Below are 56,941 nucleotides of genomic sequence, written 5' to 3' on the forward strand. Positions count from 1 at the left end.
CGGATCGATTCACCCCGGTGGTGCTGGTGGGTCCCCGGCTCCGGGTGCCTGAGGGCAGGGCCGGACTCGGCGTCGGCGGCCCGTGCGAACCTGTCGTCCGCGGGGAGGCGGGCTGCCTGAGCGAGGACGTTAGCCAACTCGTGTGGCTCCTGTGAAGGCTGATGTTCGATATGCCCGAAACCTTTTCGTGACCTGAACGCGATGCGGGGGTTGTTGTGGCAGATGTCGGGTTCGGGTAGACGAAGCGCCCCCCAGCCGACGCCTGGCCGCCGGCCGCCTGACCTGGCACTGCGCGCGGGACCGCCCGGAGACGGCCCGCAATCCGCCACTCCGCGGCGGACTGTCAGTGCGGCGGCCTAGACTCGGTGGGCGATGAGCAGCCTCTTTGACGACAGCTTCCTGGCGGACCTCGGCCCCAAGGGCGAGGAGGAGCACCCCCCGCCCCCCGAGGACGAGCACGGCCCGGCCCCGGAGGAGATCCCCGCCGACCTCTTCGGCGGGAGGTTCGACGCGCCCGTGCCCAGGGAGTCGTATTACCGCGACGGCGCCGCCCGCCCCGTCATCGACCCGGCGACGCTGCTGGAGGGGCTCAACGACGAGCAGAAGGCCGCCGTGGTGCACACCGGCGGCCCGCTGCTGATCGTCGCCGGCGCCGGCTCCGGCAAGACCCGGGTGCTCACCCACCGCATCGCGCATCTGCTCGCCGAGCGGCATGTTCACCCGGGCCAGATCCTCGCGATCACGTTCACCAACAAGGCCGCCGGTGAGATGAAGGAGCGCGTCGAGGAACTGGTCGGCCCGCGCGCGAACGCCATGTGGGTCTCCACCTTCCACAGCGCCTGCGTCCGCATCCTGCGCCGCGAGTCCAAGAAGCTGGGCTTCACCTCGTCCTTCTCGATCTACGACGCCGCCGATTCCAAGCGCCTGATGGCCCTGGTCTGCCGCGATCTGGATCTGGACCCCAAGCGCTACCCGCCCAAGTCCTTCAGCGCGAAGATCTCCAACCTCAAGAACGAGCTCATCGACGAGGAGACCTTCGCCGGGACGGCCGCCGACGGCTTCGAGAAGACGCTGGCCGAGGCGTATGCGATGTACCAGGCACGGCTGCGCGAGGCCAACGCCCTGGACTTCGACGACATCATCATGACGACGGTCAATCTGCTCCAGGCCTTCCCGGACGTCGCCGAGCACTACCGCCGCCGCTTCCGTCATGTCCTCGTCGACGAGTACCAGGACACCAACCACGCCCAGTACACCCTCGTACGCGAACTGGTCGGCCCCGCCGAGACCGCCGCCGAGCTCTGCGTCGTCGGTGACGCCGACCAGTCGATCTACGCCTTCCGCGGCGCCACGATCCGCAACATCCTCCAGTTCGAGGAGGACTACCCGGACGCGACCACGATCCTGCTGGAGCAGAACTACCGCTCGTCGCAGACGATCCTGTCCGCCGCCAACGCCGTCATCGAGCGCAACGAGAACCGCCGCCCCAAGAACCTCTGGACGGACGCCGGCGCCGGGCCCAAGATCACCGGCTATGTCGCCGACACCGAGCACGACGAGGCCCAGTTCGTCGCCGACGAGATCGACCGGCTGACGGACGCCAAGGACGCCAGGGCCGGCGATGTCGCCGTCTTCTACCGCACCAACGCCCAGTCCCGTGTCTTCGAAGAGATCTTCATCCGGGTCGGGCTGCCCTACAAGGTCGTCGGCGGTGTGCGCTTCTACGAGCGCAAGGAGGTCCGCGATGTGCTCGCCTATCTGCGGGTGCTCGCCAACCCCGAGGACACCGTCCCGCTGCGCCGCATCCTCAACGTTCCCAAGCGCGGCATCGGCGACCGCGCCGAGGCGATGATCGACGCCCTGTCCCTCCGCGAGAAGATCACCTTCCCGCAGGCGCTGCGCCGGGTCGACGAGGCCTACGGCATGGCGGCCCGCTCCGCCAACGCCGTCAAGCGCTTCAACGTCCTCATGGAGGAGCTACGGACCATCGTCGAGTCCGGCGCCGGCCCCGCCACCATCCTGGAAGCGGTCCTGGAGCGTACGGGCTACCTCGCCGAGCTCCAGGCCTCCACCGACCCGCAGGACGAGACCCGGATCGAGAACCTCCAGGAACTCGCCGCCGTCGCCCTGGAATTCGAGCAGGACCGCGGGGAAGCTGCGACATCAGGGGCTGCCGCCCCGGGGCCCGGCACCCTCTCCGACTTCCTGGAGCAGGTCGCCCTGGTCGCCGACTCCGACCAGATCCCGGACGAGGACGAGGAAGGCAGCGGCGTCATCACCCTCATGACGCTGCACACCGCCAAGGGCCTGGAATTCCCGGTGGTCTTCCTGACCGGCATGGAGGACGGCGTCTTCCCGCACATGCGCTCGCTGGGCCAGACCAAGGAGCTGGAGGAGGAGCGCCGGCTGGCCTATGTCGGCATCACCCGCGCCCGCGAGCGGCTCTATGTCACCCGCTCGACGATGCGCAGCGCCTGGGGCCAGCCCTCGTACAACCCGCCCTCCCGGTTCCTGGAGGAGATCCCGGACGACTACGTGGAGTGGAAGCGGACGGGCCCGGCGACGCCGTCCGCCTCCATGGGCGGACTGTCGGCGGGCGGCGGAGGCGGCTTCGGCTCCTCGCTGTCGTCGTCGCGCGCCAAGGGTCCCAGTGGCTTTGCGACCCGCCGCACCTCGGACCGCCCGGTGGTCTCACTGGCCATCGGCGACCGCGTCACCCACGACAGCTTCGGCCTCGGCACGGTCGTCGGCGTCAAGGGCAGCGGTGACAACGCCGAGGCGACGATCGACTTCGGCGGCGAGAAGCCCAAGCGGCTGCTGCTGCGGTACGCGCCGGTGGAGAAGCTGTAGCGGAAGCGGGAAGCGGGAAGCGGGAAGCCGGAAGCCCCCGGGCACATGCCTCGGGGGCTTCGACGGAGTCGTCGGCGGTCAGTTCGGGTCGAGGCCGTGGTCGCGCAGCCACGGCAGCGGGTCGACCGCCGCGCCGCCGCCGGGACGCACCTCGAAGTGCAGATGCGGTCCGGTGGAATTGCCGGAGTTGCCCGAATAGGCAATCTGGTCACCGGCCTTGACCGAACCGGAGCGGATCTTGGTGCTGCTGAGATGGCAGTACCACGTCTCGGTGCCGTCGGGCGCCGTCACGATCGCCATGTTGCCGTAGGCGGAGTTCCACTGGGTGCGTACGGTGCCGTCGGTGGCGGACATGACCGGGGTGCCGTAGCTGACCGGGAAGTCGATACCGGTGTGCAGCGACATCCAGTTCACCCCGGCCTGGCCGAACTGGGCGCTCAGCCCGTGCTGCTTGACCGGCAGCAGGAACTTGGGCCGCATCGCCTCCTTGCGGGCCGCCTCCTCCGCCTTGCGCTTGCGCTCCTGCGCCTGGCGCTCCTTGAGGTCGATCCGCTCCTGGGTACGGCTGGCCCGGTCGCGGAAGTCGTCGGCGCTGGCGCTGAGTCCGGCGAGCTGGGTGTCGAGCTTGTTGTTGGCCGCGGCCGGCTTGACGGCCCCGGCGTCGGGCGCGGCCTGGGCGGTCGCTTCGCTCTGGTCGTCCCCGCCGAAGCCGGTGACGGACGCGGCGGCCACCGCGCACACGCCCATGGCGGCGACCGACGGCACCGCGACGGTCAGCAGTGCCGACCGCTTCGCCGTACGCCGCCGGCCCCGGCCGCGGACGGCCTTCCCGGTGTCCGGCCCGGCGACCCGCCGGCCAACGGGGGCGGGGGCGGCGGGGGTGATCGGCATGGCCTGCGTCATGGCGTCCGCCACGGCCGCGGCCTCGCTGTAGTCCTCGGCGTCGCCGGGGGAGTGCTCGTCCGCCTCGGCCCGGCCGGTGTCGTACGGGTCGTCCGCGGGCCGGTCGCCGTCGGGGCCGTCGTTGCTGAAGTGTCCGGCCTCGTCCCAAGTGGCGCTGTCCCACTGGAGGGTGTCGGTCGGGGGCGGCCCGGCCTGCGCCGGGATGTTGGCGAGCAGGTCCTGGTCCGTGGTCGACCAGATCGCGGTGGCTTCGTAGCTCGCGGTCTCCTGGAGCGCGGTGGCCTGCCGGTCGAAGGCGTCGAAGGTGTCGGCGGCCTCGTACGCGCCGGTGGCGTAACTGCCGGTGTCATACGCGCCGGTGGGATAGCTCCCGGTGTCGTAGCCGCCGTGACCGTACGCGGTGGCGTCGTAACCGGCCGTCTCGAACCCGGACGAGGCGTAGGCGCTCGCGTCCTGCGCCGGGGCGTCGTAGGTGGTGTGCGCGTACGGGTCGTAGCCCGCCTCGGACGTGTGCGGGTCGGCGGCGGCATAGGCGCCGGTGTCCCATCCGCCGGTCTCCCACGCGCCGGTGTCCCATTGGGGTGAGGCGTAGCTGCCGGTGTCGTACGCGCCGGTGGCATAGCCGTCGCCCGCCGGGTATGTCCCCGTGTCATAGGTATCGGTGCCGTATGTGCCGGTGCCGTAGACGCTCATGCCGTAGGCGCCCGTCGCGCTGTGTGTACCGGTGTCGTACATCCCGGTGTCATAGGTGCCGGTGTCGTACATACCGGTCTCGTACGAGCCGGGGAGCGAGCCGAAGAGGGGGTCGCCGTCGCCGTATTCGGCAACGCCGGCCGGGGCCTGCGGTGCATAGGAGTCGTAGGCCGGGTAATGCGCATACGAGGCGTCGGCTGGAGAGCCGGTCGGAGGCTGGGCCCCCGAGGGGTGACGGTCGTTCACCAACTTCTCTTTCGCCTCGGCAGCAGGAGAATTAGCGGCGACTGTACCCGGCGGTACGCGACGGCGACAATCTTCAACTGGTTTTGGGCTAGGCCAGATCGGGCATTTGGCCGCCTTTCGGCAGTCCCCATGCGAGCTCTTGGCGCCTCGTTCGAAGTTTGTTCGACTTCTCGTCAAGATCATGTCGTGGATGCGGCGGCGATACGGCGTCGTGACGGCCTCCCGTGGACGCCTGGCTGGTCGTCGCGGTCGGCCGGTCAGGCCACCGAAATGGTCTCCGCGGCTCCTTCCGCGGTTTCCGCCGCTGCCAGCGCTTCCCGTATTCCGGCGGCGACGGTGCCATTGACCGGCAGGGCGAGATGTCCGACACCGGCGACATGCACGTTGTACGCGAGCAAATCAGGGTGACTGATTCTCGCTGTCGTGGCCGGAACCATCACCTGGTCCTCGGCACTCCAGAAAGCCACGAATTGCGTGCGGCAATTCGGCGCGGGCCGCGCCAACTCCGCTATCACCTCGGAATCGGGGCGCATCTGGCGGACGAGGGGGTGCGCCGACAGCAGGGGCGCGATACGGGTGCCGGAGTGCGGGGTGCCGAGCGTGATCACCGTACGGACGCGGGTGTCGCCGCCCAGCCGCTGTACGTAATAGCGGGCGATGAGCCCGCCGAGGCTGTGGCCCACGAGGTCCACCCGGCGATGGCCGGTCCGGGCGCAGACCTCCTCCACATGGCGGCTGAGCAGCTCGGCGGCCTTACGGAGATCGCAGGTTAGCGGGGAGTAGTTGAGCGCCTCGACATGGCGCCAGCCGTGCCGGTGCAGTGAGCGGCGCAGCAGCAGGAACACGGAGCGGTTGTCGATGAAGCCGTGGAGCAGGAGGACCGGCGGATGGGCCCGGCCCTCGGTCGGCAGCATCGTGGGCGCGCCGGGGGCGGGCTGCGGGGCCGCCGGCTCCAGGAACCCCTCCGGGGGCTCGGCTGCGGGAGGGGGTGCGGGTCGTGGCATGGGGCGTTCCTGGGAGATGCCGGTCGGATAGAGGACGAGATGGCCGGCGAGGATCGCCAGGTCCACGACCGTGCTGCGCAGGAGAAGGGAAGAGGCGCGGGTGGGCAGCAGGCGCGCGCACCGGAGCGGTGTGGAAACCAGGCGCGCGATCAGAAGGGGTGCGGAGAGAAAGGGCAGGGCCTGCATGGCCGACCTCCCGAACGGCACGCGGAAGGCGGCGTCGAGCCCCGTATGCCCTCGTGGGAAGCCCTGGGCGGCGATGACGGGCAGGCGACTGATCGCGCTGACGCTTACCCGGCGGCTCGGTGGCCCGGCTGCTCCCCGTGCGCCCGGCCCGCGCCCTGCGCCGCCCGGCTCCGGCGGCACGACACGCGGGACGCGGCGCGTAGCGAACGTGTCCCGTGTGTGATTTCCCCCTCCCCGGATGTCACGAAACGGCTGGGTACGGGATGCTGGCGATAACGTTCGTTCACGCTCGTGGCCGCCGGATCGCGGTCGCGCGATCGATTGTCGGCTCGGCGGCACCACAGTGCCGTGCATGGCTTGGAGGCAGTGATGAGTGTGGCTCGGCATGACGGAGCGCAAGCGGGGAGCCAGGGCGCGGCGGGCAGGTCGGGGCCGATCCGTGTGGTGGTGGCCAAGCCGGGCCTGGACGGGCACGACCGGGGCGCCAAGGTCATCGCGCGGGCGCTGCGCGACGCCGGTATGGAGGTGATCTACACCGGGCTGCACCAGACCCCCGAGCAGATCGTCGACACCGCGATCCAGGAGGACGCCGACGCGATCGGGCTGTCCATCCTCTCCGGGGCGCACAACACCCTCTTCGCGAAGGTCATCGCCCTCCTGGAGGAGCGGGACGCGGCGGATATCAAGGTCTTCGGCGGCGGCATCATCCCCGAGGCGGACATCGCCCCGCTCAAGGCCCAGGGCGTCGCGGAGATCTTCACGCCGGGCGCCACGACCGCCTCGATCGTGGAGTGGGTCCACGCGAACGTCCGCTCGCTGGCGGTCTGAGACACCGCGGAGCCGGTGCGGCGGCCCGGCCCGGCCGCCGGGCCGCGGTGGGGGACCGGGGCTGCGGGCCCTGGTACGCGCGGCCACGGTGGGGCGGGCCTGGTAACCGTGACCTTGATGTCCGCCGTCTTGGTGTCCGCGGTCTTGCTGTGGGCGGTCTTGCTGTGCGTGGTCATGGCACGCGGGGGCCCGGCGCGGCCCCGTGGGGGGTGGTGGGTGCGGCTTCGGTTTTGCGGTCCGGGGCGGGGCCGGTGTCGTCGCCGGTGGGTGGCGGGGTGAGTTCCGTACGCATCGTGGCGCGCAGGCGGAGGGTGCCGACCAGGCGCTGGAAGGCCTCGGACCAGTAGCCGCCGGAGCCGGGCGAGGCGCCCTCCGGCTCGTCCGTGACGGCCGTGAGCATGTCGAGACGGTCCGCGGCGGCCGGGTCCAGACAGCGCTCGGCCAGGCCCATCACCCCGCTGAAGCTCCAGGGATAGCTGCCCGCGTCCCGGGCGATGTCCAGGGCGTCGACCACCGCTCCGCCGAGCGGCTCGGCCCACGGGACCGCACACACCCCGAGCATCCGGAAGGCCTCCGACAGGCCGTGCGCCGCGATGAACTCCGCCACCCACCGGGCCCGTTCGTCCTCGGGAAGCACGGTCAGCAGCTTCGTCAGGTCCCGTGAGGAGCCGGCCGGGGCGACCTCGGCGGCCTGGGACGGTGCGGCCGGCGCCCCCAGCAGCGCCCGCGCCCAGTCGGCGTTCCGCTGGCGCACGGCGGCGCGGCACCAGGCATCGTGCAGCTCCGTCCGCCAGTCGTCGCCCACCGGCAGCGCGATGATCGCCGCCGCGTCCCGGCCCGCGAAGCGTGCGTGCCAGCCGTCCAGGGGTGTCGCCTCCACCAACTGGCTCAGCCACCAGGACCGTTCGCCCCGTCCGGAGGGGGGCTTGGGGGCCACGCCGTCCCGCTGCATCCCCGGATCGCACTCATGGGGTGCCTCCACCGCGATCACCGGTGCGCCGGCCGTGCGGTCCAGGCCGATGCAGGTGTGCGCCCGCTGCGCCATACGGGCCGCGAGGGCGGAGCCGGGCAGCGTGGAGAGCAGTTCGGCGGCCGTGGCGCGGACATTGCGGCTGCGGTCGGAGAGGGCCTGTTCGAGGAAGGGCTCATCGGCCGCCGAGAGGTCCGCGCGCAGTGAGTCGAGGAACATCAGGCGGTCCTCCGCCCGTTCCGTGGACCAGGTCGTGGTCAGCAGCGCCAGGCCCGCGGACGGGTCGTGGCGGCGCAGGGCGGTCAGCAGGGCGACCCGCTCCGCGAACAGGCCCTCCTCCCAGGTGCGCCGTACGGCCACGGGGTCGCCGTCGCCCGGGAGCCCGGCCCGGCTGCCGGTCCCCCGGAGCGCGAACTTCCATTCGTCGTTGAGCCGGGCCAGCCACAGGGCCCGCGGCCCCGCCAGGGCGAGCGCGGCGGGCCGCAGGTCCGTACGGGCCCGGGCGGCGTCGAGCAGCGCGGGCAGCAAGACCTCCGGGGCGCGGTAGCCGTGGTCGACGGCGGCGGTCAGCCACTGGGGCAGCAGCTCGGTGAGGTCGGGGGCCGTGCCACGGCGGCTGCCGCCTCCGCCGGCGCCGCGGTCGGCGAGCAGCAGGGACAGCCGGCGGCGGGCCGCGGACGGCAGCGGGGGCCGTGGGTCGGCCGGGGCCGGGGCGGGCCGCTCACCGGCCGGGGCAGGGCGCAGGGCGGCGCGCCGGCGCACCGTGCTCACCGCGGCCGCGTCCAGCAGCGCGGCCCCGGGGCCCTGCCCCGGCCGCGCCGCCACCGGCGGTGTCCGCCGCCCGGTCCCCAGCAGCGCGGCGCTCACGAGATCGGACCAGGGAGCGGGGGCGGCCGGGGTGGCCGCGGCGGCGGGGGCGGGTGAAGTGGTGGGGGTGGGTGAAGTCTTGGGGGTGGTGCGCGTCATGCCCTTCCTCCAGGCATCGGTGGTGGACGGCGTTCGGGCGGGCCGGGGTGTCGTGGCCCTGAGGCGGGTCACAGGGGCACCGGGGTGGGGTCCCAGGCGGTCAGCGGCAGAAAGCCGCGATGGCCGCATTCGCCGAAGACCGTGATCGGGGCCCCGCCCGACAGGGCGACCAGCTGCCACAGGCTCGTCCGGCCGACGCAGCGCGGGTCGAGCGGGAGTGCCGACTCGCCGTCCGCGTCGGCCAGTTGCCAGCCCGTCCCGTCGCGGCTCGGTATCGGGGTGACCTCGCTGAGCACCACCGGCCAGGAATCCAGCCACGGGTCGTCGCGCAGCGCATCGCCGTAGGCGGCCAGGGCGGCGTCGATGCCACCGCCGGGGGGTACCGGCCCGTGGGTCACCGGGGCGTGCCGCTCACCGAAGACGGCACGCAGCGGGCGGGCACCCGGGTAGTAGGCGAGGTCCGCGTCGAGCACCAGGCCGGGCGGCAGCGCCAGGTCCAGGGGGCGGCCGGTGGAGCCGCCGAAGGAGAGATGCAGCGCCATCCGGCCGGTCCGCTCGCCCCGCAGAAAGATTCTGCGGGTGAGCAACTTGCCGTCATCGCTGTCCTGTTGGGCGAGCACCAGCCAGCGGTCCCGGACGGTCGCCGTATCGGAGCCGGTCAGCAGGTCCGCCGCTTCCGTGGTCAGCCCGACGCGCGCGCGGACCGTCGCCGCGAGCGGGCCCGGCAGCCGCTCGATGCCGAGGAACCCCTGGTCGAGGAGGTGCAGCAGGGCACACTCCTCCAGCATCCGGGCCGGCCAGTCCGGCCCGGACGCCACTACTGACGACAACTCCCTTACCCGCGCGGCGAGTCCGGGGGCCTGGGCGTCGACCATGCGGGCCGCCGTCTCGTCCCAGGAGCCGCCCCCGCTCCCGTCCGACGCCAGTCCGGACCGGAGCAGATCCTCCAGCCGCTGTTCCAGCTCCGTGGCGCCGGCGCCGATCCGCTGCATCCGGCGCTCCGCCCGCCGCCGGGCGGCCTCCGGGTCCGCGGGTGCACGCGACGGGGCGCCCGCGCCCGAGGGCGCGCCCGCGGCCCGCCCGGCCCGCTCCCGCCGTCCGGCCAGCCACTCGCCCGCCCAGGGGGACGGCTCCCCGGCCGGCACCTCTCCGCCGTCGCCCGCCCAGAGCAGCAGCAGCCCCAGGGCGTGCTTGCAGGGAAACTTACGACTGGGGCAACTGCACGTGAAGGCGGGCCCGTTGAGGTCCACGACCGTTTGATACGGCTTCTTGCCGCTGCCCTTGCACCGCCCCCACACCGCGCCCCCGTCCGCGCCCGTTTCCGACCACGGTCCGGGCGCCGCGAGCTTGCCGCCCGCTCTGTGTGATGCCTCGTCAGGTGCCAGTGCGAGCACCTGATCCGTCGTCCAGCGTTCCCCCTGCGGATTCATGTCTCCGACGCTACGGCGCCCCACTGACAATCGCCGTGGGCCGCGAGGAACTCGCAGGCCAGAGCCGCTTTTCGGGTGATTGTCAGTGGCGTGGTGCAGGGTGGATTCCGCAAGCGGCCGCCGCGATTGCGAGGTGCCGGCCGCACACCGTGCGACGAGGGGGAGCCATGTCCGCGAACAGCTTCGGGACGACCGACGACAAGAGCCGGCAGACCGCGGGGGCGGCGCCAAAAGCCGCGGGCGGCGAGGCGCTGCGGCCGCATGCCGAGGACAGTTTCGCGGGCGAGCTGCGGGCCCTCGCGGCGGCCGACGACCGGCCGCGGCCGGAGCGCTGGCGGCTCTCGCCGTGGGCGGTCGCGACCTATCTCCTCGGCGGCGCCCTCCCCGACGGCACGGTCATCACCCCCAAGTACGTCGGCCCGCGCCGGATCGTCGAGGTCGCCGTGACCACCCTCGCAACGGACCGCGCACTGCTCCTGCTGGGCGTGCCCGGTACCGCCAAGACCTGGGTGTCCGAGCATCTGGCGGCCGCCGTCAGCGGTGATTCCACCCTCCTGGTGCAGGGCACCGCCGGCACCCCTGAAGAGGCGATCCGCTACGGCTGGAACTACGCCCAGCTGCTCGCGCAGGGCCCCAGCCGCGAGGCGCTGGTGCCCAGCCCGGTGATGCGCGCGATGGCGCAGGGCATGACCGCGCGGGTCGAGGAGCTGACTCGTATCCCCGCCGACGTACAGGACACGCTCATCACCGTCCTGTCGGAAAAGACCCTGCCCATCCCGGAGTTGGGGCAGGAGGTGCAGGCGGTCCGCGGCTTCAATCTGATCGCCACCGCCAACGACCGCGACCGGGGGGTCAACGAACTCTCCAGCGCGCTGCGCCGCCGCTTCAACACCGTCGTACTGCCGCTGCCCGCCACCCCGGACGAGGAGGTGGACATCGTCTCCCGCCGGGTCGAGCAGCTCGGGCGCTCGCTGGACCTCCCGGCCGGACCGGAGGGCCTGGACGAGATCCGCCGGGTCGTCACGGTCTTCCGCGAACTGCGGTCCGGCCTCACCACCGACGGCCGGACCAAGCTCAAGTCGCCGTCCGGCACCCTCTCCACGGCCGAGGCCATCTCGGTGGTGACGAACGGGCTGGCGCTGGCCACCCACTTCGGTGACGGTGTGCTGCGCTCCGGCGACGTGGCCGCGGGGATCCTCGGCGCCGTGGTCCGCGACCCCGCGGCCGACCGGGTCGTATGGCAGGAGTATCTGGAGACCGTGGTGCGCGAGCGCGACGGCTGGAAGGACTTCTACCGCGCCTGCCGCGAGGTGAGCGCATGAGCGAGCGCAGCGGGCGAACGACCCACAGGGGCGGGCCGGTGCTGCTCGGGGTGCGCCATCACGGCCCCGGATCGGCACGGGCGGTGCGGGCCGCCCTGGAGCAGTGCAGGCCGGCCGCTGTCCTGATCGAGGGGCCGCCGGAGGCGGACGAACTGGTGCCGCTGGCCGCACAGGAGGGGATGCGGCCGCCCGTCGCGCTGCTCGCCCATGTGCAGGACGACCCCGGCCGCGCCGCGTTCTGGCCGCTGGCCGAGTTCTCCCCGGAGTGGGTGGCGATGCGCTGGGCGCTGGCGCACGGCGTCCCCGTCCGTTTCATCGATCTGCCCGCGGCGCACTCCCTGGCGCAGAGGGACGACGAGGGGACGGCGGACGATCAGGAGGCGGCGGACGAGGTGACCGGCGGGCAGGAGGCCCGCTCCGGTGCCGAGGCGCGGATCGATCCGATCGGGGTGCTGGCCGAGGCGGCCGGGTACGACGACCCCGAGCGCTGGTGGGAGGACGTGATCGAGCACCGCGGGAGCGGGGGAGCCGGCGCGGACGCGCTGGCGCCGTTCGCCGCGCTGGCCGAGGCGATGGGCGCGCTGCGGGAGACCTACGGCGACGGGGGCCATGACCGCGACCCGGCGCGGGAGGCCCATATGCGGCTCCGGCTGAGGGCCGCGCGACGGGAGTTCGGGGACGACCTCGCCGTGGTGTGCGGCGCCTGGCACGTCCCCGCCCTGGCGCGGCGCACCACGCTGACCGCCGACCGGCAGCTGCTCAAGGGCCTGCCGAAGGTGAAGACGGCGGTGACCTGGGTGCCCTGGACACACCGCCGGCTCTCCCGCCGCAGCGGCTACGGCGCCGGAATCGCCTCCCCCGGCTGGTACGGCCATCTTTTCAGCGCCCCCGACCGCCCGGTGGAACGCTGGCTGACCAAGGTCGCCGGGCTGCTCCGCGAGGAGGACTACGCCGTCTCGTCGGCGCAAGTCATCGAAGCGGTGCGGCTCGCCGAGGGGCTGGCCACGGTCCGCGGCCGCCCGCTCGCCGGGCTGACGGAGCTGGACGACGCGGTGCGCGCCGTCATGGGCGACGGCACCGATGCCCCGTCCTCGCTGATCCATGACCGGCTGGTGGTCGGGGAGGTGCTGGGCGAGGTCCCGGAGGACGCCCCCGCGGTGCCGCTGCAACAGGACATCGACCGCAGCCGCCGGACGCTGCGGCTCAAACCCGAGGTGCTGGAACGGGAACTGGAACTGGATCTGCGCAAGGAGACCGACGCCGGGCGCAGCAGGCTGCTGCACCGGCTGCGGCTGCTCGGCATCCCCTGGGGCGAGCCCACCCGCTCCCGCGGCAGCACGGGCACCTTCCGGGAGACCTGGCGGCTGCGCTGGGAGCCGGAGCTCGCCGTACGGGTCGCGGAGGCCGGCATCTGGGGCACGACCGTGCTCTCGGCCGCCACCGCCAAGGCCGCGTCCGAGGCGGCCGGGGCGGCCGGCCTCGCCGAGGTCACGGCGCTCGCCGAGCGCTGTCTGCTCGCCGAACTCCCCGACGCCCTCCCGGTGGTGATGCAGGCGCTCGCGGACCGCGCGGCGCTGGACGCGGACGTGGGCCATCTCGCCCAGGCGCTGCCCGCTCTCGTACGGTCCGTGCGCTACGGCGATGTGCGCGGCACGGACGCCGCCGCGCTCCGCGAGGTGGCCACGGGCCTGGCCGAACGGGTCTTCGTCGGACTGCCACCGGCCTGCCTGGGGCTGGACGCCGACGGTGCCGCCGAGATGCGCGGTCATCTCGACGCCACCCACCAGGCCGTCGGCCTGCTCGGCCGGCCGGAGAGCGAGCGGCAGGCGGGAGGGGAGCTGCGGGCCCGTTGGGCCGGAGTGCTGCGGGCGGTCAGCGAACGGGACGCCGTGCCGGGTCTGCTCCGCGGCCGGGCGACCCGGCTCCTCCTGGACGACGGCGAGTTGGGCGACGGGGGAGCGGAGCGGCTGATGGCACTCGCCCTGTCGCCGGGCAACCCGCCCACCGATGCCGCCGGCTGGATCGAGGGCTTCGCCGGCGGGGGGGACGGCGGCATGCTGCTGGTCCACGACGCCCGCCTGCTGGCGCTGGTCGACGGCTGGCTGACCGGTGTGCCGGACGCCGCGTTCACCGACGTCCTCCCGCTGCTGCGCCGCACCTTCGCGGAGTACGAGACCGGAGTGCGGCGCACCCTCGGCGAGCTGGTCCGCCGCGGTCCCGCGACGGCACCCCGCCACCCGGTCGGCGACGCCCCGGACGCGGCCGTGCCCGGCTTCGGCCCCGGCCTGGACCGCGACCGTGCCGCGGCCGTCCTCCCCACGCTCCGCATGCTGCTGGGCATCGGACAGCACGGCTTCGACGACGAGCAACCGGACCCATCCCGCCCGGCCGGCGACTCCCGGCCGGCCGACGACCTCACGGGGGCACGGACATGACCACCACGACACCGGACCCGACGGCCCCGGCCACGCCCACGGCCACCACCCCGGCAACGACGACGGCCCCGGGCGAGGACCCGGCCACCACACTCGCCGCCGCGCCCGACACCCCCGAGGCCGAACGGCTGCGCCGCTGGCGGCTGGTGCTCGGTGGTGGCGGCGCGGACGGCACGGGGTGTGCGCTCAGCGGCCGGGACGCCGCGATGGACGGCGCGCTGGCCTCGCTCTACGGCCGGGAGAGCGGCCGCGGCGCCAAGGGGGCCGACGGCGGCAGGCGTTCGGCGGGGCTCGGAGCCTCGGCGCCCGGGGTGGCCCGCTGGCTCGGCGACATCCGGACGTACTTCCCGTCATCCGTGGTGCAGGTGATGCAGCGGGACGCCATCGACCGGCTGGGGCTGTCCGCGCTGCTGCTGGAGCCGGAGATGCTGGAGGCCGTCGAGGCGGATGTGCATCTCGTGGGCACCCTGCTGTCGCTCAACAAGGTCATGCCGGAGACCACCAAGGAGACCGCCCGCGCCGTCGTCCGCAAGGTCGTCGAACAGCTGGAGAAGAAGCTGGCGCAGCGCACCCGCGCCACCCTCACCGGCGCACTGGACCGCTCCGCCCGTATCAGCCGGCCGCGCCACCGCGACATCGACTGGGACCGCACGATCCGGGCGAACCTCAAGCACTACCTCCCCGAGTACCGCACGGTCGTGCCGGAGCGGCTGATCGGCTACGGCCGCGCCGCGCAGTCGGTGAAGAAGGACGTGGTGCTCTGCATCGACCAGTCCGGTTCGATGGCCGCCTCGGTCGTCTACGCCTCGGTGTTCGGCGCGGTCCTGGCCTCCATGCGGACCCTCGACACCCGGCTGGTCGTCTTCGACACCTCGGTGGTCGATCTGACGGACCAACTCGACGACCCGGTCGATGTCCTCTTCGGCACCCAACTCGGCGGCGGCACGGACATCAACCGCGCGCTCGCCTACTGCCAGGCCCGTATCACCCGCCCCGCCGACACCGTCGTCGTCCTCATCAGCGACCTCTACGAGGGCGGTATCCGGGACGAGATGCTCAAGCGGGTGGCCGCGATGAAGGCGTCCGGTGTGCAGTTCGTGACGCTGCTCGCACTGTCCGACGAGGGGGCGCCCGCCTACGACCGGGACCACGCGGCGGCCCTCGCGGCCCTGGGCGCACCGGCGTTCGCCTGCACTCCGGACCTCTTCCCGGACGTGATGGCGGCCGCGATCGAGAAACGGCCGCTGCCCATACCGGACATGGCGGAGCAACGGTGACAGGTGCCCCGGGGGGACTTGCGCGGCACCTGGTTGCCCATGCAAGTATCAGCTCATCGCTCGATCGCCCGCGACGCGCGTGACGCCAGGGACATGTCCCTCGGGTGTCCCCGTCCGTATGGGAAGGTCCCCCTTGTCTGCTGTGTTCGCCCTGCCTGCCACTGTGCGCCTGCCGCGCACGGTGGCCGTGCGGCGTGCGCTGCTGGCCGGGCTCTTCCTGGCGGGCTTCGTCGCCCTCGGCTTCGCCTTCGGTCCCGGCGCCCATGCCGACGACCGCGCGCAGAGCGCGGAGCTGTCCGGGGCCTCGGCCCCGGCGCGGCCCGCGGCCGAGGCGTCCACCCCGGACCGGGCCGCCACCCGGGACGGGGCGAGCCGGCTGTCCGGTTCCCGCGCCGCGGTCACCGACCGGGGCGAGGAGACCGGTGCGCGGTTCGCCGAGCGCACCCACGCCGCGTCCGACGGGGTGGCGAAGGCCGTCCGGCCCACCGCCGAGCAGACCGCACCGGTCACCGAGCCGGTGAGCCGCGTCGTACGGGAGATCGGGGACTCGGCCGGTGCCGCGCTGCCCGTGCACCTCCCGTCCGGTGAGCGCACCGAACACCCCGGAGACGGCGGCCCGCACGGGCACGGCCGTACGCCGGGCGAGGCACCGTCGGCCGGTTCGCGGACCGCCGCCACGGCCGACCGCGCTGCCGTCGCCGAGGCGGTGCAGCTCCTCGACGACCTGCACCAGCCGGTCTCCGAGGGCTCCTCGGCTGTTCACGAGCAGCGGGACCCGGGCCACGACGGCCTTCCGGGGTACCCGCAGGGCCCGGTGGCGCCCACCTCGCACACCGCCGGTGACGGCCACGGCCCCCGTGGCGGGGACCAGTACGCCGCCGCCCCGGCGGACCCCACGCGCTTCCGGCTGCTGCCCGGTGGCGTCCGCACGGCCGATGGCGCTCCGACGCGTCGGCGTGCCGAAGAAATCCTCGAATTCCCGGGCTAGGGCAGACCGCTCCGCGTCTGTAACTGGACCTGCCGCGCGGGGGCGGGACAGGTCTGCCCGTCAAACCCCTCCGAATTCGAAGGACTTCACCTCCATGCGCTCCACCATCCGTCGTTCCATCGTCGTTGCCGCTGCCGCCACCGGTCTGTGGGCCCTGGGCTCCGCCGCCGCCAACGCCGCCGAGCTGCCCGTCGGTTCGGACCTGCCGTCCACCGGCACGGTCACCGACACCGCCAAGCAGCTGCCCACCGGCGATCTGGCCGGCACCGCGACCAAGACCGCCGAGACCGCCGAGAAGACGGTCGGCGAGGTGGCGGGCAAGGCCACCGGCGCCCTCGGTGGTGTGTCGGCCCCGAACCTGCCCACCGGCAAGCTGCCGCAGACCGGCGACGTGACCGGCGCGGCCGACGGCGCCGGTCTGCCGGACACCGGTGAGGTGCGCAAGGCCGCCGGGCTGAAGCAGGCCAAGAAGGCCGTCAAGACCGTCAAGAAGGCCGCCAAGGGCGCCGACCTCGGCCAGGCCGGCCGCCTCACGGACGGCACGCTGCCCGCCGTTCCGAAGCTGCCCGCCACCCCGGGCGTCCCGTCCCTGCCCGGCACCCCGGCGCTGCCCAAGGCCCCCGCACTGCCCAAGGCCCCCGCACTGCCCAAGGCCCCTGGCTCGGCCGACAACCTGCTGGCCGGTCTCGCCGGTGCGGGCATCCGTCCCGAGCAGCTGACGAAGCAGGCCCAGGGTGCGCTGGCCACCGCGCGTCCGGTCGTCGACCAGACCGCCGCCGACGTGCTGCCGCCCGTCGCCCGCCGGGTCGTCATCAAGGTCGTGCCGGTCGCCCAGGGTGCGGTCGGCGGTGCCGGTCAGCTCGCCGGTGACGCGGCCGGCCAGGCCACCCCGTTCGTGACCGTCGTCGGCGGCCAGGCGCAGCTGTTCGCGCAGGGCGCCGCGAGCGACGCGGTGCCGTTCGCCCAGGGCGTGGCCACCGACGCGGTGCCGTTCGCGCAGGGTGAGGCCGGCAAGGCTGCCCCGTTCGCCCAGGGCAAGGCGGCCGACGCGGTGGCCTTCGCCCAGGGTGCGGCCGCTGACGCCGCCCCGTTCGCGCAGGGCCTGGCCACCGTCGTCGTGACCGACGCGCAGGGCACCGCGGGCCAGGCCGTCACCGGCGTCCGCAGCCTGACCCCGGCGAAGTCCGTGCCGGCCACCCCGTCCGTGCCGGCCACCCCGTCCGTCCCGGCCGTGCCCGCCGTTCCGGCCGCCCCGGCCGTGCCCGCCGTGCCCGCCGTGCCGGCCAACGTGACCGACGCCCTCCCGGCCGCCCCGGCCATGCCCGCCGTCCCGGCCAACGTCACCGACGCCCTCCCGGCCACCCCGGCCGTCCCGTCCGTGCCCGCCGTCCCGGCCGCCCCCGCGGTGCCCGCCGTCCCGGCCAACGTCACCGACGCCGTCGCCGTCCCGGCCGTGCCCGCCGACCTGGCCGACCTGACCAACGCCGCCAACATCCCGGCGCTGCCGGCCCTCCCGGTTCAGGCCGTCTGAGCCGCAGCCGGCACCACCGGCTCCCGGTCGCGGCGGCGACCGATGCCGGAACACCCATGAACAGCCGGGCGGACCTCTGTGGGGGAGGTCCGCCCGGCCTTGGTGTATTTGCGCGGCAACAAGCCGCCGTCCACTACGAGTTGGGCACCCGCAGCCGTTCCCAGCTGACCCTCCCCGGCACCCCGTCCGCGTCCTTGCCACGGAAGCCGAGCTTGCGCTGCCAGGCCGCGTACGACGCGCGGTCCGCCTCGGTCCACTCCGGACCGGGGCCTTCTTCGTAGCGGTCGCACCCCTCGGCGACCAGCCGTTCACCCATCGCCGTGATCACCGGGCTGCTGGTCCCCGACCGGAAGAAGTCCCGGCCCGGAAACGGTTCGTACCGCGGATGCTGCGGTTCCGGCGGCGTCGGCCCCGAGCCGTCCGGCTCCGTGCCGTCCGTTTCCGGCGCGCCCTCCGCCGGCTTCGCCAGCCGCTTCTTGACCCGGCCGCGCAGGTCATCCATCGCGATACCGCGCGGATCGACCTTCCCGGGCTGCCACTCCTTGTGGCCTATCACCGAGCGTTCGTTCCAGCCGTGCGCCCGGCAGATCGCGGCCGACACCTTCTCCATGGCGACCCGCTGCTCCTCGGGCCACGGGTCCTTGCCGTCCCCGAGGTTGATGCACTCGAAGCCGTAGAAGTGACGGTTGCCGTCGGTGTCCGCCTCGTTGTCCGTCGGCAGGTCCGGGTCCTCGTTGATCACCGCGCGCAGTACGTCACCGTCGCCGAGCCCGGCGTGGTTGGCGCGGCCGTTGCCGACGAGATGGACCTCGCCCTTTTTGTCGATCACGCCCAGACACAGCGGCCCCGGCAGATCGGAGCGCCCGTCGTAGCAGAGGTCCACCGAACTGTCGGTGCCCTCCGTGGCGGTGTGGTGGATCATCACGCCGTGCGTCGGGCCCCAGGGGCCCTTCGCATTGCGATTGTGCGTACGCCAGCTGCGGACCTCATGGACCACCAGGCCCTCGTCGCGCAGTGCCTTCAGCAGCCGGCTCGCGGTCAGCGGGGTGGCCATCAGGCGATTCCTTCCTCGTCGACCGCGGCTGCGGCCGGGGCGGCGCAGCCGGTGATCCGTATCGGCCGGTGGAGCGGTGCGCGCCGGGTGCGTCGGCGAAAGCGGTCACGGGCCGGTTGACGGACGGGGTGACGGATGGGGTGACGGTGGTGATGCCGCGGATGCGGCGGGGAAGCTCTTCCGCATAAACGGGGGAGAGGTCGTATGTGTCGGCATTCCCCGCCAATCCCTTCGGGCGCCGAGTGCGAGGACACCGGGAAATCGAGAAAGGGGACGGAGGGCGGCCGCCGGGGCGTGTGACTCCTGGTGCGTAAGTATGCGTATGTGCTCAACACAGTGTCCGTAAGCGGGAGTTGAAGGGTCAAGAGGCCATTCCGGACACCGCCTGCGGAGGTCTTGTGCACGGGAGTCGCCACTTCTTCCCAACTGGATTCCCGCGGTACCGGAACCGGAATCGCCTGAGACGGGGCGCACGGGGGCGTATCGGGAGGAGAGCGCGAACCGCGCGCAACATGCGAGCGCACGGTGAGTGACAACGGAGTCGGCGGCCGGCCGGGCGCGGAGCACATCCGTGCCACATATGCGTGCGGGACGGAGGAAATCCACCCGACAACATGCGGAAATCCCAGGGAGGCGTAACTTGGCCAAAAGATCTGTGATGGTAATCACCGCTGGAGTGTGATCTGCGATTTAGGGCGTCAGCTCCTGCGGCGATAACCTGCCGGACGGACATGCCGCGTATCCGGTCTCCGTGTACGCCTCCCCTGTGACAGCGCCGTCACGTTGCCCTTCGCGGCACGCCCATCGCAGACGAACGAACCGCGATCACTACGGCGATTCTGAGAAGACAAGGGACGGACGCGCGTGGACCTGTTCGAGTACCAGGCGAGGGACCTCTTCGCCAAGCACGGTGTACCGGTGCTGGCCGGTGAAGTCATCGACACGCCTGAGGCGGCGCGCGAGGTGACCGAGCGGCTCGGCGGCCGGTCGGTCGTCAAGGCGCAGGTCAAGGTGGGTGGCCGAGGCAAGGCCGGCGGCGTCAAGCTGGCCTCCGACCCGCAGGACGCGGTCGACAAGGCCGGCCAGATCCTCGGTATGGACATCAAGGGCCACACGGTCCACAAGGTGATGCTGGCCGAGACCGCGCCGGAGATCGCCGAGGAGTACTACGTCTCGTACCTCCTCGACCGCACCAACCGCACCTTCCTGGCCATGGCCTCCGTCGAGGGCGGCATGGACATCGAGGAGGTCGCGGCCACCAAGCCCGAGGCCCTCGCCAAGATCCCGGTGAACGCCAACGAGGGTGTCACCAAGGAGAAGGCCCAGGAGATCGTCGCCGCGGCGAAGTTCCCGGCCGAGGTCGCCGACCAGGTCGCCGACGTGCTCGTCACCCTGTGGAAGACCTTCATCGCCGAGGACGCGCTCCTCGTCGAGGTCAACCCCCTGGCCAAGGTCGCCAGCGGCGAGGTCATCGCCCTCGACGGCAAGGTCTCCCTGGACGCCAACGCCGAGTTCCGTCAGCCGGAGCACGAGGCGCTGGAGGACAAGGACGCAGCCAACCCGCTCGAGGCTGCGGCCAAGGCCAAGGGTCTGAACTACGTCAAGCTCGACGGCCAGGTCGGCATCATCGGCAACGGCGCGGGTCTCGTCATGAGCACCCTGGACGTCGTCGCCTACGCCGGCGAGAAGCACAACAACGTCAAGCCCGCCAACTTCCTCGACATCGGTGGCGGCGCCTCCGCCGAGGTCATGGCGAACGGCCTGGAGATCATCCTCGGCGACCCGGACGTCAAGTCCGTCTTCGTCAACGTCTTCGGTGGCATCACCGCCTGTGACGAGGTCGCCAACGGCATCGTTCAGGCCCTGGAGCTGCTCAAGTCCAAGGGCGAGGACGTCAACAAGCCCCTGGTCGTGCGCCTCGACGGCAACAACGCGGAGCTCGGTCGCGAGATCCTGTCGAAGGCCAACCACCCGCTGGTGCAGCGTGTGGACACCATGGACGGCGCGGCCGACAAGGCCGCCGAGCTGGCTGCTAAGTAAAGGACGAGGACACAACAACCATGGCTATCTTCCTGACCAAGGAAAGCAAGGTCATCGTCCAGGGCATGACCGGTGCCACTGGCATGAAGCACACCAAGCTGATGCTCGGTGACGGCACCAACATCGTCGGCGGTGTGAACCCGCGCAAGGCCGGCACGAGCGTCGACTTCGACGGCACCGAGGTACCCGTCTTCGGCTCCGTCGCCGAGGCGATGGAGAAGACCGGCGCCAACGTGTCCGTGCTCTTCGTGCCGCCGGCCTTCGCCAAGGCCGCCGTCGTCGAGGCGATCGACGCCGAGATCCCGCTGGCCGTCGTGATCACCGAGGGCATCGCGGTCCACGACTCCGCCGCCTTCTGGGCGTACGCCCAGGCCAAGGGCAACAAGACCCGGATCATCGGCCCGAACTGCCCCGGCCTGATCACCCCCGGCCAGTCCAACGCCGGCATCATCCCGGGCGACATCACCAAGCCCGGCCGCATCGGTCTCGTGTCCAAGTCCGGCACGCTGACCTACCAGATGATGTACGAGCTCCGTGACATCGGCTTCTCCTCGGCCGTCGGCATCGGTGGCGACCCGGTCATCGGCACCACGCACATCGACGCCCTGGAGGCGTTCGAGGCCGACCCCGACACCGACCTGATCGTGATGATCGGCGAGATCGGCGGCGACGCCGAGGAGCGTGCGGCCGACTTCATCAAGGCCAACGTCTCCAAGCCGGTCGTCGGCTACGTCGCGGGCTTCACCGCGCCCGAGGGCAAGACCATGGGCCACGCCGGCGCCATCGTCTCCGGCTCCTCCGGCACCGCCCAGGCGAAGAAGGAGGCCCTGGAGGCCGCCGGCGTCAAGGTCGGCAAGACCCCGTCCGAGACCGCGCGGCTGGCCCGCGAGATCCTCGGCGGCTGATTGGCGTTCCCGCGCCGCCGGATCCGTCCTGCGGCGCAGTGCTCCGGACGCGGGCCCGTACCCCTTGGGGTGCGGGCCCGCGCCCGTTCCGGGGGCCCGTAAGGATCAGCGGAGCTCGGGGGCCAGCCGGGCCTGCCGGATCTTCTTCCGTACGGCCGCGTTCCCCTGCTCCCGTGCCGCGTTCCGCTGGTCCCGTGCTGCGTTCCGGTGATCCCGGGCCTCCGTGCCCCGGTGCCGGGCCGGTGCCGTCCGGGTGTGCGCCGCGGTCGCCCGGGCCCGCTCCGGCGGCGTGTAGTGGTCCGGGGTGAGAGCCATCATCACCAGCGTCACCAGCGCGAACAGCCCGGTTCCCCCGAAGACTGCCCGGGTGGTCAGCCGGGCGCTGCGCTCGCTGCCGCTCCGCACGTCTTGCGCAGCGGGCGGCGTCGCCCGCGCCACGGCCGGCAGCGCGGTGATCCGGGCCCGCAGGATCTCGCCCTGCCGTGCCGGCGGCTGCCCGTCGAGCCCCAGCCCCGGCACCAGCCCGGCGAGCCGCTCGCGTGCGTGTGCCAGCCGCGCCGCCGTGGCCGGGACGCTCGCCTCGATCTCGGCCGCGGTCTCCGCCGGCCCGAGCCCGACCACGTCGTGCAGCAGCAGCACCCGCCGGTACGGGGCGGGCAGGCGCAGCAGGGCCGGCAGCAGCGCGCGGTCCGACGGCCCGGCGGCCGACGCCCTCCGCAGGCCGCGGGCGGTCCGCAGCCCGGGGCAGAGCCGGTGCCACGGCGTCAGCGCGTACTCGTACACCGCCGCCCGCACCCACCCCACCGGATCCGGATCCACCGCGACCTCCGGCCAGCGCTGCCAGGCCAGCCGGAACCCCCGCTCCACGGCCCGCCGGGCGAGCCACGGCCGCCCGGTGAGCAGATACGCCTGCTGGGTCAGCGCCGCTGCGTGCCGGGTGTGGAGATCGTCGAAGGCGGTGGCGGCCTGCTCGCGCTGGGTCATACAGAGCAGTGTGGAAAACCCGCCGCGTCGGCGCGGTGCGACACGTCGGGCATTTCACCAGTACATGGCCGAAAGGTGTCTTGTTGGCAGCATGGCGGCGTGAGCCAGTTGATCGAGCGCGGCCCCACGTTGTCCTCGCACGGCCGGACCGCCGCCCAGCGTTCCTCCGCGATCGGCGCGGCCTTCCTCGGCGGTGTGACGGCCGCCGGTCTCGGCCTCGGCGCGCTGACGGTCGCCGTGCTGCTGCTCTGGGTCGCCTCCCCCTACCCCGACAGCGGCCCCTCCCGGGCCCTGCATCTCGCCGCCGACCTGTGGCTGCTGGCGCACGGCGGCGACCTCGTACGCACCACCGCCCACGCCGCCGCCCCGGTCGCCGTGCCCCCGCTGCTGCTCGCCGTCCTCCCGGTATGGCTGCTCCACCGCGCCGCCCGGCACGCCCTGGCCACCTCGGCCGACGGCCCGCCCGGCCCCGCCCCGTCCACCGGCCACGCCGCGGACGCCGCCCACCGGGTCGCGCCGCGCACCCTGCTCGGTGCGCTGCTCGCCGGGTATCTGCTGATCGTGGCCGGTGCGCTGATCTACGCCTCGGGCGGACGGCTGCGGGCCGAGCCGCTCAGCGTGCTGCTGTGCGTACCGGCCACCACCGCCGCCATCCTCGGCGGCACGGCCTGGCGCCTCCTCCGTCACCCCGGCACCGAGCTGCTGCCCGCCAAGGTCCTGCGGCTCAGGTCCAGGGCACCGCGCCGGCTCCGGGCCTTCCTCGGCGGCTCCCGGGTCGCCGCCGCCCGCCGAGGCACCGTCTGCCGGGCCGCCGGCGCCGCCCTCGGCGCCCTGCTGGCGGCCGGCGGTCTGCTCACCCTGCTCTCGCTCGGCCTGCACGCGGGCCGGGTACGCCATGACCTCCTCCAGCTGGCGCCCGACTGGGCGGGCCGCGCCACGGTGCTGCTGCTGTGCCTGGCCCTGCTCCCGAACGCGGCCGTCTGGGGCGCCGCGTACGGCCTGGGGCCGGGGTTCACCGTCGGAGCGGGCAGCACGGTCGCCCCGCTGGGGACCTCGGTACATCCCGTGCTGCCGCAGCTGCCATTGCTCAGCGGGCTGCCGGACGCCGGCCCCGGAAATCCGCTGACCTGGGCGGTGGCCGTCGTGCCCGTGGTGGCGGGAGTGCTGCTCGCCCGTGAAGCGGCCCGCTCCGCCACCGCGCCGAGTTCCCCGGGAGCCCCCTGGTCCTGGTGGGCGACGGCCTGTGTGGCGGCCCTGGGGGCCGGTGTCTGCGGTGTGGTCATGGCCGCGCTCGCGGGCCTCGCCGGCGGCGCACTGGGCACCGGCGCGCTCGCCGCCTTCGGCCCGAGTTGGTGGCGTACGGGCCTGGCGGCAGCGGCCTGGACCGCCCTGACCGGCATCCCGGCCGCGGTCGCGCTACGGGCCTGGTGGCTGCGGGCCCGGCGACGGGAGGCCGAGGCTCCGCGGCACGAGCCGGCACCGCAGGAGCCGGTGAGCGCGAAGGGCGAGGGCGGTGCCGCGACGGGCGACGGAGACGCCGCCGCGAAGGACGACAGTGGCACCGGCAGCGGCACCGAGAACGACCGGGGCACCGAGAACGACAGCGACGGCACGGGCCCGCCCGGCGCCCTCGCCGCGGTCCGGTGCGGCACGACCGTGCCGCCCGGGGGCACGGGGAACGGCGCGACCGGCCCCGACGCACCCGCGGACGACTGACGGCTCGGACCGGCACCCGGGCGCCTCCCGAGGCGTGCCGGTGGTTACTTCTGCGTGCTCAGCAGCGGCCGCAGCTCCTTGGGGAGCAGGTTCTCGCAGGACTTGCCGGCCGACTGCGTCAGGGCGTCGTTGACGCAGGTGAAGTAGTCGCGGTAGACGATCTGCACGGTGAAGGTCGCGGCCACCATCATCAGCGCCAGCGACGCGGTCACCAGCCCCGCGATCGCGGAGGTGACCTGCGGCCGGGTGGAGCCCGGCGTGGCCGGGGCGCCGGGCCGGTCGCCGCGGTCGGGCTGCTCGGCGGCGGGCGCGGGGCGCCCCTCCATGGCGGCGGTGGTCGCCGCGGCGGAGGTCTTCGCGGGGCTCGGCTTGGCACGCAGCGAGCTGATGCCCCAGTAGATCGCCAGCGCACTCAGCAGCAGCGCGACCTCCGGCAGGCTGAACAGCACGAAGAAGAACGACCACATACCGGCGAGGAGTGCGTAGCGCGCCCGGCGCTGGGCGGGGTCGGTGGGGTCCCAGCGCAGCCCGCCGGGGCCGCCGGGACCACCGGGGCCGCCCTGCTGGCCGTTGCGCCCGCCGGGCCGGGTGCCGAAGCCGCCGCTCTGCCGCCCCGGCTGCCGGGGGCTCCACTGGCTGCCCCAGCTCGGCGTCGACTCGTCCTGCGGCTGCTCCTCGTCGCCGTCGCCGTCCTGGCCGGACCGGTGCGGGGCGGGGTGGCGCGGGCGCCAGGCCTGGTCGGGGGTGCCGGCCGGCGGCGGGGCGAAGGGGTTGTCCCGCTCGGTGTCCGGGGAATCCGGGGCGGTGGGCTCCGACGACGAGGACGACGAGGACGACGACTTGCGCTCCCGCGGCAGCAGCACCACCCCGGGGGCGGTGGCGGGCAGCGGGAGCAGGAGGGCCGCGCGGCGGCGTCGGTCCGTCATCTGAGGTGTGTCTTCCCCTTGTCTCGTCCGCGCGCGGGCCTCGGCGGCCGGCGCGTGGTTACCACGAACTGCATGCAGTCTTACGCCTGACGCTACCTCCCGTGCCCGCCCCCGTCCCGTGGGGGCCGCGCGGTGTGCCGGTATCGTTGCTGACGGTCGGCGCCTTCGTAGGGTTCCCCGGATCTGCGGTACCCGCAGTCTTGTACGACCACACAAAGCACGCGAGATCGGAAAAGAGCCCCGCCGTGGCTTCCTCCCCACCCCCCGTCCAGCCCGCCCGACCCGGCCGCCCGGCCCGCATCGTCGCGCTCGTCTCCGGTTCCGGGACGAACCTTCAGGCGCTGCTGGACGCCATCGCCGAGCAGGGCCCGGAGGCGTACGGGGCCGAGATCGTGGCCGTCGGCGCCGACCGCGGTGCCATCGCCGGACTGGAGCGCGCCGCGGCCGCGGGGCTCCCGACGTTCGTCTGCCGGGTCAAGGACTACGACAGCCGTGCGGACTGGGATGCGGCGCTCACCGAGGCGACCGCCGCGTACGAGCCCGACCTGGTGGTCTCGGCCGGCTTCATGAAGATCCTGGGCAAGGAGTTCCTCGCCCGCTTCGGTGGCCGCACGGTCAACACCCACCCGGCGCTGCTGCCGAGTTTTCCCGGTGCCCACGGCGTGCGCGACGCACTCGCGTACGGCGCGAAGGTCACCGGATGCACCGTCCACTTCGTCGACGACGGTGTCGACACCGGCCCGATCATCGCCCAGGGCGTGGTCGCGATCCGGGACGAGGACGACGAATCCGCGCTGCATGAGCGCATCAAGGAAGTCGAGCGATCGCTGCTCGTCGAGGTCGTGGGGCATCTGGCCCGGCACGGCTACCGCATTGAGGGACGAAAGGTACGTATCTCGTGACCGCCACCGAAGGTACGAAGCGGCCCATCCGCCGCGCGCTGGTCAGCGTCTACGACAAGTCCGGGCTGGAGGAGCTGGCACAGGGTCTGCACGCGGCGGGCGTCCAGCTCGTCTCCACCGGATCGACGGCCGCGAAGATCGCCGCCGCCGGGGTGCCGGTCACCAAGGTCGAGGAGCTGACGGGCTTCCCCGAGTGCCTCGACGGCCGGGTCAAGACCCTGCACCCGAAGGTGCACGCCGGCATCCTGGCCGACCTCCGCCTGGAGGACCACCGCCAGCAGCTGGCCGGGCTCGGCGTCGAGCCGTTCGACCTGGTCATCGTCAACCTCTACCCGTTCCGGGAGACCGTGGCCTCCGGCGCCACCCCCGACGAGTGCGTGGAGCAGATCGACATCGGCGGCCCCTCGATGGTCCGCGCCGCCGCCAAGAACCACCCGTCGGTGGCCGTCGTCGTCAACCCCGCCCACTACGGCGAGGTCCTCAAGGCCGTCGCCGACGGCGGCTTCGAGCTGGCCGGGCGCAAGAAGCTGGCGGCGGAGGCCTTCCAGCACACCGCGGCGTACGACGTGGCCGTCGCCTCCTGGTTCGTCGACGGCTACGCGGACGACTCCGCCTTCCCCGAGTTCCTCGGCGCCACCTACTCCCGCAAGAACGTCCTGCGCTACGGCGAGAACCCGCACCAGGGCGCCGCGCTGTACGTGGACGGCAGCGGCGGGCTCGCGGAGGCCGAGCAGCTGCACGGCAAGGAGATGTCGTACAACAACTACACGGACACCGACGCCGCGCGCCGGGCCGCGTACGACCACAGCGAGCCCTGCGTCGCGATCATCAAGCACGCCAACCCGTGCGGTATCGCGGTCGCCGCGGATGTCGCCGAGGCGCACCGCAACGCGCACGCCTGTGACCCGCTGTCCGCCTTCGGCGGCGTCATCGCCGTCAACCGCCCGGTCTCCGTGGCGATGGCCGAGCAGGTCGCCGAGATCTTCACCGAGGTCATCGTGGCCCCCGGCTACGAGGACGGCGCGGTCGAGATCCTCGCCCGCAAGAAGAACATCCGGGTGCTGCGCTGCCCCGAGGCGCCGTCGAACCCGGTAGAGGTCAAGCCGGTGGACGGCGGCGCGCTGCTCCAGGTCACCGACCGGCTCCAGGCCGAGGGTGACGACCCGGCGAACTGGACGCTGGCCAGCGGTGCCGCGCTGCCCGCCGGGGAACTGGCCGAGCTGGCCTTCGCCTGGCGGGCCTGCCGCGCCGTCAAGTCCAACGCGATCCTGCTCGCCAAGGACGGCGCCACGGTCGGCGTCGGCATGGGCCAGGTCAACCGCGTCGACTCCGCGAAGCTCGCGGTGCAGCGCGCGGGCGAGGAGCGGGCGCGGGGCTCCTACGCCGCCTCCGACGCCTTCTTCCCGTTCCCCGACGGCTTCGAGGTGCTGGCCGAGGCCGGCGTCAAGGCTGTGGTCCAGCCCGGTGGTTCGGTCCGCGACGAGCAGGTCGTCGAGGCCGCGCAGAAGGCCGGCGTGACGATGTACTTCACGGGCACCCGGCACTTCTTCCACTGAGCCGCGAAAACGCCCCGAGGGCCGCACCCCCGCGTGGGGTGCGGCCCTCGGTCGCTCGCGTCCGCCGTGCTCAGTAACGCGGCCGGTTGAACCAGGCGTTGCCCTCGTCCTTGGAGACGAAGACCAGCACCAGGACGCCGAGGACCGTGTGCACCAGGCCGATCGGGAACGTGCACAGGCTCAGGATGATGTTGGCGACACCGAAGACGATGGTGCCGACCCGCACCCCGCCACCGCCGTTGGCGAACTGGAGGGCCAGCGTGATCGCGGTACCGGTGAAGATCACGATGATCACGATCACCGCGATCAGCAGGCCCTTGCCGACATTCATCGCCGTGATGTCGTCCGCGGCGGCGTACGGCGAGGCCTCGTGCGAGGCCTTGCTGACGCCGCCCAGCCCCATCACCGCGAGGACCAGGCCGATGAGGTTCAGACCGGACAGCACGAACAGCAGCACCCGGGCGGCCTTGACGCCGCCGGGCATCACCGTGGGGTACTGCGGCTGCATCCCGGGCATGGGGCCGCCCGGGTAGCCGCCGTACGGGGCCATCGGCTGCTGCGGCTGCGGAGGCTGCTGGGGATAGCCGTAGTTGGGCTGCTGCCCCGGCGGCGGACCATAGGGATTCTGGTTGGGGTAGCTCACGAGCGGTGTCCTTCGGGCGACTTGAGGCGGTATCGGCGAGCGCCGCGAAGGCCCCGATCGCGGCTGCGAGGGGGCCTTCGCGGGCTGTTCAGGGCGTCCGTGCAGCCCAGAGCGGGCTTACTTGACGCTCACGACCACGGTGCCGGCGAGCTTGTCCGCCCAGGTCTGGCTCTTGTCGTCCCACAGCGGCCACAGCCAACCGAGGCCGCACAGCAGGCCGTTCAGGTAGCGGCAGAGGTAGCGCACGAAGGTCATGCCGAAGCCGAGGGGCTGGCCGGTGGCCTCCTTGATGACCTTGACGCCCAGCGCCTTCTTGCCCGGGGTCTGGCCGGAGGCGCCTTCCTTGGCGATGAGGAAGAAGGTCCCGCCGATCATGATCAGCCACGCGAGCGCGATCATGATGATGGCGCCGACCGGCGTGCTGCTCGCTGCGGCGTCGTTGGCCGCGTTCTGCATGCAGGTGTAGTCACCCGTCTGGCAGCTGGAGTAGTCCGGGGTGGAGACCGAGCTGGCCGCCATGACACCCGCGATGATGTACAGGATGATCGGCACCGCGGCGATGATCAGGCCGTCGAGCAGGAAGGCGCCCAGCCGGGCACCCCAGCTCGCGTAACCCGTGGGCATGCCCATGCCCGGCATCCCCGGCTGGCCGTAAGGCGCCCCCTGCTGCGGGTAGCCGCCGTAGGCCTGCTGCTGCGGAACGGCCTGCTGCTGGGGGTAGCCGTACGGCTGCTGCTGCGGGGCCTGCTGGGGGTAGCCGTAGCCGGGCTGGCCCTGCTGCGGGACCGGGGGCTGCTGGCCGTACGGGCCCTGCGGCGCCTGCGGCTGCTGCTGCCCGTACGGGTTGTTCGGGTCACCAAAACTCATCTGCTGTTTTCCTCCGTTGGGTCAGTGGGGGACACAAGGCGTGACGCGGAGGAAAAACAGGATTCACTGGCCACCCCCCGACGAAGCCTGCGGCACTGCGGCGTCAATCCTTCTAGTTGCGCATTCACTCTGTCCAGTCAAGGGGTCTCACCGTTGTCCAAGTGCAATGATCAATTCCGGCCACGGAGGCCCTGCATGCCCTGATTGGAACGTTGCCGCCCTCATCCGGGAGGATGGGGGGTATGACTGCCCAGATTCTGGATGGCAAGGCCACCGCAGCCGCTATCAAGTCCGAGCTCGCCACCCGCGTGGAGGCCCTGAAGGCCAAGGGTGTGCAGCCCGGCCTCGGCACCCTGCTGGTCGGCGACGACCCGGGCAGCCGCTGGTACGTCAACGGCAAGCACCGCGACTGCGCCCAGGTCGGCATCGCCTCGATCCAGCGCGAACTGCCGGAGACCGCCACCCAGGAAGAGATCGAGGCCGTCGTACGGGAGCTGAACGAGGACCCCGCCTGCACCGGCTACATCGTCCAACTCCCGCTCCCCAAGGGCATCGACGCCAACCGCGTCCTGGAGCTGATGGATCCGGCCAAGGACGCCGACGGACTGCACCCGATGAGCCTGGGCCGGCTGGTGCTCGGCATCGAGGGCCCGCTGCCCTGCACCCCGTACGGCATCGTCCAGCTGCTGCGGCGGCACGAGGTCGAGATCAAGGGCGCGCACGTGGTGGTCGTCGGCCGCGGTATCACCATCGGCCGCCCCATGCCGCTGGTGCTCACCCGCAAGTCCGAGAACGCCACGGTGACCCAGTGCCACACCGGCACCCGGGATCTGTCGTCGCACCTCAAGCAGGCCGACATCATCGTCGCCGCGGCCGGTGTGCCGCACATCATCAAGCCCGAGGACGTCAAGCCCGGTGCGGCCGTCCTGGACGTCGGCGTCAGCCGTGACGAGGCCGGCAAGATCGTCGGCGATGTGCACCCCGGTGTCGCCGAGGTGGCCGGCTGGGTCGCCCCCAACCCGGGCGGTGTCGGCCCGATGACCCGCGCCCAGCTGCTGGTCAACGTCGTCGAGGCCGCCGAGCGCGCGGCCGGCTGAGCGCGGCGGGACCTGAGACCCTTGTCTGTGACAGACGTATCCGGAGACCGGAAGGGACTGCCCGCCATGGGTGCCGAAGCGCATTCGGATGGAGCCTCCGAGCCGCAGCGCTCCTCGCGCCGCTTTCCGACGCTGACCCGCGACACGGCCCGCCCGGAGGGCGGCGGCCGCGCGGCCGCGGGCGGCTACCCCGCGCCCGCCCGGCAGTGGCCGCTGCTCAGCGTCATGGGCGGGGTCGCGGCCGGTCTGCTGCTCGTGGCGCTCGACGCGTTCCGTATCGGCGTGCTGGTGATCGGGCTCTCCCTGCTGGCCGGCGCGGTGCTGCGGTGGGCGCTGCCGTCGGTGGGCATGCTGGCCGTCCGCTCCCGCTTCACGGACATGGCGACCTACGGTCTGCTCGGCTTCGTGATCGTGATGCTGTCGCTGATGGTGCAGCCCAAGCCGTGGATCCACATCCCGTTCCTGGACGACATCGTGCACTTCACGGTGCGCTAGCCCTCCCTGGCGATGACGGCGGCCCGCCCCTCCCCTTCGGGAGGAGGCGGGCCGCCGCCGTGCTGTGACGCGGTGTCCTACCCGGCCGGCCGGGTCAGCGCACGCACCACTTGTTGGAGTAGATGGTCATGAGGTTGCTGCCGATGAGGCGCCAGCCGGTGCCACGGTTCAGCTTCGCGTGCCGGCCCCGGTAGTTGGGCTTCTCGTAGACGGTCACGCTGCACTGGCTGCCGTTGTTGTACGCGGACAGCGGGTAGTTGAAGGCACCGCCATAGGGCTTGAGGTTCCGGTTGTTCGACCTGACCTTCTTCGGTGTGCCCTTGAAGTTCGTCCTCGGGTAGACGCACAGATAGGTGCGGGGGCAGTTGGCCGGCGCCCGCTGGACGGTGACCGAGGCGTGCTTGGCCGGTGCGGGGGCGGCGGACGCGCCGGCGGCGGGGGCCAGTGCCAGGCCCCCGGAGACCGCCGCGGCGGCCGCGGCGAGGGCGATGTGCTTGCGGACGTTCATGGTGTGGGTTCCTCCCCGTGGACGGCGGAGGCGGCACGCGTCGTCCGCGCCGCCCGCTGATTGCGCCACCGACTGTGCGCCCACCCGCCGTTGTCCGGCCAAGGGGACCGCCCCGGTGGGGACGCCGTGGGATGTCCCACCCGCTGACCTGCGGGGACGGCACCGCACCGGAGGCTTCGGTGGGACGGGGCGGGGGCCGGACAGCGGCCCGGACAGCGGTCCGGACGGCATGCGGAACGGCAAAGGGCGGAAACGGAGGGGGCATCCGCGCCATCATCGGCGACAAAGGGGGCCATGGCCTCGGGGGAGAACGAACGCGTATGGGGTGGGACATGTCGCGTTGGAGCGTGCTGCCCGCATCGCTGGACCATCGGGTGCGGCAACTCGTCGTGCAACTACGGAGGTTGAAGGACCACAGCGGGCTGAGCCTGGCCGCGCTCGCCGCCCGCACTCCGTACAGCAAGTCGTCCTGGGAGCGCTATCTCAACGGGAAGAAGCTGCCGCCGGCCGGTGCCGTGGAGGCGCTGGCCCGGCTCTGCGGGGCCGATGTGACCCGGCTGCTGGCGTTGCACGAGGTCGCCGCGCAGGCATGGAGCGCCGGACGGCCGGTGCCGGAAGCCCGGCCACAGGCCTCGCGGGCTCCGTCGGCCCCGTCGGTCCCGTCGGTCCCGCCGGGCCGGGGCGGGCCGCCCCCACAGACGGCGGGGGACGAGGCGCCGCACCCCGCCGTGGCCACCGTTCCCGCCGCCGGTCGTCAGGTGCCGCTCGGGCCGCTCGTCCTGGGCGCGCTGGCCGTGCTGGTCGTGGCGCTGCCGGTGCTGCGTCCCTGGCAGGACCAGCTCGGCGCCGGACGCGGTACGGGCGCCGCGATGGCCGGCCGCGACCTCGGTGCCGCACCGGAGTTCACGCCGCGGCCGGGGGAGACCTTCGACTGCCGTCTCCAGCGCCGGGACGGCGCCCTGTATGCCGGGCACAGCCGTACGGGTACCGCGGTCCTGGGCAGCGGCGCGGAGGGCTGGGACGTCGTCGAGGCCCAGTGCCTGCTGCGCCGCCACGGGTACGACCCGGGCGTCGTGGACGGCGTCGTCGGCGGCCGCACCCTCCGCGCCGTCAAGCGCTTACAGGCCGGATCGGGGCTGCCCACGGACGGGATCGTGGACCCCGCGACCTGGAAGGCGCTGCGCCGGTGAGCGGGCCCGGCGGTGAGCCGCGGGGTGGCGTCGAGTGTTCCCGGCTGGCCGCGGGGCTGCGGGAGTTACGGGCGCGCACCGGGCTGAGCCTGGCCGCGCTCGCCGCCCGTACCCCGTACAGCAAGTCGTCCTGGGAGCGCTATCTCAACGGCAAGAAGCTGCCGCCCCGGGACGCGGTCGAGGCGCTGTGCCGGCTGGCGGGCGAACCGGCCGGCAGGCTGGTGGCGCTGTGGGAGCTGGCGGACGCGGCCTGGAGCGGACGGGGCCGGTCCGGCGCGGCGCAGGTCCGGGACGGGGGGAGTGCGGCGGCCCACGGGCCGGGGAGGGCAAGTGCGCCGGGTACGGCCGCGGTTGCGGCGGCCGGGCCCCCGGTGGACGGCGAGGCCACGACCCGGTGGGCGCCGCCGCCGGCCCGGCGGGTGGCGGGCCTGGTGGCCGGCGCCGGGGCCGGCGGAGTGGCGCTCGTCGCGGCGCTGGCCGTCTGGACGGCGGTCGGCGCGCACGGCCCGGTGAGGGGCGACGTGCCCGAGACCCTCCAGGTGACCGGCTGCCGGGCGGCGGCCTGCGACGGCAAGGACCCGGAGTCGATGCGCTGCGATCTCCCGGAGCTGGTGCGGACGCCCGTGGAGCGCACCGCGGCCGGCGGCGAGCAGGTGCAACTGCATTACGGCACGGTGTGCGGCGCGGCCTGGGGGCGGGTCCGGGGCGGCCGGATCGGGGACCGGGTCGAGGTGGTGGTGCCGGGGGTGACACCGCGGTCGGTGCGGGTGCTGGACCGGTTCGACGCCGAGGACTCGCTCGTCACGCCGATGGCGGCGGCTCGCGGGCCCGAGGGCGTCCGGCTGTGCCTCTATCCGGCGGGCGGCGGGGCCAGGGAATGCTTCTCGGCATAGTGCCTGACCGGGGCCTATATTGATGCCATCTTGGCCGGTTCTTGTCAGGATACGTACGGAAGTCGTCTGGACTCCGTCGGAAATGCCACACTGCTGGGGTCACGGGTGCACGGATGGGTGACGTATGTCCGCATGCTCCCGTGTGCCCGTGAAGGGGTACGCCGTCCTCACCGGGGGCGTCCCACGGGGAGCAAGGAGGGCGGACCAGGGGGGCCGCGCTCGGGCACGTACGCGGGGGGAATAGGGGGAGGCAATGCCTCGCTGGAAGGCGCTGCCGGAGGAACTGGACCCGCAGGTGCGGGAGTTCGCCGGTCAGCTGCGCAGGCTCGTGGACCGCAGCGGCCTCAGTGTCGCCGCCCTCGCGGACGCCACGGGCTACAGCAAAACGTCCTGGGAGCGCTATCTCAACGGGCGGCTGCTGCCACCGCAGCGCGCCGTGGTCGCGCTCGCCGAGGCGACCGGCGCGAATCCCGCCCACCTCACCACGCTGTGGGAGCTGGCCGAACGGGCCTGGAGCCGCGCGGAGATGCGGCAGGACGTCACCATGGAAGCGATCAGCGTGGCCCAGGCGCGCGCCGCGCTCGGATGGGACGCCGACCAGGCCGAACCCCCGGCGAAGAGCGCGAAATTCACCAAGGGGACGAAGGCCGCACCGGCGCCCGGCACGACACAGCTGCCGTCGGTACCCCAACAGCGGCGCACGGACACCCCGTCGGCCGCGGACTTTCCCGAATGGGCCGCGGCCGCCGGCCCGTCCCCGGCGGCACCCGCGGCGCAGGCCCCGGCCCGGCGCACCCGCCGCGGCCGGACCCTCATGTACGCCGCCGGCGCGGCCGGTGTGGCGCTGATCGCCGGCGCGGCCTTCCTCCTGTTCAACCCCGGCAGCGGCACGGCCAAGAAGACGGCGGCCTCCCGCCCCGCGGCCGCGCCGAGCACCAAGCAGGTCCTGCCGGCCGGGGTGCGCTGCACCGGCGCCGGCTGCGTGGGCAAGGACCCGGAGGCGATGGGCTGCGGCGGAGCGCATGCCATCACCCCGTCCCGCGGCCGGGCGGGCCGGGCGGTGATAGAGGTCCGCTACAGCAAGATCTGCCACACGGCCTGGGCCCGGATCAGCCGGGCGGCGCCGGGCGACCAGGCCACGCTCAGCGCCGGCGGCCACAGCGCCACGGCACGGGCCGAGCGGAACGGCGCCGCCTACACCCCGATGGTCGAGGTGACCGGCGACCCGGCGAAGGTCGCGGCCTGCGGGACGACCGTGGCGGGCGTGAAGGGCTGCTCCCGTCCGGTTCCGGCCACGCCGGCCGGGGCGCCGTCCGAGGCCAGGCCATAAAGAACAAGCTCAGTGGAAACGACGATGGAGTCGGCACTGTGCTTCCATCACGCTGTCGAGCGACGACCACGAAGGGATTGCCGCCGGCATCGGCGGCTGTGGAAGCTGACCCGCTCGGGCTGCTACGCCTACTACGTCGGCATCGCGCACTTCATGGCCGCCCTTTCGCTCGATGTGCCTACTCAGCGCGCTGGATCGACGGCCAGCAGCTCACCCGGGAACGGTGGTGTGATCTGGCCACCGCCCGGCGCGACCGCGTGCGCATCGCTCGATAAGTCGCTGCGGCCCCGCCATGCCGGCCGGGCCGCAGGCGCGTGGATGCGGTCAAGTGTTGAGGTCCAGGACGTGGACCGGCTCACTAGTTCCACCCGTTCCGAGGTGATGCCGGGTTCCCACATGGCGTCTTGGAGGCATGCCGCCGGTGTAACCGAACCGGCCGGAATGCATCTGAAATGTGGCCTGAATTGCAAAGGGTTTCACCTTGTGACGGGCATCACCACTTATTGTGCAGAATCTGACTTGCCTGAGCATTAAATCCCTCATAAAGTCAGTTCAGTTGACCACGCACGGGGGGTGCTATAGCGAGTCAACGGGGCATTCTCTCGTGCGCTTCGAACTATAAGCTCAGGGGGAATTGGATTATGAGGCTTCTTTCGAAGAGGGCTGCGCGAGCTGCGGCTGTCGGGGGAGTGATCCTCGCTGCCATGGGTTCTACGGTGGCCTACGCCGGAACGTCCTCGACCGAGTTGAGTAATGGGCGATTGAGCTTCGAAGCATTCAATGGACGCGAAGCAAGTCTTCCGGCAAGCAAGTTCTACTCCGCCACGCAGTACAAGAAGACCAGCGGCGGTACTGTCACTGTGGTATTCGGTATGACCACAGAAAGCATTCTCGTGAAGAGCCCCGCCAAGACCGTGAAGAAGGGGCAGAAGGTCGGGCATTCCTGGGGCGGCCGAAGTGTCGCCGACACGGGGGACTGCAGCGCCACTGGCTTCATGAAGTCGAACGGCTCCACGTACTACACACCTCCGGTCAACCGGCTCTGCTGATCTAGGGGGTGCACGCAGAATGCCCGATGCCTCTGCAACGCGCCGTCCGGTTCGCTCCGGACGGCGCATCGGGTAGCAGGGTATCTATCATCTGCGTGCACCCTTTCTTTGCCTCTCGCCTCCGCTCACCTTGAGAGACACCTACGGTGATTGAAGCCTCCATCAACGCACTACCCGGCCTGGTCTCGCTCTTTGTCGTTGCCACGGTACTGCTTGGTCTGCCGGCGGCACTCATTGCCGGGGCCAAGAAAAAACCCATCGCTCTGTCACTGTTGTTCGCAGCAACGCTGGCCGGCATCCTCACCGTGACCATGACCCCGGGCAGCAGAGGCGTTGGGCAAGTCCGTGTATGCGACGCCGGTCTTCCCTTTGATGCCTTCCTCACCTCTGAGTCGGCACAGCTGAACTTCTTGCTGTTCGTCCCGATGTCGGTCACAGCGACCCTGCTCTTCCGTCGCCCCGTCAGCGTGGCTGCCGGCTCGGTAGCGCTGGCCTTCTCCATCGAGCTTGCCCAGGCGTGGATTGCGGAGGGTCGTGCGTGTACCTACGACGACATCACCGCGAACGCCATCGGAGGGGTCGGGGGTGTGCTCTGCGCCACCGTGTACCTCTGGGTAAAAAAGCGCCAAGCCCCGTTCACTCTCAGGGACACCCTGTGGGGCACGGGAGTAGCCGCTGTCGCTGGCGCGGCACTCACAGCTGCCTTCCATTTCTCTATCACCACCGTTGACGGCGACGCGAGACAAAACCAAGCCCAGCAAAAGTTTCGTGATACCGATCAGCAGGACCAGTGGATGAACCGGACGGTTGCCAAAATCTTTGGTCGGCAGGCAGAAGTCACGGAAACTGGAATCCAAGAACTGGGGCACGGGCGTTGGCGTCTCACCGCTAGTACAACGCGTGGTGAAATCTCTGCTCTCTGGCCGGAGCGTAAGCTCGAAAGCGTGTGGTCAAAGAACAATAAGGATGATGGCGGAAACCTGACCGACGCAGAGATGAAGACGGCGGCAGAACACTTCGCAAAAGAATGGTTTCCGGACGAGGTGGCAGGGTCCAAAGCGAAATTTAGGGCCGTTGTAGAGCAGCATGGAGCGCATCTCCTTAACTATCGCCGCTATGTCCACGGGGTCATGATGCCGATGCGTCTGGACATCATCGTCACGACGTCAGGACGCATTATGGGAGTCACGGCACAGACCACCACTGACCCCTCACTGCCAAAGGTGACGGTCACAAAGAAGGAAGCCGAGAGGCTGGCAGAAAAGGCATCGGAACGAACTGATGCAAACCCTGTCTCACTGCTCGCCCGGCGCGTCAGTGGAAGCTGGCGACCTCTATGGATGATCGGCCTGAAGACGCACGGTTCTGAGGAGAACACGGAAACAGTGTTCCTCGATGCAGTGACCGGAAAACGAGTACAGCCCCAGAAGCCCGAAGCGCCAATGCCTGGACAGCCTGGCAAATCTGGCCTGCGATGACGGAACTTGCGGAGGGCTCAGCGCAGCTTGAATGCTGAACCTGCCGGCAGCGGTGTCGATGCTGCTGAAACTGAGCCCCCATCGCCCCGTTGATGTCCTTCAACCGGACAACAGCGGGGCTTCGTCGTGTCTGGACCTGCGCCACCGAAAGCACGCCACCAGACTCGAAAGCGCCCCTAGACGGTGGCCCAGGAGCCGAACTCGGAGGGCATCTCCGCTACTGGCCGCTGGAACGGAACTGCCAGATCACCTCTCGAACTGTCGCTGGCACGGGCGGAAACCGGCTCGGAGCGGGGGTCCGCCTGGCCTGCCCGGATGCCCGGGACCGCCGTCCGGAGGATGTCCGAAAGTCAGGGGGCATGCCCTCCGGGATCGCGGGCAGGCGAACGATTACCCCCCACGGGTGTGGCACAACTCGGCGGCCGCCCGCACTCCCCCCTCCTTAGAGCGGGTGGCCGCCGCCTCTCGCCCACGGGGGCCGCGCGGAGCGCACACCGGACCCCGCAAGCCCTGTTACGGGCGGCCGTACGGACCTCCCGGGGCGCCCGGTGAGGTGTCGCACACCGGCCCGTCGCCTGCCCCCGGCAGGGGTCCGATAGCCTGACGGCCGGGTCTCTCGATACCAAGAGACCTTGATAGCTGGGCAGGGACACCCACCGCCAACCATGGTGGTCCAGGGGCTTGCCCCCGGAAAACACCGCGCAGGAGATCGCCATGACCCGCACTCCCGTCAATGTCACCGTCACCGGCGCAGCCGGCCAGATCGGTTACGCACTGCTCTTCCGCATCGCTTCCGGTCATCTGCTCGGCGCCGACGTGCCGGTCAAGCTGCGCCTTCTGGAGATCCCCCAGGGTCTGAAGGCCGCCGAGGGCACCGCCATGGAGCTCGACGACTGCGCCTTCCCGCTGCTCCAGGGCATCGACATCTCCGACGACCCGAACGTGGCCTTCGACGGCGCGAACGTCGCGCTGCTCGTCGGCGCCCGCCCCCGTACGAAGGGCATGGAGCGCGGCGACCTCCTGGAGGCCAACGGCGGCATCTTCAAGCCGCAGGGCAAGGCCATCAACGACCACGCCGCGGACGACATCAAGGTCCTGGTCGTCGGCAACCCCGCCAACACCAACGCGCTGATCGCCCAGGCCGCCGCGCCGGACGTACCGCGCGAGCGCTTCACCGCGATGACCCGCCTGGACCACAACCGCGCGCTCTCGCAGCTCTCCAAGAAGACCGGCACCCCGGTGTCCGAGATCCGCAAGCTGACGATCTGGGGCAACCACTCCGCCACCCAGTACCCGGACATCTTCCACGCCGAGGTCGCCGGCAAGAACGCCGCCGAGGTCGTCAACGACCAGAAGTGGCTGGGCGAGGACTTCATCCCGACCGTCGCCAAGCGCGGTGCGGCGATCATCGAGGCTCGTGGCGCGTCCTCCGCCGCCTCCGCCGCCAACGCCGCCATCGACCACGTCCACACCTGGGTCAACGGCACCGCCGCCGGTGACTGGACCTCGATGGGTATCCCCTCGGACGGCTCCTACGGCGTCCCGGAGGGCCTGATCTCCTCCTTCCCCGTCACCACCAAGGACGGCAAGTACGAGATCGTCCAGGGCCTGGAGATCAACGACTTCTCCCGCGAGCGCATCGACGCGTCCGTGAAGGAGCTGGAGGAGGAGCGCGAGGCCGTCCGCGGTCTCGGCCTCCTCGGCTGACCCCGCGCCGCGGCCGCCCCACCCGGGCGGCACCGCAGCCCCACCGAGCCCGCACGGTCCACAACGGCCGTGCGGGCTCGGTCATGTCGGCTCGGTCATCCCGACTCGGTCATGTGCGCTCGGCCCGCAGCTCCCGTTCGCCGGCCTCCTGGCCACCGTCCGCCGCCACGGGCAGGCGCGCGCCCCGGCTGTCGGCGACCCGCAGCACATCGCCGAAGGACTGCGTGGTCGCCCGCAGCGCCAGCCGTAACGCGTGTTCCCCCGCCTTGCCGTCGTCCAGTACGGCCACCGCGCCCTTGAGCACCTCGGCACCGTCACACAACTGCTCCGCCTCGACCTCATCGGCCAGCCGCGACAGCACACCCCCGGCCCCGTCCGCCGACAAGAAGCACGGCTTCCCGCCCTCGCTCTCCCACGGCAGCAGGCGCAGCCCCGGCACCGGCGCGGGGACGGCATCCCGGTCGTAACTCATGCTCAATGACTCCCAGAAATTGGTTGCGCGAGAAGGCGGCGCAGTCGGCCGAACGACCCGTTACGTTGGGTGTGTTCAGCGTTGCGCCCCGTAGTGCGGGTCGCAACGTCAGACGCGTGACACTCACCTTCTGGCACCAAGGGGGATGCGGTGAGCCGACGACGACGCAATGCAGAGAGTGGACCGGCAGCCACCAATGCCGCCGTGTTCGGAGAGGTCTTGAGGCACTTCCGGGAGGCGGCGGGCCTCACGCAGGAGGAGTTGTCGAACAAGATCCCGTGCGACCGCTCACAGGTGGCCCGCGTGGAGGCGGGCACGCGCATACCGCAGGACACGTTCGCCAAGCAATGCGATGAGCTGCTGGGGACGGGGGGAGTGCTGCTGCGGTTGTGGGGGCGGATCGACTGGTATCCGGAGGTGCAGCATCCGGACTGGTTCGAGCGGCGGGCGGAGATGGACGCCAAGGCGGTGGCGCTGCGGGAGTATCAAGAGCAGGTGATGCCGGGGCTGTTGCAGACGTCGGACTACGCGCACGCGCTGTTCAGTCGCCGTGGCACGGATTCCGACGAGGTCGAGTCACGCGTCCGGGCCCGACTGAGTCGACAGCCGCGCTTTCTGGTTGAAGGTGGCCCGCTATACGTCGCTGTCCTGGACGAGAGTTGCCTGCGCAACGCGGTGGGGAGCCTGGAGACCATGCGTGCCCAGTGCGCGCATCTGCTGAGTGTTGGGCAGCGCCCCAACATCCGTATCCAGGTGGCTCCGGCGGAGCTCTTTAGGCTCGTTCGGCCTCTTAGCTCCGTGTCGCTGATCGAACTGGCCGACGAGCGCTGGGTGTACTCAGAATCGCTGGACCGTGGCCACTTCAACAACGATCCGGCCGCCTATGTCCGCCACAGCCAGACCTATGATGTGCTCAGGGCGGACGCTCTGTCAGCCCGTGAGTCCGCCGCTCTGATCAGCGACGTGATGGAGGGGTACGAGCAGCATGGGCAGGCGCGAACTCAGCACGGTGACCTGGACCAAGAGCAGCTACAGCGGCGCAAACGGCGGCAACTGCATCGAGGTGGCGCTCACTTGGATGAAGAGCAGCTACAGCGGCGACAACGGCGGCAACTGCATCGAAGTAGCCCCCGGTATCCCCGACGCCGTCCCCGTGCGTGACAGCAAGGACCCGCACGGGCCCGTGCTGGTCTTCCCGACGGGCGGCTGGTCGTCCTTCGTCGCGGCCCTCAAGGGCGGGGAGTTCCCCGCGGCCGTCTGACCCTCGCGGCAACCTTGGGTTATCGCGCTGACACGGAGCGCTCGACTCCCTTATGCTGCGGGTTCTGCGCCGCCGCGGCCGAAAACGGCAGCCCGCCTGCTCAACAGGCCCTCGGCGATGACTCGTTGGTGTGGTGATGGGGGAAGCCGATGACTCGGACGGATGTGCCTGCGCAGCACGGTGAATCCGGCGGTCCGCCGCGGTTAGGGAAGCCGGACGGCGTCCCGCCCCCGGCGCCGCTCCCCCCGACCCCGCCGGGTGCCAGCGATGCCACCCGGCTGCTGTGCGCGGGCACCTACATGGACGACAGCTTCCGTGACGCGGTCATCGATGAGCTGTACGTCCACGAGGAGCGGTTCGCCGCACCGTCCCTGGGTATCGACGCCGCGCGGGTGCTGGCCCATGCGCTGCGCGCCCGGCGGCTCCAGCTCGGCTGGGCGGCGGGGATCCTGCTGCTGTGGATCGTGGCCCTCCCCCTGTCCTCCGGACTCGCGGGGATCTATGTCTTCCCCGTCGTCCTCATGGCGCTGGCCCGCATCGTCCGCCGGTCCCCGGTCCTGCCGGGGCCGGCCCGCTTCCTCTCCTTCGTCCTGCGCTGGTACGGGCGGCTGACGCTCGCCCTCTTCTATGTGTCGTTGCTGGTGACGGCGTTCATCGGCGGGCTGGCCATCCTGGGCCCGGGATGGCTGTTCACCAGGCTGCTCCCGGACGCGCTGGACTCCCTGACGGGCGACTCGTCGGACGAATACGGCTCCTACGGCTCAAGCGCGTTCGACAGCTCCTACGACAGCGGTTTCGGCACCACCCATGCGTCCGGCCTGCTGATCGGGGTGTGGATCGCGCTGCTGCTGCCGCTGGTCCTGGCCCTGCTGGTCGCCCTGCAACGCGGGCAGTTCGCCCGGGTGCTGGCGCACGAGCTGTCCAGGGAACGCTTCCCCGACGTCAGGTCCGACCCCGCCGAGCGCTCCGAGAGCTACCGCTTCCTGCGACTACGGGACCGGGTGCGGACCGAGCAGCACGGGCCGCTGGTGATGTACCGGGCCGCCAACCCGTTCTGCGGTGCGGGCCAGCCGTACAAGACCTGGTCGCTGTCGGTGGAGCTGAACCCCCGCGCCGACCGCGTCGCCGAACCGCTGGACAACAGCGCCATCCTGGCCCGAATCGTGCCGCTGGTGGCGGCGCTGCGGGTGCCCTCGCCGCACGGTTCGCCGGCGTCCGCGGCCGCGGTCCGCGACCGGCTGCGCGCGCTGGAGATCGACGAGTGTGTCTTTCTGCCGGCCGAGGGCTTGCCGAGCCGGGAGGCGGCGCCGTACGCCCCGGAGGCGTTCGAGGAACACCGGGCCGCGGCGGTCGAGGAGGGCGGTGAGACCCGGCGGCACTTCCTGCGCATCCGGGTCGGCGGCTGGAACGAGGGCATCGTCACCACGGTCTTCGTGCGGGTGCACACCCAGGGCGGGATGCTGATGCTGGAGGTCGCACCGCATGTGCTGTGGCCGCTGCGGCAGCCCTTCCAGGACGCCGACCGGATCGCCCACCGCTACCGTCACCATCACCACTTCGGCAAGGCGGTCTGGGCGCTGGCCCAAACGCCCCGCTCCGCCGGGCACGCCCTCGGCACGCTGGCCCGCGGCCTGTTGTCGGCCTGGCGGCTGGCCACCGCGGGACATGGCGGGGCGCTGCCCGAGGGCCCCGGCGTCGCCGTACGCGAGCTGGGCTCGTTCGGGGAGTCCTCGCTCTTCCAGGACATGGATGTCGCCCGCTATCTGAAGACCATTCAGCAGCGGGTGGCGGCCGGGGTGACCACGGCCTTGCGCGAGGCGGGTTACCAGACCGATGAGTTCGAGCAGCGGGTCGTGCATGTCGCCGAGGGCGGCGTCTACGTCGAATCCGCACAGGGCGCCGTCGGCATCGGCGACCACAACACGATCAACCACCACTCCGCACCCCCGCGCGGGAACGAGACGAAGGGAAGTGCCAAGCGTGGCAAGGGCTGACGAGCGCGGAAACGGCATCCACATCGGCAGCGTCCGGGGTGCCTTCGCCATCGGCGACCACAACACGGTGACTCACCACGAGGGCCCGGCCGCACCGGCGGTGGACCCGGCGCAGGAGGAACTGCTGCGCGCCGTCCGGGCCTTGCGCGACGATCTGTCCCGGGCGGTGGAGAGCCCGCAGATCACGGCCCTGAGCGGGGAACTCGCCGAAACCGAGACGGAGATCGCGGACCACGGCGCGGCCGGGCCCGGACGGCTGGCCCGGCTCCGTACGGCGCTCGCGGACGCCGGTGCGGTGGTGGGCCTGCTGGCCTCCGGCGCCGCGGTGAGCCAGGCGGTCGCGGCACTGGCGGGAGGCTGACCATGAAGCGCGGCGGCCGGCCCCGCTGGAACAGTGAAACCCAGCGCTGGGAGAACGACACCCCACCGCCCGCCCCCTACACGGGCCCGACGCCGCCCCGGCCGTCGTTCACGCCGTCGGTGGGCGGACCCCAAGACGGCGGGGCCGAGGCGCCCCCGTCCGCCGCGCCCCCGTCCGCCGCACCCCCGGCCGACCCGCCCCCGGCGGCCGCCGCACCGCGCAGCACCTACCCCTACCCGCACCCGAGTTCGTTGCCCGGTGGCTTACCGGATCCCGCCGCCGCCCCGTACACCGCCGAGTCGTACACCGCCGACCCGTATCTCCCGCCCGAAGCAGGTGCCGCCTACGCCCCCGGTGCCCGGCATCGGACGGGGCTGGTCGCCGGGGCGGCGGTGGTCGTGATCGCGGCGGCAATTGGCGGCGGCTATCTGCTCTGGGGACACGACGACGATCCGGCCGCCGCTCGCCCGCCGGCCCGCAGCAAGGCATCCGCCCCGTCCCGTACGGCCACCGCGCCGTCCACCGGTTCCCCGGACAGCGTCACGCCCGCACCCACCCTCACCGACCTGCCGGACGGCTTCCGCCTCGCCCACGACAAAAAGGGCTTCACCCTCGCGGTGCCCGGCACCTGGACGCGCAGCGAGCGCAAGACCGGGGTGTTCTACACCGCCCCGGACGACCGCGGACTGGTGCAGATCTTCGAGATCACCGACCCCGAGATCACCCCGCGCGAGGCCCTCCGGCAGGCGTCCCAGGGCCTGTCCGCCAACCCCGGCTACGAGGAGATCAGCCTCGAACCCCTGGGTTTCCCGGGGCCGGGCATAGACGCCAACCAACTGGTCTACGCCTATGACAGCAAGCGGCTCGGTATCCGCGTCAAGGTCGTCGACTGTGCCTTCACCGCCGCCGACGGCCGCCAGTTCGCCGTGCTCGTCCTGGGCGCCGAGGACGACTGGCCGGAGCAGGAGCAGACCCAGGAGATCGCGCTGCGGACCTTCGTCCCCCACACCTGAGCGGTGCGTCTGGCGCTTCGCTATCCGGGCAGTTCCGTGCGCTCCCACCACTCGTAGACCGGCAGCGTCCCCTCGGAGGTCTTCTGCTGCCGGCTGGTGGCCCGGAAGTGTTCATAGCCGTTACGGAACGGGATCTTCAGCTCGGTCCCGGGCGGATCGATCGGCACGATCCGCCCGGGGAACTCCTCGGGGCCGCCTTCGAGCACTGCTTTCGCCGCTGTGTCAGCCATGCCTGCATTGTCGTTCGGCCGGCCGGACGCGGCCCCTCCGGTTCGGCAGCGCGGGTGACGGGCCACCGACGGTGCCCCGGAGGCCCGGCGAACGGCCGGCCCGGCGGGGCGTCACTCCACCGGGCCGGCCGCGGTGTCACTTGGGGGCTACTTGTCGATCCAGTCGGTCAGGGTGCCGCCGGTCTCGGCGACGGTCCGGAGGTGGCTGCCGTCCGCGTCGACCATGTAGATGCGTCGCGTCGCCGTGGCGTCGTCCCAGCCGGAGAAGGCGATACGGGTGCCGTCCGGGGAGTACACCGGGGTCCTGACGTCCGTGAGGGCGCCGGGCCAGGTGGCGTCGTCGTAGAGGTCGGTCTGCTCACCGGTCGCGACGTCGGCGGTCTTCAGCCCGTACCGTCCGCCGTAGACGAGGTGCCGGCCGTCCGGGGACCAGTCGGGCGGGGTCGACACGGCCTGGTGGTCGGTGGTGACCTGACGGCTCTCCCGGGTGGCGAGGTCCATGACATACACATCCGTGCCGTACTCGGTGCCTTCGGGGCCCTCGTACGAGGTGGTGCGGAGGTAGGCGATCCGGCTGCCGTCCGGCGAGAAGGTGGCGCGGAGTCCCGAGGTGGTCAGCGTCTCCAACCCGGTTCCGTCGGCGTTGATCGATTCGATGCCACGGGGGGAGTCGAAGACGAGTCGCTTGCCGCTCGGAGCCCAGTCCGGATTGGCGACATAGAACTCTCCGGTCTCGCTCTCGATCCCCGGGACCAGGACATGCTGGTTGGCGCCGCTCGCCGAGGCCGTCACCAGGTCGGGGCGGTAGGTGCAGCCCTCGGCCTGCGGGACGCAGGTGTCGCCGTAGCGGATGTAGGCGGTCTGGGAGCCGCTGGGGGAGTAGACGCCGTCCAGGCCGTCCGCGACGGTGTGGGTGGCCGCTCCGCTGGCGGGGTCCATCTCCACGGTCCGGCGGTGGTCGCTGGTCCGCTCGGACACGAGCAGCCTGTCCTCGCCCAGGCTGCCGGAGCTTTCCGTAGTGAGGGGGGCCGCCGCGGACGCGCTGCCCATAAGGGGCAGGCTCACCGCGACAGCAAGACCGATGGACAACGCAGTGCGTGAAATCCGCACGTACGCTCCTTCCGTGACGAGGCCCGGGGGCCCCGATGTACGCGAGCCCGGGATTCGAACTCGCATATGAAGAAGCGCCAGTGGGCCCGAAAGCGTCACACCCTTCACGGGGCCTCCACAATGCCTCGCACCCGCACCGCCCGGTGTCACATCCCGTGCTGCCCGCTCGTCGAGGTGGTGAAGGCGCCCACTCCGGGGCGCCACAGCACACCGGATACGAGGAGGCACCGCCATGGCACGGATTTCGCTCACCCCGCGGCGCACGCTCACCCTGCGACTGGCCGAGTGGTACTCGCGGCGGGCATACGGCGAGGTGCTCCAGCCCGCACTGGCGATGGGCCACCACCCCAGGGTCCTTCGCTCCTACTTCTCCTTCGAGAGCAAGGTGGCGCGGTGGAAGGCGCTGGACCCGGCGCTGAAGCTGCTGGCGGAGATGGCGTCGGCGGTGACGATCGGCTGCTCGTGGTGCGTGGACTTCGGCCACTGGCACGCCGACCGGCTGGGGCTGCCACTGGAGAAGGTCAGCAAGGTGCCCGACTGGCGGGCACACGAGGAGTCCTTCACCGACCTGGAACGGCTGGTGATGGAGTACGCGGAGGCGATGACCGCCACACCGCCCGCCGTGACCGACGAGCTGGCCGAGAGCCTGCGCCGGCGGCTGGGCGACACGGCGTTCGTGGAGCTCACCACCATGGTGGCGGTGGAGAACCTGCGCTCCCGCACGAACAGCGCCCTGGGCCTGCACAGCCAGGGATTCTCCGACGCCTGCGCGATCCCGCCGGGAAGCGGTGTGCCCGGCGGGGCGGGGTGAGGGGGTGGGAGGCCGCCGGTGCCCGTACGGCTTCGGCGGCCCTCGGGGTCAGTCGCGGGGGAACTCGTCGGTGGTGACGGTGATGCCCACGACGGTGCCGGTGAGGTCGATCGGCTCGCCGTACGCGAGCGTGAGGTCGACCTTGTAGTCGCCGTCCTGAGGGTGGGTGAAGACCCGGCAACGGCCGATGTAAGGGTCGGCGATCATGTAGACCGGGACCTCGGCGAGGGCGTAGGCCGTCTTCTTGGGGCCGTAGTCGTTCTTGCCGGTGCTCTCGGAAATGACCTCGGCGACGAACTCGATGTCCTGATAACGCGGTTGGCCTTTATCGTTTTTGGTGGCGTTTTCGGCCAGTGCCACCACGTCGGAGGCGAACCCGTTCAGATGGCCGGGGAAGTCGATGCGCACGTCGGACAGCACGCGCTTCTTCGGATACCGCGTACGCAGATGTTCGACGATGTCCAGGATCGTCTCCCAGTGCGTGCCCCGCTGCGGCGCCATGTAGATGGTCCCCTCGACGATCTCAGCCTTGTAGCCCGGGGGGATGTGCATCTGCTCGAACATGTTGTCCAGCTCGCTACCACTGGCCATCTCGGTCCTGTCGGTCAGTTCGATGGTCATCGTGCCGCTCCTCCCCGCCGCCCGCGCGCCGCGGGCAGCCGCACGGTTCAACGATACGTATGTACGAACGGTTACGTACCGCGACCAGCAGGGGTCAGGCGCTCTGCGACCCCTGGAGCCGGTCCTCCAGCACCGAGATATCGGCCGTGTCGCCAGGGGCCGGCGTCTTGGTGGAGACCGGGGTGTCGTAGTTGCTGAGCAGGATGGTGCCGGTCTGGTGGTCTACCTCGGCGGTGAGTTTCACCGGGTAGTGCTTGCCGTCGATGGCCACGTAGAGGGTCTGGACGGCGCCCTGGGCCTTCTTGACGACGGGGAGGACGCGGGCGCCCTCGTGGGTGGTCGGGCGGCCCTTGGTGAGGGTGGGGGTGGCCGAGGGGGAGGGGGCGCCGGAGGGCGGGTTCTCGGGGGGCAGGGCGGACTTCTGGAACGCCCTGAGGTCGCAGGCCGCGGAGAGGTTGCCGAGGAAGGTGTCCTTGGTGGTGCCGTGCAGGAACGTGTCCTTGTATTTCTCGGCGGCGTCGCGGCCCTCGCTCCCGGGCAGCTGGCTCTTCCAGAAGGCGGCGTCCGGCTTCATCCAGACCTGGTTCCCGCGCTTGACGAGCTCGACGCGGCCGAGGGAGCCCTTGCTGATGGCGCCGGTGCAATTTCCGGCGCGGTCCAGGGTGAGGTCGAGTTTGGTGGGATCGGCACTGGTCTGGGTGCGCAACCGCAGCGATTTCGCGGCTACCAGTTGGTGGAGGGAGTCGTCGGAGATCTGCTGGGCCGATTTGTTGGCGAGGTCGCCCTCGCCGCCGTCCGGATCCTCGGCCGCCGCGGCGCCTGTGCAGGCGACCCCGGCGATCAGGGCTGCCCCGCAGGTCAGGGCCGCGGTGGCGGTGGCGGCACGCCGTCTGCTGGTCATCTGGGTACCTCCGGTCCCGAGGGGAAATGCAGCCTGGGACATACGGCTATTCAGGGTACGTTCCGGGATATTCGGCCGCACGTTCAGTGAGTCGAGTCACTTTCCATGAATGTTTGGGCATAGGTCCGCGGCTTCCGGGGAGGGGTCCACGTTGCTGGTGCCGCCAGTGGTTGCACCAGTGCGTACGAGATCGGTAACCGGAAGGCAGAACGACGTGTCGTCAATCGAGACCATTCACGTAGACGGGGTGTGGCGTGCCGCCGCAGCCGGCGAAACGCGGGAGGTCCTCGACCCCGCCGACGCGACGACGCTCCAGCTGGTGGCCGAGGGTGGTGCCGAGGACGCCGACGCGGCGGTCGCGGCCGCCCGCCGGGCCTTCGACGAGGGCGCCTGGCCCCGTACCGCCGTCGCCGAGCGCTCCGCGCTGCTCCGCCGGGTCGCCGACCTGCTCCAGCGCGACCGCGAGGAGATCGCCCTCATCGAGAGCCGGGACACCGGCAAGACGCTGGAGGAGGGCCGGGTCGACGTCGATGACGTCACCAACGCCTTCCGGTACTTCGCCGACCTGGTGATGAACGAGAGCGGCGGCCGGGTCGTCGACGCCGGTTCGCCCGACGTGCACAGCGTGGTCGTGCATGAGCCGGTCGGTGTCTGCTCGCTCATCACGCCGTGGAACTACCCGCTGCTCCAGGCAAGTTGGAAGATCGCGCCGGCCCTCGCGGCCGGCAACACTTTTGTGATCAAGCCCAGCGAGGTCACCCCGCTGTCGACCGTGCACCTGGTCAAGCTGCTGGTCGAGGCCGGGCTGCCGGCCGGGGTCGCCAACATCGTCACCGGCGCGGGGCTGCCCGTGGGCCAGCGGCTCGCCGAGCACCCGGATGTCGACCTGTTCTCCTTCACCGGTGGCCTGGTCAGCGGGACGAAGGCGGGCGCGGCCGCGGTCTCCGGCGCCAAGAAGATCGCCCTGGAGCTGGGCGGCAAGAACCCCAATGTGGTCTTCGCCGACGCCTGCGCCACGGAAGAGGGCTTCGACACCGCCGTCGACCAGGCGCTGAACGCCGCGTTCATCCACAGCGGCCAGGTCTGCTCGGCCGGTGCCCGGCTGATCATCGAGGAGTCGGTGCGCGACCGCTTCGTCTCCGAGCTCGCCCGCCGCGCCGAGAAGATCAAGCTCGGCCGGGGCACCGAGGACGGTGTCGAGTGCGGTCCGCTGGTCTCCCAGCAGCAGCTCGACAAGGTCGAGGGCTATGTCGCCTCGGCGCTGGCCGAGGGCGCCCAGCTGCGCTGCGGCGGCGCCCGGCCCGAGCCGTCGGACGTCCGTCCGGCCACCGGCTACTTCTACGCGCCGACCGTGCTCGACGGCTGCCACCGCGAGATGAAGGTGGTCCGCGAGGAGACCTTCGGCCCGATCCTGACGGTGGAGACCTTCACCACCGAGGACGAGGCCGTGGCGCTCGCCAACGACACCGAGTACGGCCTGGCCGGCGCGGTCTTCTCGGGCGACACCGCGCGCGCCCGCCGGGTCGCCGCCCGGCTGCGGCACGGCACGGTCTGGATCAACGACTACCACCCCTACCTCCCGCAGGCGGAGTGGGGCGGCTTCGGCAAGTCCGGCATCGGACGGGAATTGGGTCCCGCGGGTCTGGACGAGTACCGCGAGAGCAAGCACATTTACGAAAACCTCCGGCCGGAGCCGGTGCGCTGGTTCGCGGGCTGACACCCCCGCCTCCCTGGCACCACCCGCACCACGCACGTTGTAAGAAGGAGCACCCCCAATGCCTGTGTATGACTATGTCGTAGTCGGCGGCGGCACCGCCGGTTCCGTCATCGCCTCCCGCCTCACCGAGGACCCGGACGTCACCGTCGCCGTCATCGAGGGCGGCCCCTCCGACATCGACCGCGAGGACGTGCTGACGCTGCGCAAGTGGCTCGGCCTGCTCGGCGGCGAGCTGGACTACGAGTACACGACCACCGAGCAGCCGCGCGGCAACTCGCACATCCTGCACAGCCGCGCCAAGGTGCTCGGCGGGTGCTCCTCCCACAACACGCTGATCTCCTTCAAGCCGCTGCCGTCCGACTGGGACGAGTGGGAGGCGGCGGGCGCCGCCGGCTGGGGCGCCAAGGAGATGGACCCCTACTTCGGCAAGCTGCGCAACAACATCGTGCGGGTGGCGAAGAAGGACCAGAACCAGATCGCCACCGACTGGATCGAGGCCACCAAGACGGCCCTCGGCGTCCCCGAGGTCGTCGGCTTCAACGACAAGCCCTTCGACGAGGGCGTCGGCTTCTTCGACCTCTCCTACCACCCGGAGAACAACAAGCGCTCCTCCGCTTCCGTCGCCTACCTCCACCCGCACATCGAGGCCGGCGACCGCCCGAACCTCACGCTGATGCTGGAGACCTGGGCGCACAAGCTGGAGCTGGACGGCACCACCGCCAAGGGCGTCCACGTCCGTACGAAGGACGGCGAGGAGGTCTACGTCGAGGCCGCCCGTGAGGTGCTGGTCTGCGCCGGCGCCGTCGACACCCCGCGGCTGCTGATGCACTCCGGCATCGGCCCGAAGAAGGACCTGGAAGCGCTCGGTCTGCCCTGCGTGCTCGACCTGCCGGGTGTCGGGGAGAACCTGATCGACCACCCCGAGTCGGTGATCGTCTGGGAGACCGAGGGGCCGATCCCGGGCAACTCCGCGATGGACTCCGACGCGGGCCTCTTCGTCAAGCGGGACCCGGAGCACAAGGGCCCCGACCTGATGTTCCACTTCTACCAAATCCCGTTCACCGACAACCCCGAGCGGCTGGGCTACGAGCGTCCCGAGCACGGCGTGTCGATGACCCCGAACATCCCCAAGTCCCGCTCCCGCGGCCGCCTCTACCTCACCTCAGCGGACCCCGAGGTCAAGCCGGCCCTCGACTTCAAGTACTTCGAGGACGAGGACGACTACGACGGCAAGACCCTCGTCGACGGCATCAAGCTGGCCCGCAAGGTCGCCCAGGCCGAGCCGTTCGCCAAGTGGCTCAAGCGGGAGGTCTTCCCCGGCCCCGAGGTCACCGACGACGCGGAGATCAGTGAGCTGGTGCGCAAGGCGGCACACACCGTCTACCACCCGGCCGGCACCTGCAAGATGGGTGCCGCTGATGACCAACTCGCCGTCGTCGACCCCGAGTTGAAGATCCGTGGGCTGTCCGGCATCCGTATCGCCGACGCCTCCGTCTTCCCGACGATGCCCGCGGTCAACCCGATGCTGGGCGTGCTCATGGTGGGGGAGAAGTGCGCTGAACTGCTCCATAAGGCTCCGACCCAAGGAGGTGATGCGTGATGGCTACCACCTCCGCCGGCGCATCCGAGATACCCAACGCCCGTACGTCCAAGGACACCGCCGCCACCGAGGCCTCCGACGGACGTGAGGTCGTCTTCTCCGTCCGCAACCTCTGGAAGGTCTTCGGCCCCAAAGCAGAGCGCATCCCCGGCGACTCCTCCGTGACGGAGCTGAGCGCCCAGGAGCTGCGCGAGCAGACCGGCTGTGTGGCCGCCGTCCGCGATGTCTCGTTCGACGTCCACAAGGGCGAGGTCTTCGTCGTCATGGGCCTGTCCGGCTCCGGCAAGTCCACCCTCGTGCGGTGCCTGACCCGGCTGATCGAGCCGACCAGCGGCGAGCTGGAGATGGACGGCGAGGACGTCCGCGCCATGGACCGCAGCACGCTGCGCGAGCTGCGCCGCCGCCGGGCCGCCATGGTCTTCCAGCACTTCGGCCTGCTGCCGCACCGCACCGTCGTCGACAACGTCGCCTACGGCCTGGAGATCCAGGGCATGGGCAAGGCGGAGCGCCGCACGAAGGCCAACGAGATGGTCGACAAGGTCGGCCTGGCCGGGATGGAGAAGCGCCGCCCCGGGCAGCTCTCCGGCGGTCAGCAGCAGCGCGTCGGCCTGGCCCGTGCGCTCGCCGTGGACCCCGAAGTCCTGCTCTTCGACGAGCCGTTCAGCGCCCTGGACCCCCTCATCCGCCGCGATATGCAGGAAGAGGTCGTCCGGCTGCACCGTGAAGAGGGCCGCACCATGGTCTTCATCACCCACGACCTCGCCGAGGCGCTGCGGATCGGTGACCGGATCGCCCTGATGCGCGACGGCAAGATCGTCCAGCTCGGCACCCCCGAGGAGATCGTCGGCTCCCCGGCCGACGACTACGTCCGCGACTTCGTCCGGGACGTGCCGCGCGAGCAGGTGCTGACCGTGCGCCGCGCGATGCGCCCGGCCGAGGACGGCGAGGCCGACCAGGGCCCGGCGCTCACCCCCGACACCCTGATCTCCGACGCCATCGAGGCCGTCGCCCGCTCCGGCGGCGCGGCCCGGGTCGTCGACGGCAAGCGCTGCCTGGGCATCGTCGACCACGCCTGCCTGCTGAACGTGGTCGCCCGGCTCGACCACCGGGACGAGGAGGTGGCTGCCTGATGTACGCCGCCACCTCCCACCGCACGGCGCCGCTGCGCGCCGTCAGCGCCCGCGCACCCGTCGCCACCCACCGCTCCCGGCTGCGCGCCGCGCTGCTGCGCCAGTGGCGCGAGGCCCAGCGCTGCGCCGCCATGAACGTGCCGGCCGGCACCGTGAAGCGAGGCCGCGCATGAGTGTCTCCGCACCCCCGGCCGCTCGGCGCGGCCTCGGCGCCGACAGCCCCAAGTGGCGCCCGGCCCAGGCCCTGCGGGACCGCCGCGGACCAGCCAAGCTCCTGCTGCTCGCCGTCGCCGCGGCCGTGCTCGTTCCGCTGCTCCAGGCCAAGTACGGCGCGGCCTGGCCGTCCGCCCTCACCGTCGATGTCTCCGGCCCGCTCGGCAAGACCAGCGACTGGATCATCGACAACCGTGACAGCCACTGGCTGTTCGTCTACTTCCTCGGCCACCTCAGCAACGCTGTGGTGATCTCGGTACGCGGCGTCTACCTGCTGCTGCTCGCGCTCGGCTGGACCGGTGTCACGGCCGGCATCACGCTGCTGGCCTGGCGCGTCGCTGGCCTGCGCATCGCCGCCACCGCCCTGATCTCCTTCCTGGTCAGCGGCCTGCTCGGCATGTGGGTCCCCACCATGCAGACGCTCGCCCTGATGGTCGTGGCGGTCGTGGCCTCCGTGGTCGTCGGCGCCCTGCTGGGCCTGGCCGCGGGCCTCTCCGACCGGCTGTTCAAGATCCTGCGCCCGGTGCTCGACACCATGCAGGTCCTGCCGGCGTTCGCGTACCTCCTCCCCGTCGTGCTGGTCTTCGGCATCGGTGTCCCCGCCGCGCTGCTGGCCACGGTGATCTACGCGGCTCCGCCGATGGCGCGGCTGACCGCGCTGGGTCTGCGCGCCGCGGACGCGGGTGTCCTGGAGGCTTCCACCTCGCTCGGTGCCACCGGGCGCCAGCGCCTGCTGACGGCCCGGCTCCCGATGGCCCGTAAGGACCTCCTCCTCGGCGTCAACCAGACGATCATGATGGCGCTGGGCATGGTCGTGATCGCCTCGATGATCGGCGCCGCCGGTCTCGGTGACCGCGTCTACCAGGCGCTCGCCTCGGTCGACGTCGGTGCCGCGCTGGCCGCCGCCATCCCGATCGTGCTGCTGGCCATCGTCATGGACCGCACCACGGCCGCGGCCGGTGAGCGTCTCGGCTCCGGTACCGCCGCCGCCGGCCCGGCGTGGCTGCGCGGCTGGCAGGCCTGGACCGGCATCGCCGTGGTCACCGCCGCCCTCGCGCTGGCCGGCCGGCTGAGCGGCTCGCTGGTCTGGCCGGGTGCCTGGGTCGTGGACCTCGCCCGCCCCGTCAACGACTTCAAGGAGTGGATGGTCGACCACCTCTACTCCGGAGTCCCGGTCATCGGCGGCACCGCCGACTGGGCAGCGCACTTCACCAACTGGGTGCTCAACCCGCTGCGTGACGGCCTGACCGCGCTGCCCTGGTACGGCACGCTGCTCATCGTCGCCGCGCTCGCCTGGCTCATCGGCACCTGGCGCACCGCGCTGACCGCCGTCCTCGCGATGGCCGCCATCGGTGTGCTGGGCGTGTGGAAGCCGTCGATGAACACCCTCTCCCAGGTGCTCGCCGCGCTGGTGGTGACCCTGGTGCTGGGCTTCGGCATCGGCATCCTCGCCGCCGGCAGCAAGCGCCTGGAGGCGATCCTGCGGCCGGTCCTGGACGTCATGCAGACCATGCCGCAGTTCGTCTACCTCATCCCGGTGGTCGCACTGTTCGCCGTGGGCCGCGCCCCGGCGGCCGCCGCCGCGGTCGTCTACGCGCTGCCCGCCGTCATCCGCATCACCACCCAGGGCCTGCGCCAGGTGGACCCCGCCGCCATGGAATCGGCGCAGTCCCTCGGTGCCACCCGCTGGCAGATCCTCCGCCAGGTCCAGCTTCCCCTCGCCCGGCCGGCGCTCCTTCTGGCCGTCAACCAGGGCGTGGTCCTGGTCCTCGCCGTCGTCATCATCGGCGGTCTGGTGGGCGGCGGTGCCCTCGGCTACGACGTCGTCACCGGCCTCGCCACCGGAGACCTGGCCCTCGGCCTGGTCGCGGGTGTGGCCATCGTGTGCCTGGGCCTGATGCTCGACCGGGTCACCCAGCCCACGGAACGCCGCACGACGGGGAAGGGAGCCTGACCATGTCCCGTAAGCGCACCATGATCATCGGGACGGCCGCGCTGGCCGGCACGGCGGTCCTCTCCCTCTCCCTGTCCTCCTGCGGCAAGGCCGACATGACCAAGCAGGCCTCGCCGTTCGCGGCGGCCAAGGGCTCCAAGTCGGTCACCCTGTCGGTGCAGACCTGGGTCGGCGCCCAGTCCAATGTCGCGGTCGCCAAGTACCTTCTCGAACACGAGATGGGCTACCACGTCGACACCGTCCAGGTGGACGAGATCCCCGCCTGGGACGCCCTCAGCCAGGGCCGGGTCGACGCGATCCTGGAGGACTGGGGCCACCCCGAGCAGGAACAGCGGTACGTCAAGGACAAGAAGACGATCACCGCGGGTGGCGGCAACGGCGTCACCGGCCACATCGGCTGGTACGTCCCCAAGTACTGGGCCGACAAGCACCCCGAGGTCAAGAACTGGAAGAACCTCAACAAGTTCGCCAAGCAGCTCCGTACGTCGGAGAGCGGCAACAAGGGCCAGCTGATGGACGGTTCGCCGTCCTACGTCACCAATGACAAGGCGCTGGTGAAGAACCTCAAGCTCGACTACGAGGTCGTCTTCGCGGGCTCCGAGGCGGCGCAGATCACCCAGATCCAGCAGTTCGCCAAGCAGAAGAAGCCCTTCCTGACGTACTGGTACGAGCCGCAGTGGCTCTTCAATCAGGTGCCGATGGTGGAGGTCAAGCTCCCCAAGTACACCGACGCCTGTGCGGAGAAGGGCACCAAGGACCCCACGTCCATCGACTGTGCCTATCCGACCACGCCCCTCCAGAAGTACTTCAACACGGAATTCGCCAAGAAGGGCGGCAGTGCCGCGGCGTTCCTGAAGAACTTCAAGTGGACCAAGGACGACCAGAACGAGGTCTCCGAGTCGATCGCCTCGGGCGGTCTGTCCGCCGACGAGGCGGCGAAGCGCTGGGTGGAGAAGCACCCGGACGTCTGGAAGAAGTGGCTGACCAAGAAGTAGCCGCACAGCAAGCGCGGAACCCCGCGGGCAGTCGCACGGTGTGTGCGGCTGCCCGCGAGCGCGTTCCGGGGGCCTTGCGGGCCGGCCTTACCCGTTCGGGTGGCGGGTGACGAACCACCGCACGGCGCGGCGCCCCGCCGAGAAGGCTGGGCAGCCGTCACCGACGAAAGGCCCGCCATGCCGCTGCCGCCGACCTGCCCCACGCCCGACTGCGACGACCGGCTGTGGAAGGACACCGCGCACACCAGCACCGACTGGGACAACTGGCGCTGGTGGTGCTGCCGTTGCCGCAAGCAGTGGTACCCCACGGCAGAACAGCTCCAGGACTTCCGCTACGGAACGAGCCGGCCCGCCGCGGCCCACCGGGACCCGCGGGCGGCCCGGCGGTAGGCCGGATATTGCGGGGACGAAACGCCCCGTGAACGTGCAGCGGGCAGGGCGCCCTCAGCGCGGCCCGTCCCCCGTACCGGCATCGGCGAGTTCCGCGATCACCTCGGCATGGCAGCGCTCCGGGACGCACCAGCAGCCGAGCCTGCGTCCGCGCAGGGCGGGGAGCAGGGCGAGCAGGTCCGGCCGGCCCAGCAGATGGGCGCGGTACTTCTCGACCACCTCCTCGCGGGTCCCGTCGCGGCCGGGGCGGAACGGGCTCGCCAGCGGGGAGGCGGCAAGGTGCCAGCCGCCCCGGTGCATGGCGCGGCCGACGTACACCACGTCCGCGTAGGCGGGATCGTCGCGATGACCCTTGAGGCTGACCACGGTCGTACGGTCCACGGTCCGGTCCCTTCCGCTCAGGCCGCCTCGGGCAGTGCGAACACGGCGCATGTCGTGGTGGCGTGCGCGTACAGCTTCCTGTCGGCGGTGCCGGTGATCCGGGCCTCGGCGGTCGCGGTGGTGCGGCCCGCATGGATCACGGTGCCTTCGCAGCGCAGGGGCGGGGTGTCCGCGAAGACGGGGCACCTGCTCCGGACCACGGACCTCTCCCTGGAGACCATCGCCCGCAAGGTCGGCTATGAGCACGCCACCACCCTGCGCTCCCTCCTGCGCGACCGCACCGGCTCCACTGCCGGCGGCCTGCGCGCCCGCTGAGCGGGGCGGCCGATTCCCCGGGGCGGCCGGTGTCGATGACGGGTATGACCTCCGGGTCGCCGTAGGTGCGGCGCGACCACCAACTCCTCGCCGTCCGCGGTGAATCGGCGCAGGGCGAGCCCGCTCCGTCCGGAGCAGGACCGGCGAAGGTGACATTGCGGTACGTCCCGCCCATCACGTGTGCCGAGCGGCCGGGACCTGGTTGCCCGGCGGGCCCGGCGTGACGGCATAGTAGGGCGCAGCCCGATGAGGGACATGACAATTAACGGCGGCAACGGCGCGCTGTTGCGCTCGGCGCCGCCCCGGTACCAGGGGGACTCCCGCTCCATGCCATCCATCCGCCGCTCCACCGCCGCGGCCGCGGCACTCGTCGCACTGCTCGCGGGCACCGTCACCGCCTGCGGCCCCGACGGCCAGGCCGCCGGCGGTACGGCCGCCGACCAGAAGGACGGGGGCTTCAAGCTCCCCAAGGGCGCGCCGACCAGCCTGGACGACCTGAAGAA

The 56,941-nt window shown here is 71.6% G+C and carries 51 protein-coding genes, 1 pseudogene and 1 riboswitch (2 of these 53 only partly in view); of the genes and pseudogenes, 35 read left to right on the top strand and 17 right to left on the bottom strand.

The window, feature by feature from the left end; translation table 11 throughout:
• Positions 1–82, bottom strand: a riboswitch (cyclic di-AMP (ydaO/yuaA leader) (it extends 103 nt beyond the left edge of the window).
• 290 nt (positions 83–372) lie between these two features.
• Positions 373–2,850: a DNA helicase PcrA gene (gene pcrA / locus TU31_RS01090; protein WP_042147437.1), complete on the top strand. Its 2,478-nt coding sequence runs from the start codon at positions 373–375 to the stop codon at positions 2,848–2,850.
• 78 nt (positions 2,851–2,928) lie between these two features.
• On the opposite strand, the gene TU31_RS01095 is transcribed toward pcrA, so the two are convergent.
• Together TU31_RS01095 and TU31_RS01100 are read right to left on the bottom strand one after the other, a co-directional pair.
• Positions 2,929–4,692, bottom strand: a complete 1,764-nt coding sequence (locus TU31_RS01095) for a M23 family metallopeptidase (protein WP_042147440.1) — start codon at positions 4,690–4,692, stop codon at positions 2,929–2,931.
• Between the two features lie 257 nt (positions 4,693–4,949).
• On the bottom strand, positions 4,950–5,882 hold the full coding sequence (locus TU31_RS01100; protein ID WP_107070596.1) for an esterase/lipase family protein: 933 nt from the start codon (positions 5,880–5,882) through the stop codon (positions 4,950–4,952).
• Positions 5,883–6,251: 369 nt separating this feature from the next.
• On the opposite strand from TU31_RS01100, the gene TU31_RS01105 reads away from it, so the two are divergent.
• Positions 6,252–6,710 carry a cobalamin B12-binding domain-containing protein gene (locus TU31_RS01105; RefSeq protein ID WP_042147443.1) on the top strand — a complete coding sequence of 153 codons (459 nt, stop codon included), beginning with the start codon at positions 6,252–6,254 and terminating at the stop codon, positions 6,708–6,710.
• A gap of 172 nt (positions 6,711–6,882) precedes the next feature.
• Here TU31_RS01105 and TU31_RS01110 read toward each other — a convergent pair whose 3' ends face one another.
• Entirely contained in the window at positions 6,883–8,646 is a 1,764-nt protein-coding gene (locus TU31_RS01110; RefSeq protein ID WP_042147446.1) for a DUF5691 domain-containing protein, read from the bottom strand.
• Between the two features lie 68 nt (positions 8,647–8,714).
• Positions 8,715–10,076 carry an SWIM zinc finger family protein gene (locus tag TU31_RS01115; RefSeq protein WP_042147449.1) on the bottom strand — a complete coding sequence of 454 codons (1,362 nt, stop codon included), beginning with the start codon at positions 10,074–10,076 and terminating at the stop codon, positions 8,715–8,717.
• 167 nt (positions 10,077–10,243) lie between these two features.
• Between TU31_RS01115 and TU31_RS01120 the strand changes: the two genes are divergently transcribed.
• The 5 genes from TU31_RS01120 (at position 10,244) to TU31_RS37775 (ending at position 17,629) form a co-directional block, all read left to right on the top strand.
• Positions 10,244–11,398: an ATP-binding protein gene (locus TU31_RS01120; RefSeq protein WP_042147452.1), complete on the top strand. Its 1,155-nt coding sequence runs from the start codon at positions 10,244–10,246 to the stop codon at positions 11,396–11,398.
• Positions 11,395–13,833, top strand: a complete 2,439-nt coding sequence (locus tag TU31_RS01125; RefSeq protein WP_042147455.1) for a DUF5682 family protein — start codon at positions 11,395–11,397, stop codon at positions 13,831–13,833. The genes TU31_RS01120 and TU31_RS01125 overlap by 4 nt, the downstream gene beginning before the upstream one ends.
• Entirely contained in the window at positions 13,830–15,110 is a 1,281-nt protein-coding gene (locus TU31_RS01130) for a VWA domain-containing protein (RefSeq protein ID WP_078885487.1), read from the top strand. Before TU31_RS01125 ends, TU31_RS01130 begins: the two co-directional genes overlap by 4 nt.
• Positions 15,111–15,243: 133 nt before the next feature.
• Positions 15,244–16,098 carry a hypothetical protein gene (locus TU31_RS01135; RefSeq protein ID WP_158894197.1) on the top strand — a complete coding sequence of 285 codons (855 nt, stop codon included), beginning with the start codon at positions 15,244–15,246 and terminating at the stop codon, positions 16,096–16,098.
• Positions 16,099–16,192: 94 nt separating this feature from the next.
• A complete protein-coding gene (locus TU31_RS37775) occupies positions 16,193–17,629 on the top strand; it encodes a hypothetical protein (protein WP_042147462.1) in 1,437 nt (478 codons plus the stop codon).
• A gap of 133 nt (positions 17,630–17,762) precedes the next feature.
• Here TU31_RS37775 and TU31_RS01145 read toward each other — a convergent pair whose 3' ends face one another.
• Positions 17,763–18,683, bottom strand: a complete 921-nt coding sequence (locus TU31_RS01145; protein ID WP_042147464.1) for a peptidoglycan-binding protein — start codon at positions 18,681–18,683, stop codon at positions 17,763–17,765.
• A gap of 864 nt (positions 18,684–19,547) precedes the next feature.
• Here TU31_RS01145 and sucC point away from each other — a divergent pair.
• Both sucC and sucD read left to right on the top strand, forming a co-directional pair.
• Positions 19,548–20,723, top strand: a complete 1,176-nt coding sequence (gene sucC, locus TU31_RS01150; RefSeq protein WP_042147467.1) for an ADP-forming succinate--CoA ligase subunit beta — start codon at positions 19,548–19,550, stop codon at positions 20,721–20,723.
• A gap of 20 nt (positions 20,724–20,743) precedes the next feature.
• Complete coding sequence (sucD, locus tag TU31_RS01155) at positions 20,744–21,628, top strand: succinate--CoA ligase subunit alpha (protein WP_042147470.1); 885 nt, start codon at positions 20,744–20,746, stop codon at positions 21,626–21,628.
• A 105-nt stretch (positions 21,629–21,733) separates the two neighbouring features.
• On the opposite strand, the gene TU31_RS01160 is transcribed toward sucD, so the two are convergent.
• A complete protein-coding gene (locus TU31_RS01160; RefSeq protein ID WP_052718794.1) occupies positions 21,734–22,612 on the bottom strand; it encodes a sigma factor-like helix-turn-helix DNA-binding protein in 879 nt (292 codons plus the stop codon).
• A gap of 99 nt (positions 22,613–22,711) precedes the next feature.
• Between TU31_RS01160 and TU31_RS01165 the strand changes: the two genes are divergently transcribed.
• On the top strand, positions 22,712–24,328 hold the full coding sequence (locus tag TU31_RS01165) for a cell division protein PerM (RefSeq protein WP_245698368.1): 1,617 nt from the start codon (positions 22,712–22,714) through the stop codon (positions 24,326–24,328).
• A gap of 44 nt (positions 24,329–24,372) precedes the next feature.
• Here the strand turns inward: TU31_RS01165 and TU31_RS01170 are convergent, their stop codons facing one another.
• The gene (locus TU31_RS01170) at positions 24,373–25,254 is read right to left on the bottom strand and encodes a hypothetical protein (protein ID WP_042147472.1); all 882 of its coding nucleotides are present in this window, start codon (positions 25,252–25,254) and stop codon (positions 24,373–24,375) included.
• A gap of 245 nt (positions 25,255–25,499) precedes the next feature.
• Here TU31_RS01170 and purN point away from each other — a divergent pair, with 245 nt between their 5' ends.
• Both purN and purH read left to right on the top strand, forming a co-directional pair.
• A complete protein-coding gene (purN, locus tag TU31_RS01175; protein ID WP_042147475.1) occupies positions 25,500–26,156 on the top strand; it encodes a phosphoribosylglycinamide formyltransferase in 657 nt (218 codons plus the stop codon).
• The gene (purH, locus tag TU31_RS01180; protein WP_042147478.1) at positions 26,153–27,712 is read left to right on the top strand and encodes a bifunctional phosphoribosylaminoimidazolecarboxamide formyltransferase/IMP cyclohydrolase; all 1,560 of its coding nucleotides are present in this window, start codon (positions 26,153–26,155) and stop codon (positions 27,710–27,712) included. Before purN ends, purH begins: the two co-directional genes overlap by 4 nt.
• A 70-nt stretch (positions 27,713–27,782) precedes the next feature.
• Here purH and TU31_RS01185 read toward each other — a convergent pair whose 3' ends face one another.
• Together TU31_RS01185 and TU31_RS01190 are read right to left on the bottom strand one after the other, a co-directional pair.
• Entirely contained in the window at positions 27,783–28,355 is a 573-nt protein-coding gene (locus TU31_RS01185; RefSeq protein ID WP_042147480.1) for a hypothetical protein, read from the bottom strand.
• Between the two features lie 117 nt (positions 28,356–28,472).
• Positions 28,473–29,222, bottom strand: coding sequence for an RDD family protein (locus TU31_RS01190; RefSeq protein ID WP_042147484.1), 750 nt, complete (start codon positions 29,220–29,222; stop codon positions 28,473–28,475).
• A 242-nt stretch (positions 29,223–29,464) separates the two neighbouring features.
• Between TU31_RS01190 and TU31_RS01195 the strand changes: the two genes are divergently transcribed.
• Both TU31_RS01195 and TU31_RS01200 read left to right on the top strand, forming a co-directional pair.
• Entirely contained in the window at positions 29,465–30,319 is an 855-nt protein-coding gene (locus tag TU31_RS01195; RefSeq protein WP_042147487.1) for a bifunctional methylenetetrahydrofolate dehydrogenase/methenyltetrahydrofolate cyclohydrolase, read from the top strand.
• Positions 30,320–30,385: 66 nt separating this feature from the next.
• Entirely contained in the window at positions 30,386–30,814 is a 429-nt protein-coding gene (locus TU31_RS01200; protein ID WP_042147490.1) for a DUF3017 domain-containing protein, read from the top strand.
• Between the two features lie 94 nt (positions 30,815–30,908).
• Here the strand turns inward: TU31_RS01200 and TU31_RS38425 are convergent, their stop codons facing one another.
• The gene (locus TU31_RS38425) at positions 30,909–31,322 is read right to left on the bottom strand and encodes a peptidase inhibitor family I36 protein (protein WP_042147495.1); all 414 of its coding nucleotides are present in this window, start codon (positions 31,320–31,322) and stop codon (positions 30,909–30,911) included.
• 332 nt (positions 31,323–31,654) lie between these two features.
• Here TU31_RS38425 and TU31_RS01210 point away from each other — a divergent pair, with 332 nt between their 5' ends.
• The 6 genes from TU31_RS01210 (at position 31,655) to TU31_RS01230 (ending at position 38,969) form a co-directional block, all read left to right on the top strand.
• Positions 31,655–32,512 (top strand): helix-turn-helix domain-containing protein, encoded by an 858-nt coding sequence (locus TU31_RS01210; protein WP_042149735.1) that lies wholly within the window; start codon positions 31,655–31,657, stop codon positions 32,510–32,512.
• Positions 32,509–33,405, top strand: coding sequence for a helix-turn-helix domain-containing protein (locus TU31_RS01215; protein WP_042147501.1), 897 nt, complete (start codon positions 32,509–32,511; stop codon positions 33,403–33,405). The genes TU31_RS01210 and TU31_RS01215 overlap by 4 nt, the downstream gene beginning before the upstream one ends.
• Before the next feature lie 253 nt (positions 33,406–33,658).
• The gene (locus TU31_RS01220; RefSeq protein WP_042147504.1) at positions 33,659–34,735 is read left to right on the top strand and encodes a helix-turn-helix domain-containing protein; all 1,077 of its coding nucleotides are present in this window, start codon (positions 33,659–33,661) and stop codon (positions 34,733–34,735) included.
• 704 nt (positions 34,736–35,439) lie between these two features.
• Positions 35,440–35,784: a hypothetical protein gene (locus TU31_RS38430; protein WP_158894200.1), complete on the top strand. Its 345-nt coding sequence runs from the start codon at positions 35,440–35,442 to the stop codon at positions 35,782–35,784.
• Positions 35,785–35,930: 146 nt separating this feature from the next.
• Entirely contained in the window at positions 35,931–37,262 is a 1,332-nt protein-coding gene (locus TU31_RS36355; RefSeq protein ID WP_078885489.1) for a VanZ family protein, read from the top strand.
• Positions 37,263–37,976: 714 nt separating this feature from the next.
• Positions 37,977–38,969 (top strand): malate dehydrogenase, encoded by a 993-nt coding sequence (locus TU31_RS01230; protein WP_042147510.1) that lies wholly within the window; start codon positions 37,977–37,979, stop codon positions 38,967–38,969.
• Between the two features lie 109 nt (positions 38,970–39,078).
• Here TU31_RS01230 and TU31_RS01235 read toward each other — a convergent pair whose 3' ends face one another.
• Positions 39,079–39,441, bottom strand: a complete 363-nt coding sequence (locus TU31_RS01235) for a hypothetical protein (RefSeq protein ID WP_042147513.1) — start codon at positions 39,439–39,441, stop codon at positions 39,079–39,081.
• A 204-nt stretch (positions 39,442–39,645) separates the two neighbouring features.
• Here TU31_RS01235 and TU31_RS01240 point away from each other — a divergent pair.
• The 5 genes and pseudogenes from TU31_RS01240 to TU31_RS01260 all read left to right on the top strand — a co-directional run.
• Positions 39,646–40,389: pseudogene (locus TU31_RS01240) on the top strand (helix-turn-helix domain-containing protein); the annotation flags it as partial.
• A gap of 37 nt (positions 40,390–40,426) precedes the next feature.
• The gene (locus TU31_RS39490; protein WP_245698369.1) at positions 40,427–40,702 is read left to right on the top strand and encodes a DUF397 domain-containing protein; all 276 of its coding nucleotides are present in this window, start codon (positions 40,427–40,429) and stop codon (positions 40,700–40,702) included.
• 149 nt (positions 40,703–40,851) lie between these two features.
• The gene (locus TU31_RS01250; protein WP_042147523.1) at positions 40,852–42,696 is read left to right on the top strand and encodes an AbeC-like domain-containing protein; all 1,845 of its coding nucleotides are present in this window, start codon (positions 40,852–40,854) and stop codon (positions 42,694–42,696) included.
• A complete protein-coding gene (locus TU31_RS01255) occupies positions 42,683–43,057 on the top strand; it encodes a hypothetical protein (RefSeq protein ID WP_042147526.1) in 375 nt (124 codons plus the stop codon). The genes TU31_RS01250 and TU31_RS01255 overlap by 14 nt, the downstream gene beginning before the upstream one ends.
• A gap of 2 nt (positions 43,058–43,059) precedes the next feature.
• A complete protein-coding gene (locus TU31_RS01260; RefSeq protein ID WP_042147529.1) occupies positions 43,060–44,070 on the top strand; it encodes a serine/threonine kinase C-terminal domain-containing protein in 1,011 nt (336 codons plus the stop codon).
• A 20-nt stretch (positions 44,071–44,090) separates the two neighbouring features.
• Here the strand turns inward: TU31_RS01260 and TU31_RS01265 are convergent, their stop codons facing one another.
• Both TU31_RS01265 and TU31_RS01270 read right to left on the bottom strand, forming a co-directional pair.
• Positions 44,091–44,300, bottom strand: a complete 210-nt coding sequence (locus TU31_RS01265) for a DUF5988 family protein (protein WP_042147532.1) — start codon at positions 44,298–44,300, stop codon at positions 44,091–44,093.
• A 147-nt stretch (positions 44,301–44,447) separates the two neighbouring features.
• The gene (locus TU31_RS01270; RefSeq protein ID WP_158894206.1) at positions 44,448–45,410 is read right to left on the bottom strand and encodes a TolB family protein; all 963 of its coding nucleotides are present in this window, start codon (positions 45,408–45,410) and stop codon (positions 44,448–44,450) included.
• Between the two features lie 232 nt (positions 45,411–45,642).
• On the opposite strand from TU31_RS01270, the gene TU31_RS01275 reads away from it, so the two are divergent.
• The gene (locus TU31_RS01275; protein ID WP_042147538.1) at positions 45,643–46,221 is read left to right on the top strand and encodes a carboxymuconolactone decarboxylase family protein; all 579 of its coding nucleotides are present in this window, start codon (positions 45,643–45,645) and stop codon (positions 46,219–46,221) included.
• A 48-nt stretch (positions 46,222–46,269) separates the two neighbouring features.
• Here TU31_RS01275 and TU31_RS01280 read toward each other — a convergent pair whose 3' ends face one another.
• Positions 46,270–46,842, bottom strand: coding sequence for a Uma2 family endonuclease (locus TU31_RS01280; protein WP_042147542.1), 573 nt, complete (start codon positions 46,840–46,842; stop codon positions 46,270–46,272).
• Between the two features lie 94 nt (positions 46,843–46,936).
• Entirely contained in the window at positions 46,937–47,743 is an 807-nt protein-coding gene (locus tag TU31_RS01285; RefSeq protein ID WP_042147545.1) for a hypothetical protein, read from the bottom strand.
• Between the two features lie 214 nt (positions 47,744–47,957).
• Here TU31_RS01285 and TU31_RS01290 point away from each other — a divergent pair, with 214 nt between their 5' ends.
• From TU31_RS01290 to TU31_RS01315, 7 genes are all read left to right on the top strand, one after another.
• Positions 47,958–49,460 (top strand): aldehyde dehydrogenase family protein, encoded by a 1,503-nt coding sequence (locus TU31_RS01290; protein WP_042147549.1) that lies wholly within the window; start codon positions 47,958–47,960, stop codon positions 49,458–49,460.
• Positions 49,461–49,518: 58 nt separating this feature from the next.
• Positions 49,519–51,060 (top strand): GMC family oxidoreductase, encoded by a 1,542-nt coding sequence (locus tag TU31_RS01295; RefSeq protein ID WP_042147550.1) that lies wholly within the window; start codon positions 49,519–49,521, stop codon positions 51,058–51,060.
• Complete coding sequence (locus TU31_RS01300; RefSeq protein WP_042147553.1) at positions 51,060–52,190, top strand: quaternary amine ABC transporter ATP-binding protein; 1,131 nt, start codon at positions 51,060–51,062, stop codon at positions 52,188–52,190. The genes TU31_RS01295 and TU31_RS01300 overlap by 1 nt, the downstream gene beginning before the upstream one ends.
• Complete coding sequence (locus TU31_RS39005) at positions 52,190–52,363, top strand: hypothetical protein (RefSeq protein ID WP_181018508.1); 174 nt, start codon at positions 52,190–52,192, stop codon at positions 52,361–52,363. The genes TU31_RS01300 and TU31_RS39005 overlap by 1 nt, the downstream gene beginning before the upstream one ends.
• A complete protein-coding gene (locus TU31_RS01305; RefSeq protein ID WP_042147556.1) occupies positions 52,360–54,357 on the top strand; it encodes an ABC transporter permease in 1,998 nt (665 codons plus the stop codon). The genes TU31_RS39005 and TU31_RS01305 overlap by 4 nt, the downstream gene beginning before the upstream one ends.
• Before the next feature lie 2 nt (positions 54,358–54,359).
• A complete protein-coding gene (locus tag TU31_RS01310) occupies positions 54,360–55,352 on the top strand; it encodes an ABC transporter substrate-binding protein (protein WP_042147559.1) in 993 nt (330 codons plus the stop codon).
• Between the two features lie 177 nt (positions 55,353–55,529).
• Positions 55,530–55,742 carry a hypothetical protein gene (locus tag TU31_RS01315; protein WP_042147562.1) on the top strand — a complete coding sequence of 71 codons (213 nt, stop codon included), beginning with the start codon at positions 55,530–55,532 and terminating at the stop codon, positions 55,740–55,742.
• 54 nt (positions 55,743–55,796) lie between these two features.
• Here the strand turns inward: TU31_RS01315 and TU31_RS01320 are convergent, their stop codons facing one another.
• Positions 55,797–56,123 carry a DUF4326 domain-containing protein gene (locus TU31_RS01320; RefSeq protein WP_042147564.1) on the bottom strand — a complete coding sequence of 109 codons (327 nt, stop codon included), beginning with the start codon at positions 56,121–56,123 and terminating at the stop codon, positions 55,797–55,799.
• A 17-nt stretch (positions 56,124–56,140) separates the two neighbouring features.
• Entirely contained in the window at positions 56,141–56,263 is a 123-nt protein-coding gene (locus TU31_RS40175) for a hypothetical protein (RefSeq protein WP_275451765.1), read from the bottom strand.
• 25 nt (positions 56,264–56,288) lie between these two features.
• Between TU31_RS40175 and TU31_RS37785 the strand changes: the two genes are divergently transcribed.
• Together TU31_RS37785 and TU31_RS01325 are read left to right on the top strand one after the other, a co-directional pair.
• Positions 56,289–56,438: a hypothetical protein gene (locus TU31_RS37785; protein ID WP_245698370.1), complete on the top strand. Its 150-nt coding sequence runs from the start codon at positions 56,289–56,291 to the stop codon at positions 56,436–56,438.
• Positions 56,439–56,765: 327 nt separating this feature from the next.
• Positions 56,766–56,941: the 5' portion of a trypsin-like serine peptidase gene (locus tag TU31_RS01325; RefSeq protein WP_042147567.1), read on the top strand. Its footprint extends 973 nt past the window's final position; only the first 176 of its 1,149 coding nucleotides appear in the window; its start codon is at positions 56,766–56,768; its stop codon lies beyond the right edge, outside the window.

This window comes from Streptomyces lydicamycinicus (assembly GCF_000829715.2).
Classification (GTDB): Bacteria; Actinomycetota; Actinomycetes; order Streptomycetales; family Streptomycetaceae; genus Streptomyces; species Streptomyces lydicamycinicus.

Coding starts and splice junctions, on each gene's coding strand:
- pcrA (WP_042147437.1), top strand. CDS start 373: ATGAGCAGCCTCTTTGACGACAGCTTCCTGGCGGACCTCGGCCCCAAG.
- TU31_RS01100 (WP_107070596.1), bottom strand. CDS start 5,882: ATGCAGGCCCTGCCCTTTCTCTCCGCACCCCTTCTGATCGCGCGCCTG.
- TU31_RS01105 (WP_042147443.1), top strand. CDS start 6,252: ATGAGTGTGGCTCGGCATGACGGAGCGCAAGCGGGGAGCCAGGGCGCG.
- TU31_RS01110 (WP_042147446.1), bottom strand. CDS start 8,646: ATGACGCGCACCACCCCCAAGACTTCACCCACCCCCACCACTTCACCC.
- TU31_RS01115 (WP_042147449.1), bottom strand. CDS start 10,076: ATGAATCCGCAGGGGGAACGCTGGACGACGGATCAGGTGCTCGCACTG.
- TU31_RS01120 (WP_042147452.1), top strand. CDS start 10,244: ATGTCCGCGAACAGCTTCGGGACGACCGACGACAAGAGCCGGCAGACC.
- TU31_RS01125 (WP_042147455.1), top strand. CDS start 11,395: ATGAGCGAGCGCAGCGGGCGAACGACCCACAGGGGCGGGCCGGTGCTG.
- TU31_RS01130 (WP_078885487.1), top strand. CDS start 13,830: ATGACCACCACGACACCGGACCCGACGGCCCCGGCCACGCCCACGGCC.
- TU31_RS37775 (WP_042147462.1), top strand. CDS start 16,193: ATGCGCTCCACCATCCGTCGTTCCATCGTCGTTGCCGCTGCCGCCACC.
- TU31_RS01145 (WP_042147464.1), bottom strand. CDS start 18,683: ATGGCCACCCCGCTGACCGCGAGCCGGCTGCTGAAGGCACTGCGCGAC.
- sucD (WP_042147470.1), top strand. CDS start 20,744: ATGGCTATCTTCCTGACCAAGGAAAGCAAGGTCATCGTCCAGGGCATG.
- TU31_RS01160 (WP_052718794.1), bottom strand. CDS start 22,612: ATGACCCAGCGCGAGCAGGCCGCCACCGCCTTCGACGATCTCCACACC.
- TU31_RS01170 (WP_042147472.1), bottom strand. CDS start 25,254: ATGACGGACCGACGCCGCCGCGCGGCCCTCCTGCTCCCGCTGCCCGCC.
- TU31_RS01190 (WP_042147484.1), bottom strand. CDS start 29,222: ATGAGTTTTGGTGACCCGAACAACCCGTACGGGCAGCAGCAGCCGCAG.
- TU31_RS01195 (WP_042147487.1), top strand. CDS start 29,465: ATGACTGCCCAGATTCTGGATGGCAAGGCCACCGCAGCCGCTATCAAG.
- TU31_RS01200 (WP_042147490.1), top strand. CDS start 30,386: ATGGGTGCCGAAGCGCATTCGGATGGAGCCTCCGAGCCGCAGCGCTCC.
- TU31_RS38425 (WP_042147495.1), bottom strand. CDS start 31,322: ATGAACGTCCGCAAGCACATCGCCCTCGCCGCGGCCGCCGCGGCGGTC.
- TU31_RS01210 (WP_042149735.1), top strand. CDS start 31,655: ATGTCGCGTTGGAGCGTGCTGCCCGCATCGCTGGACCATCGGGTGCGG.
- TU31_RS01220 (WP_042147504.1), top strand. CDS start 33,659: ATGCCTCGCTGGAAGGCGCTGCCGGAGGAACTGGACCCGCAGGTGCGG.
- TU31_RS38430 (WP_158894200.1), top strand. CDS start 35,440: ATGGGTTCTACGGTGGCCTACGCCGGAACGTCCTCGACCGAGTTGAGT.
- TU31_RS01230 (WP_042147510.1), top strand. CDS start 37,977: ATGACCCGCACTCCCGTCAATGTCACCGTCACCGGCGCAGCCGGCCAG.
- TU31_RS01235 (WP_042147513.1), bottom strand. CDS start 39,441: ATGAGTTACGACCGGGATGCCGTCCCCGCGCCGGTGCCGGGGCTGCGC.
- TU31_RS39490 (WP_245698369.1), top strand. CDS start 40,427: ATGGGCAGGCGCGAACTCAGCACGGTGACCTGGACCAAGAGCAGCTAC.
- TU31_RS01250 (WP_042147523.1), top strand. CDS start 40,852: ATGACTCGGACGGATGTGCCTGCGCAGCACGGTGAATCCGGCGGTCCG.
- TU31_RS01260 (WP_042147529.1), top strand. CDS start 43,060: ATGAAGCGCGGCGGCCGGCCCCGCTGGAACAGTGAAACCCAGCGCTGG.
- TU31_RS01265 (WP_042147532.1), bottom strand. CDS start 44,300: ATGGCTGACACAGCGGCGAAAGCAGTGCTCGAAGGCGGCCCCGAGGAG.
- TU31_RS01275 (WP_042147538.1), top strand. CDS start 45,643: ATGGCACGGATTTCGCTCACCCCGCGGCGCACGCTCACCCTGCGACTG.
- TU31_RS01280 (WP_042147542.1), bottom strand. CDS start 46,842: ATGACCATCGAACTGACCGACAGGACCGAGATGGCCAGTGGTAGCGAG.
- TU31_RS01285 (WP_042147545.1), bottom strand. CDS start 47,743: ATGACCAGCAGACGGCGTGCCGCCACCGCCACCGCGGCCCTGACCTGC.
- TU31_RS01295 (WP_042147550.1), top strand. CDS start 49,519: ATGCCTGTGTATGACTATGTCGTAGTCGGCGGCGGCACCGCCGGTTCC.
- TU31_RS01300 (WP_042147553.1), top strand. CDS start 51,060: ATGGCTACCACCTCCGCCGGCGCATCCGAGATACCCAACGCCCGTACG.
- TU31_RS39005 (WP_181018508.1), top strand. CDS start 52,190: ATGTACGCCGCCACCTCCCACCGCACGGCGCCGCTGCGCGCCGTCAGC.
- TU31_RS01305 (WP_042147556.1), top strand. CDS start 52,360: ATGAGTGTCTCCGCACCCCCGGCCGCTCGGCGCGGCCTCGGCGCCGAC.
- TU31_RS01310 (WP_042147559.1), top strand. CDS start 54,360: ATGTCCCGTAAGCGCACCATGATCATCGGGACGGCCGCGCTGGCCGGC.
- TU31_RS01315 (WP_042147562.1), top strand. CDS start 55,530: ATGCCGCTGCCGCCGACCTGCCCCACGCCCGACTGCGACGACCGGCTG.